At 37.7% G+C, this 57,671-nt stretch carries 56 protein-coding genes (2 of these 56 cut by a window edge); 16 read left to right on the top strand and 40 right to left on the bottom strand.

Annotated elements, in window-relative coordinates; translation table 11 throughout:
- From MRY82_03200 to acpS, 12 genes are all read right to left on the bottom strand, one after another.
- Positions 1-156, bottom strand: partial view of a hypothetical protein gene (locus MRY82_03200; protein MCI5071938.1) — the start only. Its footprint begins 375 nt before the window's first position; the window shows 156 of its 531 coding nt (coding positions 1-156); the start codon lies at positions 154-156; its stop codon lies off the left edge, out of view.
- Complete coding sequence (locus tag MRY82_03195) at positions 146-478, bottom strand: hypothetical protein (GenBank protein MCI5071937.1); 333 nt, start codon at positions 476-478, stop codon at positions 146-148. Before MRY82_03195 ends, MRY82_03200 begins: the two co-directional genes overlap by 11 nt.
- Before the next feature lie 16 nt (positions 479-494).
- On the bottom strand, positions 495-1,733 hold the full coding sequence (locus MRY82_03190) for a hypothetical protein (protein ID MCI5071936.1): 1,239 nt from the start codon (positions 1,731-1,733) through the stop codon (positions 495-497).
- Between the two features lie 503 nt (positions 1,734-2,236).
- The gene (locus tag MRY82_03185) at positions 2,237-3,040 is read right to left on the bottom strand and encodes a metal ABC transporter permease (protein MCI5071935.1); all 804 of its coding nucleotides are present in this window, start codon (positions 3,038-3,040) and stop codon (positions 2,237-2,239) included.
- The gene (locus tag MRY82_03180; GenBank protein MCI5071934.1) at positions 3,037-3,972 is read right to left on the bottom strand and encodes a metal ABC transporter substrate-binding protein; all 936 of its coding nucleotides are present in this window, start codon (positions 3,970-3,972) and stop codon (positions 3,037-3,039) included. Before MRY82_03180 ends, MRY82_03185 begins: the two co-directional genes overlap by 4 nt.
- Positions 3,973-4,035: 63 nt before the next feature.
- Positions 4,036-4,632: a hypothetical protein gene (locus MRY82_03175; protein ID MCI5071933.1), complete on the bottom strand. Its 597-nt coding sequence runs from the start codon at positions 4,630-4,632 to the stop codon at positions 4,036-4,038.
- A 19-nt stretch (positions 4,633-4,651) separates the two neighbouring features.
- Positions 4,652-5,125 carry a hypothetical protein gene (locus MRY82_03170; protein ID MCI5071932.1) on the bottom strand — a complete coding sequence of 158 codons (474 nt, stop codon included), beginning with the start codon at positions 5,123-5,125 and terminating at the stop codon, positions 4,652-4,654.
- Positions 5,126-5,790: 665 nt separating this feature from the next.
- Complete coding sequence (locus MRY82_03165; GenBank protein ID MCI5071931.1) at positions 5,791-6,900, bottom strand: serine/threonine protein kinase; 1,110 nt, start codon at positions 6,898-6,900, stop codon at positions 5,791-5,793.
- 162 nt (positions 6,901-7,062) lie between these two features.
- Complete coding sequence (rpoZ, locus tag MRY82_03160) at positions 7,063-7,278, bottom strand: DNA-directed RNA polymerase subunit omega (protein MCI5071930.1); 216 nt, start codon at positions 7,276-7,278, stop codon at positions 7,063-7,065.
- 85 nt (positions 7,279-7,363) lie between these two features.
- Positions 7,364-7,966, bottom strand: a complete 603-nt coding sequence (gene gmk, locus MRY82_03155; GenBank protein MCI5071929.1) for a guanylate kinase — start codon at positions 7,964-7,966, stop codon at positions 7,364-7,366.
- Positions 7,959-8,840: a YicC family protein gene (locus tag MRY82_03150; GenBank protein ID MCI5071928.1), complete on the bottom strand. Its 882-nt coding sequence runs from the start codon at positions 8,838-8,840 to the stop codon at positions 7,959-7,961. Before MRY82_03150 ends, gmk begins: the two co-directional genes overlap by 8 nt.
- 3 nt (positions 8,841-8,843) lie before the next feature.
- On the bottom strand, positions 8,844-9,287 hold the full coding sequence (acpS, locus tag MRY82_03145; protein ID MCI5071927.1) for a holo-ACP synthase: 444 nt from the start codon (positions 9,285-9,287) through the stop codon (positions 8,844-8,846).
- A 43-nt stretch (positions 9,288-9,330) separates the two neighbouring features.
- Between acpS and MRY82_03140 the strand changes: the two genes are divergently transcribed.
- Positions 9,331-9,576, top strand: coding sequence for a hypothetical protein (locus MRY82_03140; protein MCI5071926.1), 246 nt, complete (start codon positions 9,331-9,333; stop codon positions 9,574-9,576).
- Positions 9,577-9,611: 35 nt separating this feature from the next.
- On the opposite strand, the gene MRY82_03135 is transcribed toward MRY82_03140, so the two are convergent.
- Positions 9,612-11,324, bottom strand: a complete 1,713-nt coding sequence (locus tag MRY82_03135; protein ID MCI5071925.1) for a lysophospholipid acyltransferase family protein — start codon at positions 11,322-11,324, stop codon at positions 9,612-9,614.
- Positions 11,325-11,473: 149 nt separating this feature from the next.
- Here MRY82_03135 and MRY82_03130 point away from each other — a divergent pair, with 149 nt between their 5' ends.
- Complete coding sequence (locus MRY82_03130) at positions 11,474-11,905, top strand: Hsp20/alpha crystallin family protein (GenBank protein MCI5071924.1); 432 nt, start codon at positions 11,474-11,476, stop codon at positions 11,903-11,905.
- A gap of 53 nt (positions 11,906-11,958) precedes the next feature.
- On the opposite strand, the gene MRY82_03125 is transcribed toward MRY82_03130, so the two are convergent.
- From MRY82_03125 to MRY82_03100, 6 genes are read right to left on the bottom strand one after another with little or no spacing between them, the layout of a single operon-like run.
- Positions 11,959-12,501, bottom strand: a complete 543-nt coding sequence (locus MRY82_03125; GenBank protein MCI5071923.1) for an NAD(P)H-dependent oxidoreductase — start codon at positions 12,499-12,501, stop codon at positions 11,959-11,961.
- Between the two features lie 9 nt (positions 12,502-12,510).
- Entirely contained in the window at positions 12,511-13,182 is a 672-nt protein-coding gene (gene phoU, locus MRY82_03120; GenBank protein ID MCI5071922.1) for a phosphate signaling complex protein PhoU, read from the bottom strand.
- Between the two features lie 3 nt (positions 13,183-13,185).
- On the bottom strand, positions 13,186-13,950 hold the full coding sequence (gene pstB, locus MRY82_03115; GenBank protein MCI5071921.1) for a phosphate ABC transporter ATP-binding protein PstB: 765 nt from the start codon (positions 13,948-13,950) through the stop codon (positions 13,186-13,188).
- An 8-nt stretch (positions 13,951-13,958) separates the two neighbouring features.
- The gene (pstA, locus tag MRY82_03110; protein MCI5071920.1) at positions 13,959-14,843 is read right to left on the bottom strand and encodes a phosphate ABC transporter permease PstA; all 885 of its coding nucleotides are present in this window, start codon (positions 14,841-14,843) and stop codon (positions 13,959-13,961) included.
- Complete coding sequence (gene pstC / locus MRY82_03105) at positions 14,843-15,769, bottom strand: phosphate ABC transporter permease subunit PstC (protein ID MCI5071919.1); 927 nt, start codon at positions 15,767-15,769, stop codon at positions 14,843-14,845. Before pstC ends, pstA begins: the two co-directional genes overlap by 1 nt.
- Positions 15,770-15,774: 5 nt before the next feature.
- Entirely contained in the window at positions 15,775-16,821 is a 1,047-nt protein-coding gene (locus tag MRY82_03100) for a PstS family phosphate ABC transporter substrate-binding protein (protein ID MCI5071918.1), read from the bottom strand.
- 166 nt (positions 16,822-16,987) lie between these two features.
- Here MRY82_03100 and MRY82_03095 point away from each other — a divergent pair, with 166 nt between their 5' ends.
- The gene (locus MRY82_03095; GenBank protein ID MCI5071917.1) at positions 16,988-20,233 is read left to right on the top strand and encodes a hypothetical protein; all 3,246 of its coding nucleotides are present in this window, start codon (positions 16,988-16,990) and stop codon (positions 20,231-20,233) included.
- Positions 20,234-20,364: 131 nt separating this feature from the next.
- Positions 20,365-21,504, top strand: a complete 1,140-nt coding sequence (locus MRY82_03090; GenBank protein ID MCI5071916.1) for an MFS transporter — start codon at positions 20,365-20,367, stop codon at positions 21,502-21,504.
- 3 nt (positions 21,505-21,507) lie between these two features.
- Here the strand turns inward: MRY82_03090 and MRY82_03085 are convergent, their stop codons facing one another.
- From MRY82_03085 to MRY82_03050, 8 genes are all read right to left on the bottom strand, one after another.
- The gene (locus tag MRY82_03085) at positions 21,508-22,878 is read right to left on the bottom strand and encodes an ATP-binding protein (GenBank protein MCI5071915.1); all 1,371 of its coding nucleotides are present in this window, start codon (positions 22,876-22,878) and stop codon (positions 21,508-21,510) included.
- Positions 22,879-22,880: 2 nt separating this feature from the next.
- Positions 22,881-23,579, bottom strand: a complete 699-nt coding sequence (locus MRY82_03080; protein ID MCI5071914.1) for a response regulator transcription factor — start codon at positions 23,577-23,579, stop codon at positions 22,881-22,883.
- 75 nt (positions 23,580-23,654) lie between these two features.
- Positions 23,655-23,987: a peptide chain release factor-like protein gene (locus MRY82_03075; GenBank protein MCI5071913.1), complete on the bottom strand. Its 333-nt coding sequence runs from the start codon at positions 23,985-23,987 to the stop codon at positions 23,655-23,657.
- Entirely contained in the window at positions 23,984-24,904 is a 921-nt protein-coding gene (locus tag MRY82_03070) for a DMT family transporter (GenBank protein MCI5071912.1), read from the bottom strand. The genes MRY82_03075 and MRY82_03070 overlap by 4 nt, the downstream gene beginning before the upstream one ends.
- 224 nt (positions 24,905-25,128) lie before the next feature.
- Positions 25,129-25,974 carry a VWA domain-containing protein gene (locus MRY82_03065; GenBank protein ID MCI5071911.1) on the bottom strand — a complete coding sequence of 282 codons (846 nt, stop codon included), beginning with the start codon at positions 25,972-25,974 and terminating at the stop codon, positions 25,129-25,131.
- A gap of 165 nt (positions 25,975-26,139) precedes the next feature.
- Positions 26,140-26,550, bottom strand: coding sequence for a hypothetical protein (locus tag MRY82_03060; protein MCI5071910.1), 411 nt, complete (start codon positions 26,548-26,550; stop codon positions 26,140-26,142).
- A 482-nt stretch (positions 26,551-27,032) separates the two neighbouring features.
- Positions 27,033-27,695 (bottom strand): MBL fold metallo-hydrolase, encoded by a 663-nt coding sequence (locus MRY82_03055; protein MCI5071909.1) that lies wholly within the window; start codon positions 27,693-27,695, stop codon positions 27,033-27,035.
- A complete protein-coding gene (locus MRY82_03050) occupies positions 27,692-28,525 on the bottom strand; it encodes a hypothetical protein (protein ID MCI5071908.1) in 834 nt (277 codons plus the stop codon). The genes MRY82_03055 and MRY82_03050 overlap by 4 nt, the downstream gene beginning before the upstream one ends.
- Before the next feature lie 46 nt (positions 28,526-28,571).
- Between MRY82_03050 and MRY82_03045 the strand changes: the two genes are divergently transcribed.
- The 3 genes from MRY82_03045 (at position 28,572) to MRY82_03035 (ending at position 33,403) form a co-directional block, all read left to right on the top strand.
- The gene (locus tag MRY82_03045) at positions 28,572-29,228 is read left to right on the top strand and encodes an HAD family hydrolase (GenBank protein MCI5071907.1); all 657 of its coding nucleotides are present in this window, start codon (positions 28,572-28,574) and stop codon (positions 29,226-29,228) included.
- A gap of 407 nt (positions 29,229-29,635) precedes the next feature.
- On the top strand, positions 29,636-32,446 hold the full coding sequence (locus MRY82_03040) for a vitamin B12-dependent ribonucleotide reductase (protein MCI5071906.1): 2,811 nt from the start codon (positions 29,636-29,638) through the stop codon (positions 32,444-32,446).
- Between the two features lie 156 nt (positions 32,447-32,602).
- Entirely contained in the window at positions 32,603-33,403 is an 801-nt protein-coding gene (locus MRY82_03035; GenBank protein ID MCI5071905.1) for a GNAT family N-acetyltransferase, read from the top strand.
- Between the two features lie 124 nt (positions 33,404-33,527).
- Here MRY82_03035 and MRY82_03030 read toward each other — a convergent pair whose 3' ends face one another.
- Entirely contained in the window at positions 33,528-33,767 is a 240-nt protein-coding gene (locus tag MRY82_03030; protein MCI5071904.1) for a ferredoxin family protein, read from the bottom strand.
- A gap of 183 nt (positions 33,768-33,950) precedes the next feature.
- On the opposite strand from MRY82_03030, the gene MRY82_03025 reads away from it, so the two are divergent.
- Positions 33,951-34,499 (top strand): cob(I)yrinic acid a,c-diamide adenosyltransferase, encoded by a 549-nt coding sequence (locus MRY82_03025; protein MCI5071903.1) that lies wholly within the window; start codon positions 33,951-33,953, stop codon positions 34,497-34,499.
- A gap of 16 nt (positions 34,500-34,515) precedes the next feature.
- Here the strand turns inward: MRY82_03025 and MRY82_03020 are convergent, their stop codons facing one another.
- The 4 genes from MRY82_03020 to MRY82_03005 all read right to left on the bottom strand — a co-directional run bounded on the left by MRY82_03020 (position 34,516) and on the right by MRY82_03005 (position 39,797).
- Complete coding sequence (locus tag MRY82_03020; protein ID MCI5071902.1) at positions 34,516-35,367, bottom strand: proline dehydrogenase family protein; 852 nt, start codon at positions 35,365-35,367, stop codon at positions 34,516-34,518.
- Between the two features lie 20 nt (positions 35,368-35,387).
- Positions 35,388-35,858: a transcription elongation factor GreA gene (gene greA / locus MRY82_03015; GenBank protein ID MCI5071901.1), complete on the bottom strand. Its 471-nt coding sequence runs from the start codon at positions 35,856-35,858 to the stop codon at positions 35,388-35,390.
- Positions 35,859-36,101: 243 nt separating this feature from the next.
- Positions 36,102-36,896, bottom strand: coding sequence for an SDR family oxidoreductase (locus MRY82_03010; protein MCI5071900.1), 795 nt, complete (start codon positions 36,894-36,896; stop codon positions 36,102-36,104).
- Between the two features lie 192 nt (positions 36,897-37,088).
- Complete coding sequence (locus MRY82_03005) at positions 37,089-39,797, bottom strand: CotH kinase family protein (protein ID MCI5071899.1); 2,709 nt, start codon at positions 39,795-39,797, stop codon at positions 37,089-37,091.
- Between the two features lie 134 nt (positions 39,798-39,931).
- Here MRY82_03005 and MRY82_03000 point away from each other — a divergent pair, with 134 nt between their 5' ends.
- From MRY82_03000 to MRY82_02980, 5 genes are all read left to right on the top strand, one after another.
- Positions 39,932-40,627, top strand: a complete 696-nt coding sequence (locus MRY82_03000) for a DUF4956 domain-containing protein (protein ID MCI5071898.1) — start codon at positions 39,932-39,934, stop codon at positions 40,625-40,627.
- 6 nt (positions 40,628-40,633) lie between these two features.
- Positions 40,634-41,380, top strand: coding sequence for a VTC domain-containing protein (locus MRY82_02995; GenBank protein ID MCI5071897.1), 747 nt, complete (start codon positions 40,634-40,636; stop codon positions 41,378-41,380).
- Between the two features lie 46 nt (positions 41,381-41,426).
- The gene (locus MRY82_02990; GenBank protein ID MCI5071896.1) at positions 41,427-42,269 is read left to right on the top strand and encodes an SDR family NAD(P)-dependent oxidoreductase; all 843 of its coding nucleotides are present in this window, start codon (positions 41,427-41,429) and stop codon (positions 42,267-42,269) included.
- Positions 42,266-43,684, top strand: coding sequence for a pyruvate kinase (pyk, locus tag MRY82_02985; GenBank protein ID MCI5071895.1), 1,419 nt, complete (start codon positions 42,266-42,268; stop codon positions 43,682-43,684). The genes MRY82_02990 and pyk overlap by 4 nt, the downstream gene beginning before the upstream one ends.
- Before the next feature lie 245 nt (positions 43,685-43,929).
- On the top strand, positions 43,930-45,342 hold the full coding sequence (locus MRY82_02980) for a pyridoxal-dependent decarboxylase (protein MCI5071894.1): 1,413 nt from the start codon (positions 43,930-43,932) through the stop codon (positions 45,340-45,342).
- Here MRY82_02980 and MRY82_02975 read toward each other — a convergent pair.
- Positions 45,339-46,949, bottom strand: a complete 1,611-nt coding sequence (locus MRY82_02975; protein MCI5071893.1) for a hypothetical protein — start codon at positions 46,947-46,949, stop codon at positions 45,339-45,341. The two genes, MRY82_02980 and MRY82_02975, sit on opposite strands and share 4 nt — an antisense overlap.
- A 182-nt stretch (positions 46,950-47,131) precedes the next feature.
- Between MRY82_02975 and MRY82_02970 the strand changes: the two genes are divergently transcribed.
- Genes MRY82_02970 through MRY82_02960 form a run of 3 tightly spaced genes read left to right on the top strand, consistent with a single transcriptional unit; the run spans position 47,132 to position 49,512 of the window.
- Positions 47,132-47,896 (top strand): alpha/beta hydrolase, encoded by a 765-nt coding sequence (locus MRY82_02970; protein ID MCI5071892.1) that lies wholly within the window; start codon positions 47,132-47,134, stop codon positions 47,894-47,896.
- A 33-nt stretch (positions 47,897-47,929) separates the two neighbouring features.
- Positions 47,930-48,802, top strand: coding sequence for a cation diffusion facilitator family transporter (locus MRY82_02965; GenBank protein MCI5071891.1), 873 nt, complete (start codon positions 47,930-47,932; stop codon positions 48,800-48,802).
- A gap of 5 nt (positions 48,803-48,807) precedes the next feature.
- Positions 48,808-49,512 carry a glycosyltransferase gene (locus MRY82_02960; protein ID MCI5071890.1) on the top strand — a complete coding sequence of 235 codons (705 nt, stop codon included), beginning with the start codon at positions 48,808-48,810 and terminating at the stop codon, positions 49,510-49,512.
- A gap of 1 nt (position 49,513) precedes the next feature.
- On the opposite strand, the gene MRY82_02955 is transcribed toward MRY82_02960, so the two are convergent.
- The 7 genes from MRY82_02955 to MRY82_02925 form a co-directional block, all read right to left on the bottom strand.
- Positions 49,514-50,599 carry a hypothetical protein gene (locus tag MRY82_02955; GenBank protein ID MCI5071889.1) on the bottom strand — a complete coding sequence of 362 codons (1,086 nt, stop codon included), beginning with the start codon at positions 50,597-50,599 and terminating at the stop codon, positions 49,514-49,516.
- 119 nt (positions 50,600-50,718) lie between these two features.
- Positions 50,719-51,534, bottom strand: a complete 816-nt coding sequence (locus tag MRY82_02950; protein ID MCI5071888.1) for an LOG family protein — start codon at positions 51,532-51,534, stop codon at positions 50,719-50,721.
- Positions 51,535-51,611: 77 nt separating this feature from the next.
- Positions 51,612-52,904: an MFS transporter gene (locus tag MRY82_02945; GenBank protein MCI5071887.1), complete on the bottom strand. Its 1,293-nt coding sequence runs from the start codon at positions 52,902-52,904 to the stop codon at positions 51,612-51,614.
- Between the two features lie 19 nt (positions 52,905-52,923).
- Positions 52,924-53,772 (bottom strand): mechanosensitive ion channel, encoded by an 849-nt coding sequence (locus tag MRY82_02940; GenBank protein MCI5071886.1) that lies wholly within the window; start codon positions 53,770-53,772, stop codon positions 52,924-52,926.
- Between the two features lie 50 nt (positions 53,773-53,822).
- Positions 53,823-55,010, bottom strand: coding sequence for a hypothetical protein (locus MRY82_02935; GenBank protein MCI5071885.1), 1,188 nt, complete (start codon positions 55,008-55,010; stop codon positions 53,823-53,825).
- A 6-nt stretch (positions 55,011-55,016) separates the two neighbouring features.
- Positions 55,017-56,993 carry a (E)-4-hydroxy-3-methylbut-2-enyl-diphosphate synthase gene (gene ispG, locus MRY82_02930; protein MCI5071884.1) on the bottom strand — a complete coding sequence of 659 codons (1,977 nt, stop codon included), beginning with the start codon at positions 56,991-56,993 and terminating at the stop codon, positions 55,017-55,019.
- 147 nt (positions 56,994-57,140) lie between these two features.
- A protein-coding gene (locus tag MRY82_02925) for a hypothetical protein (protein MCI5071883.1) crosses the window boundary here: on the bottom strand, positions 57,141-57,671 show its 3' portion. Its footprint extends 126 nt past the window's final position; the window shows 531 of its 657 coding nt (coding positions 127-657); its start codon lies off the right edge, out of view; its stop codon occupies positions 57,141-57,143.

Here is a 57,671-nt window from a genome sequence, read left to right as displayed (position 1 = left end):
ATCATCGACCTTAGGCTCCACAAGACTCTGATCTTGTCGTAAAGACTTTACAGCGCGTATTGCTTCTAACGAATCTGTGCTCTGCATTCCTGTGCAAGCAAATAGCTGCAAAAGACACAATGCAACCACACTATTGAGAATGTTATTAGCTCTCATCTTTAGCCTCCAGAGCTTCAAGCAAGTCTCTGTTATCTTCTGCCAAATCGCAGTGATAGTTTTGATCATTTCCATGGCAGGAAAACATAAAATTGCGTTGATCAGGAAAAAGTAAATTAACCACAACCCTACCTTGCAGATAAACACTGTTCGATCCTACAATATGTTTTTTAAGCCATACCGCATCTCTGGTTCTAAGTTTGTTTTCTAAAGCTTCAAAGCTTAAGTTCACTGACTGAACAAACATATCAACCTCCTTGGCATGGGCTAAAGAACCAAAAAAGACACCTAAACTTAAAAATAAACATTGAATTCTATACATGACTGACTCCCCTTCTTTAAAAATCATGGGCTGGATGTGCCCCAAACAAAAACTCTAACCCCAACCACAGACTATGCGCGTGCATTTCTTCTAAGTGCGTGGCCTGGTCATAATTGTACTGTAATCTTACTCTAGAAAATTCACTGGGATAAAAGGCCAGCATGGGAGAAACACGAATACGATCATCTCTAAATGGATCAAAATCTCTAAACCCTACAGAGGATTCACTGCCACTTGCATATTCAAATCGAATCCCTCCAGCCCAACGTGGACGAAAGCCATACAACACTTGAGAATAATAACCCCAATCGCTTAAAGTACCCCCAAAGTTAAGAATATTACTATCAAGCAAACCCAAATCACTTTGACTCAAACCCGGGTCAACATGATAGTTTCTTAATAAAAATTCGCTTTCCCAAGTCAAAAATGGCCAGCCTCTTTGGGCATTTAATGGAACCCACTTTAAAACATAGTCCACCCCATAAACTTGAGTAAAGGTATTTTCTCCGGCACTGTTGGGTCCCGTTAACAATGAAAAACCGAGTCGTGATGCCACGCTATCAGAAAAATCCCAGCCGTTGGCCCATCGCAAAGCAAAAACCAACTCCGTTAGACCGTTAACATCTCTGTCCACCAGATTTTGACTCCCAAGCGCAGACTCTTGTGCTCCAGCAAAGCTGATCATGGTTGCACCCGTTGCATTTTGTGCAGATAAATACACTTGGGAATACCATGATGTTGGGAGCAGCCAGGCCAACTGTGCACCCAAACCGCGCATTCCATCTGCACCCAGAACTCTGGAATTAATAATGGGTTGATCTTGCCAGTTCCAGGCATGGACGTGATAAGGGTTGCTGCGTCCAATTTGTGTTAAGAACTGACCGCCTTTTAACTCCAAACCACCAGGCATGGATAAGGTTTTAAAAAAAGCTTCTTCTAATTCTAAAAAACTCTCTCCTTCTCTACTCAATCCAAACAATAGGTGTGTTTCTGCCGTAAAATAATGATCTACGGCACCGGTTAAAGAAAACTCTACCGATTGTAAATTAAACCCATTACGATTAGGATCATGCCCGCCGGCTTGCAAAAAACTTAAAGCCTCATCATCCAGCGTTGAACCACCCACGGATAATAACGCGTTGATAGATAAATCAATGTACTTTGTTTCTGCGTTTTGTATGTTTGTCTGCCCGCTGCTGTTAAAACCATAGAGTCCCAACATTGCAATCACGCACCTTAATAAAACATGTTTCATAAAAACCTTTGCTTGATCTTTGCATCAAGACTCTTGGTTAAAAGACACAAATAAAAGTTATATACTTTCACTTAATGCCTTAAAAAATAATGAAGAATAAGTAGATGGTTGATTTGGCTCTACTTAAAAAAACCAATCAAAAGTATTGCGGGGGAGCTCGACTGTCCTCTATACCGTAAAGGATGTTTTTTATCCTTGAAGATGGAGAAACAAGGCTCAGTTTAAAAAACTCTAATTCAGGCGAAAAATGGACGGTCTGCTGAAATGGTCTTTTAGAAGATAATAAAAAAGTGCATAAACCACACTCATGCCTGTCATCATGATTGGCTGTATGGATAGCATTATCATACGTTTCATAGGTCTCATGACAAGCATGTATATGCTCATGCCGATGAAAAAACGGCAGCATAAAGGCAGCAAGCAAAAGGTAATGTATAAACCTTTTCAACATGACGCATCACATAACATACTATTAAAGTTTGTTCAAGCCACTCTTTTGGGCATCAAGTCTTATGGAGAAAAATAGCTTTGATTAAAATCAACAGTAAGGGAACACAGGTAAAGACTCCTACAATAAATGCCCCTGAGGGCAAGTTCCAATAATATGAGCCAAACATGCCAAAAACACTCAGTATTGTTCCTATGCCCCAACCAAACCATAAACGCTTGGCTGCATCTTTAAAAAATACTGCACTGAGCAAGGCTGGAACAATTAAAAATGAAAAAACAATAAGTATCCCCGCCACTTGCACTGAGCTTGTAATAACCACCGCAAACAATCCATAAAAAAGCAAATCCATACTCCAACGCGATGCTGTACCCAAACTATTGGCCATCAACGGCTGCCGAAAAATAAAATAAACAATGGATACCCCAGAATAAATAATCAACACTTTGAGAACATCTGGCCAGGTCGTCCACAACAATTGGCCAATCATGCTGTGTTTGACATGCTCTGAACCGTGTGGCATTTGATCGGCCAAAACAATTAAGCTGGCAGAACAAAACGCAAACAAAACACCTATCACCGCTTCCTGTGATAATGTTTGTTTAAACCGATTGGATAGGGTTAAAAAAGCTGCTGCCGTCAAGGTAAAGCCAAGTGAAAAAAAATATTGAACGACCCCTGATGGTTCATGAAAAAAGAAAAAAGGCACGGTAGCCCCTAATGCTGCAACTTGCGCCAAAGCCAGGTCCACAAATATCACACCACGCGCAAGAACATGTATCCCTAAATAACAATGGATACCCACCAGAATTAAACACATCAGCAATGGCGCTGCTAAAAAATGAATCGCTTCCATCATTGAGCTTGTAAACAGTTTAAGGCTGCGCCTACCACATCATCCATCCAGCTAAAGTAGCTGCTTTGTTTTTTTAAACCACCATATTCAGGTGCAACATTCACCACCCGTATTTTGGTTTTTTGAGCAATGGTCTTGGCCGGTGTTGGATCAAAAAAGCTTTCCATTAATATGCAAGATAATTTTTTTTGTTGTATTTGAGTCATTAAGCTTTGAATATGCTTTGCCGTTGGCGGAATGCCGGGCTTGGGTTCAATAGAGGCTGCATGCTCAAGACCAAAGCGCTGTAAAAAATAGTTCAGGGTTGTATGATAAGTGACCACAGATTTGTTCTTTAGGGATGATAATTGTGTCTTCCATTGCTTCATCTTTGAATCTAGATTTTGTTCAAAGCGCAGCACATTTTTTTGATACGCTGTGCTGTTTTCTGGGTTAAGCTGACTGAGTTTTTTCTCAATAGCTTTTACAACATCAAGGACACGAATCGGATCAAGAAGAATATGCGGATTACCTTCTGGGTGAACATCGCCCATGGCTCGAGTCACTGTTCCTTGCGGAACCTCAATAGGAGTTACCACCTGACCCGCCACCAAACGGCCTTTTTTACCGGACTGCAAATCTACATTGCGCGAACTTAAAATAATCTTGTTCAACCATGTATCTTCCAAACCCAAGCCTATGGAAATCAAAAGATCCGCTTTTCTTAATTTTGCAATGTAGGATGGCTTTGCCTGAATATAATGCGCATCTTGTGAACCTTTAACCAATGCGGTCACTTGGTCTTTGCTTGTTATTTGTTTTACAATAGCTTCTAGGGTACTGGTGCTTGTAATAATATTCAGTGCTTTTGCTTGCACTGTATTAAAATAGGCGCCGCAAAGCAGGCAGAACACAACCCCAGTCAATACACTATCGATACTTATTTTTCTTTGCATGGCTAGTGACCTATCATGTTCTTTTAAAAAAGTTGAGAATTCATACTACAAAAAACAACAACTCTATTCCGCTTCAATTTCCAGATCTCGACATGTCACATTATTATTTTCATTAAAACAAAGCATTTGAGCATTATAAATATCTGAATCTTGTGCATTGATTTTAAAACGTATTTTCACTTGCCAGGCTTGATCACTATTTTTTTCGATAACGATATTATCGGGATTGGTAATATAGCTTTGTCCTACCTCTGGATGATCCGCTAAAGTTTTTTGCGCCACTTCTAAAACCTGCCGTTTGATCACTTCATCACTGACTTGATTTTCACCTTGAGCCAGTTTTTGTTCTAAAACCATAACCTTATTGTTTAGTTTTTGTAAAAGTTTCAAAATTTCTATTTCCGTAAGAGAAGCATCACTTTCTTCATGGCCGTGTTCATGACTGTGCTCTTCTCTTTCTTCACCATGCTCTTCATGATCAACTTCATGCCGTGAATACTCAATTTGCTCATTGAGTTGAACTATTTTTGACTCTAAATGACTGATTTTTTGGGCATAGTTTTTTTCTTCAAAAACTGCTTCCAAACTCTTTTGATTGGAAGAGCAATGAACCAGCGATAAACTAACGCCCACTATAAAAAATCTTTTTAATGCTAACATTGCTCTTCCCTCAGTCAATCTATGGTCTGGATGGATAACGAACAAGTTCTAAGCTATCATTCCTATTAATGAAGGGTAAAAGCTTTGTTAATTGCCCTACTTCAGTATAAGGCGGTGTTGTACACACGGCCTGACAATGCGCAATTAGCCCTCCACCAGATGTCTGCATTTCAATATGACAGCAATCACAGTATTGGCTTGAGTAGCCTAAACCATCGATATATAAAACATAATAATGCTTCACGATTGTACTGCCGTTAACAATATAGACCATTGCAGGGCGATGCTCACTATGCATGGGTGTTGACCTTTCACCAAGCCCGTAAACGATCCATTTTTGCAATTGATCATAATTTGTTGCATCAAATTCACTCGAATACATATCAAAAACCGTTTGTTTAATGGCTTCAATATTTTCCAAACGTGAACTTTGAGCAAAGCCAATACTTTGTATTGATAATACAATCAGTAAACATACTGTTATTTTTTTCATTTATTTCTCCAAACTAAAACTTATTCTTCAGTTTTCTCTTCTTAAGATTAAGCATAAACATTTACAGCTGTTGCTATAACAACAACTCATCCAATGATTAGCACCAATGCCCTATGGCACAGGAGCTTTAAAAAATATTTAAGTTAAGTTGAGGGGGAAAGACTTAAGCATTTTACTTAGCACTGCAGCATATAGAACACGATGCTTTACCCCATGAGAAATAAGGGTGGGGAGTTTTTAGGTGCTTTAAAAAGACAGGAGAGATGAATGTAACTTGTATTTTGTTGTCTAAGCGCATTATGAATGTCTTTTAAAAAATTGACTCGTAAAGGCTGACTTAAAAATTCATAAGCATGATGGTTGGATAAAAGTACGCATAAATAACAGTCATGATCACTTATAAAAGAATCTTGCTCTGAAAAGTCTTTAATATACTGCTTACTCTGCTTAGTATTGCTATAGCAGATGTGCTCGGTTTCGTGATGATGATCATGCCTATGAAAAAACGCAGAAAATTAAGGTGAATAAAAAAACTGCACATACAAACAATGAACATTTTTTGTTATGTTTATTTCCCCAGTTGCGCATTGATCAAAAGATCTAGCATGGATCAACTTTTACTGTCAACCGTTGGCTAACTAAAACACTTTGCAATCAAGGCAAAGTTACAGCTGACTTAATAAAAACAAACTCAACTCCAGCAACAAAACAGTCCCTATACTCATAAGCAAGGTCATGCTCAAGGGATGTGTGAAGGGTTGAGGATTAAATTTAAAAGACTTCTGCTTGGCCACTTTAGCTTGAGCAATTCGTGCTTTACGTAAATAATGCGAATCTTCCTCTATTGAGTGCATGGACAAGGTATAATGCATATCTGGAAACAGTTGATTAAAGTAATTCACCACATTTTCTCGACTGCTGTTGGGGAAGTTTTCTTCGTATACTTTGGCAATGGCCTGTTTCATTTCATAGGCATTGGTAAAACGTTTGTTTCTATCCAGACTTAAACCTCTGCGAATGATAGCCTCTAACTGGGCAGGAACATTGTTTCTAAACTGTTTTAAGGGTGGAATATCGCATTTTCTAACTGCTTGCAGGGTTTCTATTTCACTGTTGCGCAGAAATAGGGCGTGGTTGGTCAACAGTTCATAAAATATAATATTAATACTGAATTGATCTGAACGATGATCCAAAGGCTTACCCAAAGATTGCTCAGGGGACATGTAGCTGAACTTGCCTCTAATAATCCCAGGTTGAGTCAATAAATTTTTGTCCCGAACTTGCGCAATACCAAAGTCTGTGATTTTGAACACTCCGCCTAAATTGACCAAGATATTGGGCGGGCTCATATCTCTATGAATAATATTTAAGGGGCGCTTGTATCGGTCTTCTTTGGAGTGGGCATAAAATAAACCATCGCAAATATCCATCATCATGATCAGGGCCACATCAATGGGCATCAGCTTATTAACTCTTTTTTGTTCATTGGTCACCGCCGATAGAGCTTTGCCATCCATCCATTCCATGGAAAAATAATAAGCTCCCTCTACCAAACCAAAATCCATCAACTGCACAATATTAGGATGATCCAATTGAATAACAATACGGACTTCGTCCAAAAACATTTGTACAAATTTTTCTTGGCTGGCTAGACTTGGGTGAATTTTTTTAATGGCCACAGCTTGGCCTGAAACATCTTTGGCTTTATAAATCTCAGCCATGCCCCCAATGGCAACTTTGCGCTCAACCTCATAGGCGCCAAACTTTTTACCCATGCTTATAAGTTTACGGATTTATTTGTTTTTGCACAAGCGATTTGTTTTTTAGAGGGAAAAGCTTCTGGCAAAAGGTGAAAAACTCAGCTTTTTTCTTTTGCCCAACACATAAAACAGCGTGAAACTGTTTTTTTGAGTTTTTCCAATCAACAAAGAATAAAGTTATTTGCTCTCAATGACGGTTTCGTCGAGCTCTTTTTTGGTCTTAATGCGACCGCTGGCAATTTCACGCAAAGAAGTGACTATATCTTTATTTTTAGTGATAATCAAACGGTTTGAACCTCTGGCCAATTGGCGGGCTCTCTCTGATGCTAAATGCACCAACGCAAAACGATTTTGTAATTTATCTAAACAATCTTCAATTGAAATTCTTGCCATAGCAGCCTTTTCTATACTTTTTTAAAGTTTTGTCAACAGCCTTATGCTTTTTATGCTTGGTATAAGATATACGAAACACCTAAAGTCATATAAAACTTTGAATGCGTTCTTTTTGTTGATCCATTGAGAAAGCACCCTCATCATTTAAAGCTAAGATCAAATCTTTTACACACTGATCAACATCATCATTGATGATAACCTGATCGTACCATAACATCTGTTTAATTTCATGCGTGGCCAACTCAATTCTTTGAGTAATATCCTTTACATCCCCACCTCTTCCAGAAATTCTGCTTTTTAACTCTTCCATAGAGGGCGGCAACATTAAAATAAACTGGGCATTTGGATAAAGCTTTTTGATATTTTTGGCTCCTTGCCACTCTATGACCAGCAAGGCATGCTTTCCCTGGGCAATAATGTCCGCTATCCCTTGCTTTGAAGTCCCGTAGTAATTGTCATAGACTTTTGCCCACTCAACGAAAGCATCTTGAGCTATCATTTGCTCAAATTCATCCTTGCTAACAAAGTGATAATCTACAGCGTTTTTCTCACCAGGTCGTTTTTCTCTGGTTGTGTGGGTAATTACTCTAGAAAACCGTTGATCTTGCTTCAACAAACGATTCACCACGGTAGTTTTTCCGGCACCGGATGCTGCTGAGATTACTGCTATTTTTTCATTCTTACTCAAGGTTTTGCGCTTGCTCCCTTAATTTTTCCATATCGGTTTTTAACATGATCACTTGATTGCTGATTTTCACCTCTGATGATTTAGAGCCAATGGTATTGATTTCACGATTAATTTCTTGCATTAAAAAATCCATCTCACGCCCAACAACACCTTGTGTAGTTAACAAAACTCTTAACCGTTTTAAATGAATGCTCAAACGATCCAATTCTTCTGTGATATCGGTTTTATCTTTAAGTGAAACCAGGTCACTTTCATACTTTTTATTATCCTGGACATAATCTTTAGGTAACTGTGCCAGTTTAACTTTTATTTTTTTGCTTAAGCCTTTTTGAAAACGCTTAAACTCTTGTTCAATTTTTTTAACATACTTGTTTACATTGTTTTGCAGCTTAAGCATGACTTTTTCTATACCTTTACCCTCTCTTTTACGAGATTCTTTAAGGTTATCTAGCCCTTTTTGCATGACTTTTAAGTAATTTTTTTCTATTTGATAAATATCTTTTTTTAGAGGTTTTTTATTAACAAAAATACCTCGATCAATATGAATCAAAGCTTCCATGTTTAAAGGTTCTTTTAGACCCATTTTTTTTCTTATCCCATCTAAGGTTTTCCAATGCGCAATGATACTTTTTTCTTCAAAACTGATTTTTTTCTGTCTTGATAAACTGTTTCTTTGCAACACAACACTAAACTTTCCCCTTGAAAAATAGTTCTGAATCATTTTTTCTACTTTATGTTCAAGCGCTACCATATCTTTAGGACATGTACATTTTACATCTCGGTAGCGACTATTGACAGATCTTATTTCGCATGTGTATTCATAATTTTTGACTCTTATGCTGGCCTTACCAAATCCTGTCATACTGTTGGGCATTGTTTATCCTTGTTCATGTTTATTTTTTTGTATTATAACCTGGGCACAAGCATACGCTTGGGTGTGACTTAATGAAAGCAACACTGTGTGGGATTGAAAAAACTGATGCAAGGCTTTACCTTTGGATTTTTTTTGCCACATTTCAATATAAGGTTTGCCCTCTTTTTTAAGTACTTGAACATCCGTAATTTTAAATTTCTCCTGACCAAAACTGGCTTTAACAAAAGCTTCCTTGGCGCAAAATCTTGCTGCAAAATGCTGCTCAGGACATTTTTTTGTCATACAATATTCAATCTCAGCATTTGAAAACAAACGCTCAAAAAAACTTTGATGACCTTGTTCAACATGAGTCTTAAACCGCTCAATATTTTCAATATCAATGCCTATTCCAATAATGCTCAAGCCAAAGTTTATATCACATTCCCTATGAATGTGAAATTTGCTCAAACTCTCTTTTACAATTGTATAAAAATACATTAAGACAATTTCCATGCAGGAAAAAAAAGTCACTTTAGGCAAAAGTGTGACCATAGGTTCGCACTGTACCATTATCCAAGCCAATATTGGTGACCATAGTCGTATTGGTCATAAAGTCTTCATTGGAAAAAATGTTGCCATAGGCGAAGGGGTTGTCGTTGAAGATGCCTGCACAATTGCAGATGATTGTATTATAGATAACAATGCAGTTGTTCCGTTTGCCTCACAATTACCACCAGGAACACATTATAAAGCTTAAGGTCTATCAAACTCAAAATTTTATCTAAAATTAAGTTAGCTCTGATTTTTATTTAAATCTTGGTGCTTTCTAAAAATTTCATAGCCCTCTTCACCCATATAGTTTTTTAAGCTTTTTTCTTCTGTTTGCTTTAAATCAACTAAAATCAAAGCATCCAAAGCATTATTAAACTCAGGATCAACATTAAAATCTATAAACTTAGCACCCAATTTAATGTAATGTTTTATCAGTACAGGTATGCCTGCAAATTCTTTTTCTTGATAATCAATATAATTAGAAATGTCTGCTAAACTGTTAAAAAACTTTGCCATGGATTCTGCAGTATAGTCGTACAAATTTTCACCATTAAAAGGAACTTTGACACGAACATGCTTTTTTAATTTACCCGCTCCATAGTGCCGTAAAAGATACTCTTTAATCACTGTTTTAGTGAGTGAAGAAAATTCCCCACTAATACTCACTGGCCCAAAAAGCTTGGTATATTTTGGGTTTCTAACTACAAACTGACCTATCCCCTTCCACAAGAGAAACAATGGTGTAAAACTTTTTTGATACTCTAAACTTACGAATGATCGTCCCATTTCAATTGCTGGTTCTATCTCTTCGATAAAACGTTCATCAAAACCAAATAAAGTTTGTGAATAAAACTTCTGATTTTTTTGTTTAATTTCATCACTTAAAGCAATTCTATAGGCGCCAACAACTTTTTTTGCGTCCTCATCCCAAACAAAAAGGTGTTTGTAGTATTGGTCAAAAGCATCCGTATCAATAGCTTTACCGGTTCCCTCACCAACATTTCTAAACGAACGCTCTCTTTGTATGGCAATTTCATGCATAAGCATGGGTATCTGTTTATGCTCTGCCACATAAACCGAAAAGTTCTTTGATCTTAATAGCAGGGCTGCCTCTGGTAAGGCATTGATATTGTTTTGTAGAGCTGCCGCCGCATGAGAAATCTCTATATTTTGTTGCTTGGAATTGGTCTTTATTTTTTCACCTTGCTTGGCAATGCTGTAAGTAAGAAACCTAAAATAATCTGACAATTCATTTCTACTCAAATGCTTTGGCAGTTTGCTAAAATGTACAATATTACCATAGCTCATGTGAATGCATTGCTTTTGTTTGTTCACCAACTCTCTTCCCAAAAGAAGCGTTCTGATTTTTGGATGTAAAAGGCCTAAAATTTGAAACCATCGGCTGTTGTTCCCATGAAAAAAAACAGGCAAAACTGAACATTGGGTTTTTTCAACAAAAGCTGCGCAGCTTTTACTCCATACCGGATCAACAATACAATTTTTTCTAGCTTGATAGCTTGAAACTTCTCCTGCAGGAAACATGGCTAAAACTTTGCCTTTTTTCAACCAACCTATGGCTTGTTTGGTGGCTTGAATGTTAAGCTTTTTTGATTCAGCATCATCATAGGGTTCAACAAATAAAAAGTTTTCTCTTAGGGGTTTAAATACTTTTAAAATAGGATTGACCAGAACTTTTATAGGGGTATTTTTTTGTAGAAACTGGCGGGTTAAAATCATACCCTCTACCCCACCAAATGGATGATTGGCAACAATTAAAACTTTATTGAGATTGGTCAATGCGCTTTTTGAGCTGTGATCTTCTTTGACAGTGATTTTCCAATCAGATAAAACTTTTTCTAACAATTCTTTAGCACTTAATGCATGTTCATGTTTTAAGTAAGTTGCCTCAATCTGATCATAGGCTAAAATTTTTTTTACTAGCTGCGTTAGCATGGTACAAAAGTCATTTATCATAGACCTTGCAACATCCAAACCTCTCTGACAAAAAATATACAAAATCAAAACTTGACATTTACAAACTTGGTCCTAACTTTTCTGATGTAAGCTTACTCGTATAAACCCTATAAAAAGGAGACTTTAGCATGAGCATACAAAAATATAACCGAGATTTTTTTAACTTGCCTTCACATTTTGATGGCTTTTTTGACAACTTTTTTTCACCCTCTAGCTTTAGAGGTCTAGAAAAAAACTTTTCAGATTTTTTGAGTCCTAGCAGCTCTATTTCTGAACAGGATAAATCCTATACCATTCATATGGATTTACCGGGTGTAAAAAAAGAGGATATTAATATTGAAATGAAAGACGGCACCTTGATGATCAGTGGTGAACGCAAAGAACAAACCAAAGGCAATACCGTGATGAATGAAGTACGCTATGGAAAATTTCAGCGCAGCTTCAAACTACCTCACCTTAGTGATAGCAACAAAGTGAATGCTGAATTTAAAGACGGACAACTGAACATTGTTATTGAAAAGGCAGAAAAAGAACATAGTAAGGTCATACCCATCAGCTAAGATCAAATGTTGATGATCTTGTTTGCTAGACAATAGGTGTATTTTTCATGCACCTATTGTTTTTCAAAACTCTGCTTCCACTCACACAAACTGACAAATTTCTTCATAATACTTTGCATACGTATCTCTATTTGTTTTTGACCTTCTTCACTTTGAATAAAGTAATCTGAAGCATAAACAAAATTGGGAACGATCAAGCAGCGAAAATCCAACATCATGCTGTTCATAAATGACATGGCAGACATGTAGCTACGCTCACCGCCAGCATGAAAAGCCATGGCTAAAACTTTTTCTTTCCAGGCTTGACCGGTCAGTTCAATAAAGTTTTTCAATGCTGCATTGACATCGTAATTATAAATGGGGGCCGCAATAAACACACCATCCATTTTTTTAAGAAGTTCCTGATAGTCTGCTAATTCTGGAGCCGTAAAACATTGTCCTCCATCACATAAGGGTAAATTAACTTGCTTTAAATCCAAAAGTTCAAAGTGATGCTGACCGTTTAATTCCTTTAAACTATCCACGGCAATATCTGCAAAACGTGCACTTTTACTGTTGGGGTTTAAACTTGCTTTGATAACTAGAACATTGGCCATGACAAGAGCTTACTCAGACTCAATCTCTTTGCGCTGATGTCTAACAATCTCACCTTTGACCATGTAAATGATATCCTCACAAATGTTGGTTGCTAAGTCAGCAATACCTTCTAAACGTCTCGTGATGGTAAAGACATCTAGAGCCACAGAAATATGATTGGCATCATTTTTCATGATATTTTTAAGCTTGGACAAAATATCTGCTTGCAAGTCATCGACATCATCATCTAATTTAATAACTTCTTTAGCCAAAACATCGTCTTTTTGAAAGAACGCCTTTAGGGTTTGTTCAATCATGTTGACTGTCTTCTCTGACATTTGACTCAATTCATCTGGAATGGCAATTGGTGCACGCTTAGCATAATGCAAACATCGTCTGGAAATACTGGTTGCGCTATCACCCATACTTTCAAGCGCATTGTTAATTTTCATCACTGCTGTAATAAAACGCAAATCTTCAGCTACTGGCTGGTGTAAGGCTAAAAGCTTTAAGCACTCTTCTTCTATTTCTACTTCTCGTGCGTCAATTTTTTTATCTTGGGCAATGACTTCATCAGCAAGCTCGGTGTTGCTTTCATTAAAAGCAACAATGGCTTTTTCAACGCTGTCTTTAACCAAAGACCCTACAAATAAAAGGTCTTTTTTAATGTTGTCTAATTCTCTGTGTAAATGTCTTTGCATGGTCTACCCAAACTTTCCTGTCACATAATCTTCTGTTTGTTTTTTATCAGGACGGGTAAAGATTTTTTTGGTTTCTCCATACTCTACCAAGTCCCCCTGATACATAAAGGCTGTTTTATCCGATACCCGAGCTGCCTGTTGCATGCTGTGGGTCACGATAACAATGGTATAGTCTTGCTTTAATTCTATCAACAAATCTTCAACCCGACTGGTAGAAATGGGATCCAACGCTGAACAAGGTTCATCCATTAAAATAACTTCCGGCTCCATGGCTAAAGCTCTTGCAATACACAAACGTTGTTGCTGACCACCAGACAATGACAAGCCATCTTGATCCAGCTTGTCTTTAACCTCATCCCACAGGGCTGCTCGTTTTAACGCTCTTTCAACACATTGATCTAAATTACCTTTGTAACCGTTGACTGAAGGTCCCCAAGCAACATTTTTATAAATGGATTTTGGAAAGGGATTGGGTTTTTGAAAGACCATCCCTATTTTTCTTCTCAAATCAACCACGTCTACCGTATTTGAAAAAATAGACTCCTCTTGAAATTGAACATCTCCCTCACAACGCACCGATGAAATAAAGTCATTCATACGATTCAAGGAGCGCAACAAGGTACTTTTTCCACAGCCACTGGGACCAATAATAGCGGTGACACTATGCTCATCAATCCCCAAGTCAATTTGATTGACGGCTTTAAAGTCGCCATAATAGATGGAAAGGTCTTTGATTTTAATAATATGTTGTTTTTTGTTATCTTCCATTGTTCTATCTACTTACGTTTTTCAAATTTATGCCTGATCCATATGGCTAAAGCATTCATGGTTAATAAAAATACCAATAACACAATGATTCCTGCTGCGGCAAGATAATGAAACTCCATTTGTGGTCGAGAGGCCCAGTTAAAAATTTGAATGGGTAACACTGAAAACGGGTCATGGATACTCTTAGGAACAAAGGCAACGTAAGTTAAGGCACCAATCATGATCAAAGGCGCTGTTTCGCCCACGGCTCTAGATAAACCCAAAATAGTTCCTGTCATAATTCCTGGTATACTGGCCGGTAAAATATGATCTCGGACCATTTGCCAACGGGTAGAACCCAGTGCCAAGGCAGCGTAACGTATGGAATTGGGAACAGCTTTTAAGGCTTCAGACGAGGCAATGATAATGGTGGGTAAAATAAGCAAGGACATGGTAAGCGCTCCAGAAATTACGCTTCTTTGCAAGCCAAACCAACGGACAAAAATAACCAAGCCCAACATACCATAAACAATAGAGGGGACCCCGGCCAAATTGGCAATATTAAGACGAATAAAATCTGTAAATTTATTTTTTTTAGCAAACTCTTCCAAATAAATACTGGATGCCACACCCACAGGTACAGAAATTAAGCTGGTTAAAACAATCAACCATAAACTGCCATACAGTGCTGATTTAATGCCCGCCTTTTTTGCAAAGCGAGATGGAAAGTTTGTGAAAAAGTCAGTGCTGATATAAGACCAGCCTTGCATGGCAACGCTAAACAAAAGAATAGCCAACAAAACAATCCCAACACAAACACAGCCCAAACAAACATACTGAAACACTTTTCCCTGCAATTGTCGTGATGCCATACTTTTAGAAAACTGCATGGCTTGTCGTTTACTTTTAGCCATCAGTCGTACTGCTCCCTAAACTTATGCAAAAATTTCTGAGCCAAAATATTCATAACAAAGGTCATTAAAAATAGGGTTAGACCAACCGCAAAAACAGTCTGATAGGAAACACTGCCTGCCGGCGTATCTCCCAAACTGACCTGCACAATATATGCTGTCATGGTTTGAATACTTTCTAGAGGATTGATGGTCAACTTTGGTGTCGCTCCTGCTGCCAGAGTTACGGCCATGGTTTCACCAATAGCTCTAGAAATAGCCAATACATAAGAAGCCACCACCCCAGATAAGGCTGAAGGAAATACAACTTTAGCCGATACATCCAACTTTGTTCCTCCCAATGCAAAGGCTGCGTTTCGTAAACTATCTGGCACTGAGCGCATGGCATCATCGGATAAAGAAGCAATCATGGGTATAATCATAATTCCAACCACTATGGCGCCACTGGCAGCATTAAAAATATTGGTGCTGGGAAATATTTTTTGGATAAAAGGAGTAATCACGGTTAAGGCAAAATAACCATACACCACCGTGGGTATCCCAGCTAAAATTTCTAAAAACGGTTTGAGGATGGATCTTTGTCTGGCGCTGGCATATTCACTTAAATATATGGCACTGCCCGTTCCTATGGGCAAAGCTACAATGGCCGCCCCAACAGCAATCATCAAAGTACCCCCAATCAATGGCAAAATACCATAACGTTTGGGTTCAAATAATGGATACCATTGTGTTCCCAAGAAAAATTCTTTTAAACTGACTTTACCAAAAAAAGGCAAACTTTCACTGAACAAAACCCAAACAATGCCAACTGTGGTTAAAATAGACACAAAGGCGCACACAAACAGAAAAATTTTAACCAATTTTTCTGTTCTTTTCTTTCCTGCAGTTGCAGAAAATGAATGCTTTTTATTTGAGCTGTTGTCGGGCACCGTTTTTATTGGCCTTGTGATTGAACCCGCTCTAAAACGCTGCCTTTTGAGTCACCGGCAAAACTGGAGCCCAGAACTTTGTTTTCCCAGCGTTTTAAAATAGCTGCATACACAGCGTCACCAAAGGCCACATAACCCACTTGCCCCACCAACTCTTTGGCGTTTTCAATATAAAACTTAACAAAGGCATCTACCGGTTTTTTAGTGAATGAATCTTTACTGATATAAATAAAGATGGGTCTGGATAGCGGCGCATAACTGGCATTTTCAATGGTTTCTTCACTGGGTAAAACTGGTCCATTGCCATTGTCAATGGCCACACGGTTTAATTTATCTTTGTTTTCCATCCAATAAGCAAAACCAAAATAGCCTAGAGCATATTCGTCTGCCGCCACACCTTGCACCAATACATTATCGTCTTCACTGGCAGTAAAGTCTGGACGGGTAGCGCCTGACTTACCCACAATACTTTTGGTAAAGTAATCAAAAGTTCCTGAATCCACTCCAGGTCCATACAATTTAATCTCTTGTTTAGGCCAATCTTTACGGATGTCACTCCATAATTTAATGCTGCTGTTTGGCTGCCAAATCGACTTAAGCTCGGCAACCGTTAAATCTTTGGCAAAAGTATTTTTGTGACTGACCACAACAGCAATACCATCATAGGCCACCGGCAACTCAACAAACTCACGGTTTTTTTCCGCAGCCATTTTTATCTCAGAAGCTTTGATAGGACGAGAAGCACCTGTGATATCAATCACGCCTTCAACAAATTTTTTCATTCCCCCACCGGTACCGGATAAACCCACAGTCACTCTAACTCTGGGGTTTTCTTTACCAAACTCTTCAGCCATGGCTTCGGTAATCGGGAAAACGGTACTGGAACCATCTACTTTAACATTGCCTTCCAGTTGTTCATGAGCATGACTCTGCTCATTGGTATGCGCATGCGTTTGATCATGACTTTTTCCGCTTTGATCACATCCAGAATAAAGCATTGCAAACACTACAAGTATTGAATTAAAAACTAAACCTTTGATATTATTTAACATACTTCCTCCAAAAAAGTGCCCTATTCATAGCGACTATCGCCCCCACTAGCAAATTTTTGTTAAGATTTTGTTAAGAAGATTTTACAAAAAATTTATATTGAACATGTTTTAAGTTTTTGATAACGTCGCGCATTATTTTTAAGTTTTTAGCTGTGGGGATTTGATCATGCTTTTTAATTTTTTTCGTAAAAACACTGTTGCATTGGTGCTTTTAGCCTTTTTTTCGCTATATGCGCAAAACTTCCAAGAAGAGGACTCTATTGTTGTATTTGAAGACCACATTTTAAAAACCTTATTTGAAAATGATGGTTCAATATATGAAAAATATGGTTTTGAAGATTTAAGTGGCCAAGAATCAACTGACTGGATGATTAATGCAGTTTCTGTATATTCAGAACTTTATGCAATCGCTGATGATCAAGACTTCGCTTCAGGCTATAGACTTATTCAAGATAAAGTTAAGCAGTCTATTCAAGGTAATATCTTAACTTCTGTTGAACAAGGCAGCCCTGATCATATTCGCTTTCTACGATACCATTATCATGCTGATAAATACTTGAGGTCAAAAGCGAAACTTATCAGTGACTTAAGCAGTAAGGGGCACGACGATAACAAATATTACAACGGTCTATTGGCTGCATTCCGCTCAGATTTACAGGGTTATCGTAGGCCAACGCCACTAACCGAGGAAGAAAGAAACTATACTCGTGCAAAAAGGAATCAACGCTGGAACTTAATAGAAGCTGGTGCTGTTAGAGTTGAAAAACAAAATACTGCTGAGTATTTTTACTACCAGGCTTTAAAAAATATTTTACAATCACATGCAACGTTACTTGTCTTAATTTGGGATAAAGAAACCGACCCAAACTTTAACCATTATTTAAAAAATATCGGTAATCTGGTTGGGCAAAAGTTTTGTATTGATCCTGAAAACAATAGACAACGTGTCGATGGTGAACCTTATAATGAAGAAGATGTAAGAAAGTGCCTTTCTGTTGCGAATTACGTTGGAGATATTGTCGCGCATGAATACAATAATTGGACCTTGGATATAACCCCTCGACAAAAAGCCATGCAAGTTATTTCTATGGGTTTAATGAGAGCGCAAAGTAACTTAAATCAGATAAGAAATAATTTTTCTATTTCTGCAGATTCACTGGAATATAAAAAATATTTTTCATCCTATATGTCTGCTGCTTCCGGCCCTGGTCTAGTTTTATTTGATGATAATATGGAAAATATTGTTGGAAAGCTAATCATGCCAGAAGAAGTTCGTGACCGTTATCACGAACATCTTATTTACGAATCCAATAAGCCTCAATTTAAAGAACACGATGCAGCAATGAAAGCTGCATTAAAAGCTGCCACAAGAAAAATTTGGGCTGAGTATAAAAGTCTTTCAGACACATATTATGCGTCAATCTCACGTAACCCAGATAAAATTGTTACTTATGTAGTAAAATATCACTCTGCGGCGGCTGCACAAGTTTGGAACAAATCCCCTAATTTTGTCTACGATATATCCGATGCTTTAGATAATATTATTCGTGAAGACAAACGCTCACAAACTCGAAAAAATGTTCTCATGTGGGGAGGCTTGGTTGTGCTAGGCATTCTCATTCTTACCGGTGTTGGTGGGGCTGTTGTTAGTATTCTTCTTGCTGGAACAAAACTTGCTGCAACTCTACTTGCTGTATCACAACTTATGGGAACCATTGGTCTTTTTGTTGGCTTGGCAGATGTTGGTATATCAACCTATGAGCTGGTTGATAGAACAGTCGAACACAAACACTATAAAGCTGGTTTACTCTCTGGGAATCAAGCTGATCCCGCCGTAGTAAGAGCAAGTTATTCGAATATGATAGAAGCACGAATCGCTACAGCCTTAGCTGTCGGCGGCACTGTTTTTGAGATTTCTACAATGAAAAAGCTTATTCAAGGCGCCCAAGCTGCCAATCAAGTTGGTGATGCAGTTTTATCCAATGCAAAAAATGTTACTCGAAGTTTAGATGACTTAATTAACAGCGGCATATCCGAAACTGCACAAAAAATGTTGCGGCAATGGAAGTCAGTAGACGCGTCTTCTTCAACCCTTATGCTGCATAATATGGAGCTTGATGAATTAGAGCTCTTAGGTAGATTGCTGAACGATAATAGAACTGTAAACTTCATGAATCAACTGATGAAAAAAGTTGAAAATCCAAACAATTGGTCAGAAAAAGTTTATGCTGCCAACAATCTAAAAAACATGTTACACCGCCTTGCTCCTGATTTAATTGATGAAAGTGATGATATAGTCATAACTTTTAATAAACTATGTCATAATATTTACACAAGTGTTGATGACGCTACTTTTGCTAATATAGCCGGTGTTTCTCATAGCGGAGTATTAAATGTATTAGCTCGTTCTGACTTAGCTAATTTAAGACAAAGCAGTGAAGCGCTTTTACAAAGAATGGGAATTGATGATTATATTGTAGAACCAAACCATTTTTTAGCAAAGGCTGATAAAGAAGCTCTTTATGCCAGATATGGCAAAGAAACGGTAGACTTGGCACTTGAACAAGCTGTTGTATTTAAAGTTTCTCCTAACTCAGTTCCTGATAATCTAACAAATGTTCATTTTAGGGCTCCGGCAATGCAGCATGCAGATATATCAAGAAAAATTGCTAAAATGGAAAAGCACGGAGCAAGCTTATACCTGGACCCGAGTCTACCTGTTGATGGAGCAATGCATTCCACTGTTTCTGGCTTTAACATGGAAAGAGGGTTGTATTCTGAATGGAGAATATTACTTCACCCAGAAGGCGAGTTTCATCTTTTTGCTCATGAATATCAGCATTTTGAATTTCACGTAGCCACCCATGAAATATTAGATGAATTGATGGGTAGAACAAACAATGTACCGGAAATTGTAACGTTTTCATCTAATTTTGATACTTTTGCTAAACAAATTGCAAGCGCATCATCAGATTCTTTAGAAGCCATTCAAAGAAAATACCCTGATTTTTATCAGACACTTCTCGAAGCAAATGTTTTGTACAGACAATCAGATAATAGTTTAGGCACCTTAGCCATTAATGAAACACTATCTACAAGACGTCAGATTCAATTGATAGATGGTTACCGAGTCTTTTCTCCAGAGTATTATAACTCAAGAACATATGGACTAAGATTTCAAATTACAGATTGGGATCAAATGATTAGAAATGGTCACACATTTACAGCTGCACAAAGAAAATACTATGCTAAAGTCTTAGCTGAATACATTATTTTGGAAACAGTTGATAGAATCATCCAATCGCCATCATTAATATTTAAACCTTTTGTATTTTTCACTGCAAACACCGCTGTCATCACTTACGGCAACAAGTTTATAGAGTTGCCCTATGAAAAAGTTACCATCCAATAAAAATATTCGAGTTTGGGTATCTAATATAGTACCCAGACTCAAATAAACATATTATTGATTTCTAAGTTTACCCAATATAAAAAGGCTGGGTGCAACCTTCACACCTCAACCATGCCAAGAAGCTTTTAGCCATGAAATTTATCAGTCATGCCATGACTTTTATTATTCCTTTGTTGCCCGCGTTTTTGGTGCAGGTGAGTGATTTATCTGCCACCACGGCTTCCATTCTTTTAGCCGGCATCTTTTTTGTCTCTGGTTGCACGCAAGTGTTTATTGGCAACTCTTTTGATGAGGGTTACGGCAAATCGGCCTTGGTCTTTGCTTTTTTTAGCGCCTTGATTGGTATTTTGATGCTGATGTTTCTCTATCAAAATCTGTTTGCCATTGCTATAGGTGCCATTTTAACCATTATTAGCTTGGATATTGTCAGTACCGCTATTTTAAGAAGTTTGGTGGCCTCAGCTCCTGACCATCTTAGGGCAGAGGCTTCAGCTAAACTTTACCTTGTCCATAACTTAGGCTTTTGTTGTGCCTCAATCTTGGCATTTTATTTCTTGGAAAGCCATCGTTTATTATTATTCACTGGCGACCTGATCACAACCTTGTCCATGATTGCGCTATTTTTATTTTTGTTCAACTCGCTGAAGTTTGCTGCCAAAAAACAACGCAAAAGTCTATTTACCGTGATTGATAAAGCCTGGCTCAAACGCAACTGGAGCATGCTGATTTTTCATTATTTGATGTACATCAATATTTTTATTCATGCGATCGTTATTCCCATGCTTTTTAGCAAAGCTGGCATCAATGCCATTAAATGGACAACGTTTCTTTTGGCCATCAACACTGGCGTGGTGGTTGTGTTTGCTTTGCCACTGACCCGCTGGACCAAATCCTGGAATGATAAATATACTATTTTACTCAGCTGCAGTTTGTTTGGCCTGGCTCATGCTATGGTCCCTTATTTTTTAGAGCCTTGGGGCATTGCCATGACTGCAACCATAGGCGTTTTAGGGGAAATTAGCTGTGTTCCACCCTTGACCAACATTCTTTACCGTTGTTTTAAACAAGAAAACATGGGGCTGGCTTCTGGCTTAAAGGTAAGCCTACGTGCCGTCAGTATGTTTAGCATGCCTTTGTTAGGCTTGCTGTTGTTTGGGCTATTTCCAGCTCAGTTCAAGCCGGCCTTTTCATTGATGTGTATCATTATTGCTATTTTAACTTTTTTAATGGGTGCGCTTGCTCTAAAGCAAGCACAGCAAGCCCGTGTATAGTTTTTAGATATTGATAATTTTAAACTCTATATTGAATGTGGTCCCTTGATTAGGCTTTGAAGTAACCGTCCAATGTGAAGCCCATTGATCTAAATAGGCCTTAACAATAGATAAACCCAAACCCGTACCTGATTCTTTTCTGGCTTTATCAATCCGGTAAAAACGTTTAAAGATGTTTTTCTTTTCATGCGCCTCTATCCCTGAGCCGGTATCGCTGATGTTTAAAACCAAGCTGTGCTCATTTTTTTTGATAAGCAGTTCTACCTCACCTGATGGCGTATACTTTATACTGTTATCCACCAAGTTTTGAATCACTTGGTAGAATTGCTCTTCATGGCCATTGATCAAAAATAAGGGCTCTTGATCTTTTTGTGATGAAACAAGCTGATTGTCTAATTGAAGATCAATGCCTTTGGCTTTGGCTATGTTTTGATAATTTTCTACAACCCCCATAACACTGGGCATGGGGTTAAAGGCTTGGTTGGTTTTTTGTAAAGTCTGTTGCTTCCATTGAGAGGCTTTTAAAATATCTTCGGTTAAAACAATCATCCGCTCTACATTTTCACGTATTTTAGAATAACTTTTTTGTTCTTGGCTGCGCTGATCTTTTTGTAAAATGTCCAAATGCCCCAAAATTACGGTCAAAGGTGTTCTTAGCTCATGCGAAACATTTTCTAACATGGTGTTTCGGTTTTTTTCTAAAGTTTTATCTTTAGAAACATCTTGTAAGCTGATTAAAATTTTTGATTTACCCTTGAGACCCAAGCTGCGCATTTGTACATAAACATACTTGGCTTTACCTTTATCAAAAAACTGGATGTGCTCTTCAATGGGCTTTTGTTCAACTTTTAAAGTTTGAATGGCTTCTAATATTTGTGGCCTAAATACAACTTCCCCAACAAAAGCCCCTTGCATGCTATGCTGTTGTTCAATGCCTAAAATTTTTTTGCAGGCCGGATTGTAAAATAAAACTTTATCCTCTTCATCCAGCATCATCACCCCATCCACCATTTGTAAAAGAATAGCACTGAGTTTGTCTTTTTCTTCTGCCAAGTCATCAATGATTTTTCTTTGGGTTTTTTTGAGCTTATGAACCTTACTCTCTACATCCAATAAACTGCCTGAAAAAAATTTCCTCAACCTGCCAAGGTGCCTAATTCTAATGTCTGAAGAGCGCTTTGAGTCAATGTTTTTACTCAATTGCACAATACGTTTTTCCAAGAAAACATAAAAACCATAGCTGATGATGAACACTAAAAGCAAAGCTAGAAAGTCCACAAAGCCCCACTGCTGAGCAGATAAAAGCCGGCCTAGATTAAAAATAGCTATAAGTATAAAAAAAATAAATGTGCTGTATTTATACTGTTTCATCATTTTCATTGATCTAATTCTGTAACAAACCGGTAACCAACGGATCGTATGGTTTTAATATAATTTCCATAAGGTTTTATTTTTTTTCTTAAGGAAAACATGTGCACATCAATATTGCGGTCATAGACCATAGCATCTTCGCCTTTTATGGCATCCAGAAGCTGATCTCTAGTATATACCCTATCTGGACGACTGACAAAACACCACAACATATCAAACTCAGTTTTGGTTAAATGAATGTCTTTTCCATCCACCCTTACAGCTCTCGTTGACTGATCAATGGTTAAAAATTTAAATTTGAGTATGTCATCGTTTTTTTGTGTACTATCATGATAGCGCTTGAGCACGTTATGAATTCTGGCATTAAGCTCACCACTGCGAAATGGCTTGGTGACATAATCATCTGCACCTAACTCCAGCGCTTTAACTACACTGGCTTCGTCAGATTTGGCAGAAAGCATAATAATCCCTAGCTCTTTGTACTCAGGATTTTTTCTCAAACACTTACAAACGTCTAAACCATTTGTTTTGGGCATCATGATATCTAGTAAAAGCAAATCAATATCTGTCTGTTCATGCAAAAAGTCCAAAGCCTGTTCACCATCGTAAACTTGAAAGACTTTAAACTCTGCTGCTAATTGTGCAGCCAATACATCTGAAATATCTTTGTGGTCTTCTGCCACCAAGATTTTTTTTTGAGCCATGTTTTAAAGATCAAAATATAGTCAAATATTATAAATGTGAAGAAAAACTTTCTTCACCCAAAAAAACCTTTAGTTTTATACTTTGACTTTCTGTCTCTGCTGTTTTTTCTCTGATTGTTTCTTTTTATCATCGATTCTTTTTTGTTTTGCGGCTTTACTGGGCTGGGTGGCAATTCTTTTTTTGGGTTTTCGATTTAATTTCTTTAAGCGCTGTATCAGGGTATCAATGGCCTTTTGTAAATTGAGTTTTTGTGAACGTTCTGTGGTGGCCATGATCACAATACCCGTAGGAATATGGGTTAAACGTATTCCAGTCTCTTTTTTGTTACGGTGTTGTCCTCCTGGTCCAGAACGGCGAATACGCTCTATGTCCAAATCCTCTTTTTTTATTTTACCAGACTTATTCATGCTGCATGCTTTGCTTTGATTGTATTATCATTTATTTGTGTGCTGTTGACTGGTTTACTCCGCATCCAGTACAAACCGGTAAATATAATGGCCATACCCAACCACTCACTCAAGTTGGGAATATGTCCTTTCAACAAAAAGTCTAAAGCAATCGCTACCAAGGGTACCGTATAGGTTACACTGGCAGCTCTAACTGAGCCCCAGGTATGAACCAGATGGAAGTAAAAAATCCAAGCAATGGCGGTGGAGAAAACAGCCAGATACAATAACGACACAATACCCATAGGTTGATTTAACCAGTTGTTGGGCCATGTCTCTCCCATGACAAAAGCTGCTGGAATAGAAACCATACAACCTCCTATGCTTTGCGCAAACATAGACCAACGAGGGCCCATCGACGATCCCAAACGTTTGATAAGATTGGTTCCCAAGCCATAAAAAATAGCCATACATAAAATAGCCAACAAACCCTTAAGCTCTCCTACATTTTGAGTTTTAAACAGTGGTCCAGAAAAAATAAAGAAAATACCTATAAAACCCAAACTAACGCCTACCCACTCCCGAGACTTGGGCTTATCTGAACGAAAACAACAAATTCCCCATACAGCCACAAAAATAGGAACCCCACTGTTAATCATAGAGGCGACAGCAGGAGCTACATATTGCTCTCCCCAAAACAAACAGACCCAGGGAATTCCTATGGCTACGGTACCGCTAAGCACATACCATACAAATTCTCTAATATTGCTAAAACCTTTGGCTTTGGTCATCACTGCAGCTAGCCCCATTATAATACCGGCAAAGCCCATCCTAAAACTGGCGGCTAACATGGGCGGAAAAACATGCAAAGACTGCTCAATAGCAATAAACGACCCACCCCAAAACAAGGTGAGCAAAGTAAAACGTAAGGCATTCATGCTCGTGCATCTACCATTCTTGCAAGACAAATGGTATGCTTTTTTGTACAGATGTAAAAAATTCAACCTTGGCAGTTAAAATTATAATATAAAGCAAGAGAACTTTCGCTAAAAAATATGCCGGCATGCCATTCACTTGTGCCGAACAGTATCAAAAGTATCGGCTCTTTTTCTTGCCTACTTTCATTATATTTAAAAATTTATAATCAAACTGTCAACATGCACTAATTGCATATGGATAAGCCATCAATCCACTGAAGCAATTCAAAATATGACCTTCCCAGATAGTGTTCCACCTCATCAAACACTGCAGCATCATTTTGTTGTTGTGGACTGGCCAAGTGATACAAATGCTCTTCATCTACTGGCTGCTCTGATTCTGCAATATTCAGTGCAAAAACCTTAACTTTTTGTTCAAATCCCAAATAAATTGATAAATTCTTTATTTGTCTTGAGAGCATGACCTCATGATATTTGTCCATGACTGCTTCTTGCGCTATTTGCGCATCTTGACCCACAAACATTCCCACACCTTCTTTGTAAAAGAATGATTGCTGTTTAACATCATCCAAATCATAGTCCATACTTGGTTGTAGAGTATGCCAAATGGGATCACCATCAGACAGTAATATTAAACCTCTGTGGATCTCATTCGGTCGTTCATCAAAAGAGTATTCAAACATTTGTTTTGCTTTTTCCAATGCCTCTAAAATATTGGTACTATTGCCACGTGCAAGAGAGCTTATTTGCCTAATACTGTTGTTTATACTTTCTTCATCGCCAGTAAGCGCCTGCTCATAAACCACGCCACCATTAAAGACAACAAAACCAATACGTATGGCATCTTCATCCACAACATAACGATCAATCTCAGTCATAAAAGCATTCACCACTTCTTGAGTTTCTTCTGAAGAAACACTGCCAGAAATGTCTAACGCAAACACAAAGTCCGCACGCACGCATAAAGCCTTATCTTGAGTATGTATTTGAGCTTTGGCGTAATTGACTGCAAGAAGTAAACTTAAAGCCATAAGCCATACTTTTGTTGTTTGAGTATTTTTTAAAATCATAATCCCCCCAGATATTAGATTGGTTCATTGCTATGTGTGTTTTTAAGCGTTAAATACTAAAAGTCTCTACCAGCAAAGACAGATTTAACTGCAGCCTAGTCTGGTCGTTGATCAGCATAAGCTTGATCGGTAATCTTGCCTATGCTGATGAATCAAAAATTACTTTTAATGCATGTTGTTGTATTCTTTGTACCACTTTTCATTGAATGAGCTTGGCACGGCTTTGCTGTTTCTGTTTTCTAGCGCGTTTTGACGGACCGCAGTGGCGTCTTCAATGCTGATGAACACTTTTTCTAAGCTATGCACAGTATCACCCGAAAGAATAAACAAAGAAGGTTGACCCAATTTTAGAGCGTCCTCATTAGTTACCACAGCAGGCTGAGTGAGCTCGATCATTTGCCCCTCACTGTTGATTGTGAAAAGTGACACTTCCTCGGTATAGCCAATTAACGCTGTTGCTGTAGCAGTATCTAGACTTTCAAAGTCATGGTTACTTGCTTCTGCTCCGCTCTGCGCTTGGATGTTGATGGCTAGCAAAAGTGAAAGTGCTAAAGCAAAGTTTCGAATGTATGTCATGATGCCCCCTTGTGAGATTGTTTAATTATTACAATTATTAATTGTATATCACTTAACATAACTATTTCTTATATGTCAACTGACAGAGATAAAAAACTAACCCCGTCAATGTCAGGATTGAGGCACCGCTCAATTGAATTGGTGTTTAATTCAGTGTTTTTTTGCCATTGAAAAAAGTGCTGGCATATTTTCTTGAAAACTTAAAAGAATGACACGTTCTCAAAATGAATGACTTAAACCTTTTCACAGCTAAGCTACACCCCACGGTTTGCAGGCTTTTAACTGGTTTTCATCCACTTAGACATTTCACTCCATTGCAACACGCATAGCGCTGCTTTTGACTGAACTTGACGTCATTACCAGCACTAGCCTATTTCGTATGAATCTTTTGATGAGGGTTGAGGAATTGATGATCTTGCCAGTGCTTTATGTGAATCACATCATGAGATGGATATCCCTATACTCAGATAGCACAGAGCAAATCACTCTTCTTCAAACTTGCTAGGATCTCTTTTGCCAATAAAATTATGCACACTTTCAAATTGCAAATAGGGATTGTCTTTTTTTTCTTCGCCCATTTTTCTTTGTTGAACATCCGCATAGTTATGGCCGGGGCACAAAATCACGTCATCATCCACTTTACTTAAACGATGGTATAAACTTTCATAGAGTTTTTCAGGATCTCCGCCGGGTAAATCAGTTCTGCCACATCCACCTATAAATAAAGTGTCTCCGGATACCAGTTTCTGATTGACCATAAAGCACTGGGAGCCCGGCGTATGTCCAGGGGTGTGAATGCATTTTATGGGAATATCGCCAATGTGGATAAAGGTTTCATTATCGGTTTTGAGGGCGGTTTCTTTAAACTCACCCAACCATGGCATTTCATCTTTGTGCATGTGCACTTTGGCTCCGGTGCGTGCAATCATGTCTTCTACCCCATTAATATGGTCTGGGTGCCCATGCGTGATTAAAATATCCGTAATTGAATAGTCGTCTTGCTCTGCCATTTTGATGATGGCATCAATATCCCAAGCTGGATCAACCACTGCAGCTGTTCTGGTTTTAGGGTCCCCAATCAAATAGATAAAGTTAGCCATAGGCCCAATTTCAACTTGTTTAAAAAAAATCTGTTTCTCACTCATGCGTTCACCTCTACTTTTACGTTTGCGCTCGATACCAATGTTTTTTCATCCCATGCTTCACGGTGCAGCATAGCCAAAGCCCAATCTTCTTGATTTTTTTCACTGTGAACAACGCTGCTTATCATTCCAATTATTTTTTTTTCATCCCCTTTACTTAAAGTATCTCCGGCTGATAGCCTGTTCAAAGGTGCTTTAACATTAAACAACTTACGTGCCACACGCTCTCCTCGAGCATGAACACGTGCCACAGTTTCTTGCCCTAAATAACAACCTTTATCTAAAGCCACCCCTTGTTTTAAAAAATCACTTTGCAAAACCAACATCCCTGACTTTACATCCTGCAACCATTTAGGCCAACGTTGTTGTATACGAAATAACTCCCACGCCGGTTCTGACCACACACCTAAATTTAACGCTTCTACTTTATCGTTGTCTAAAATAATTGATCTATACAGTATTTGGCCATTGATTGTAATTTTATGCTGTTGTGTCTGGGCTCCAAGGTCTGCTTTTTCTAGGCTATAATAACTGTATTGGATAGGAAGTAGATTAAAATCAACTCGGCTTCTTAACTTGTAACTTTGAAAAATATCCAGCACACCGTCAAGCATGGTTTTATGCATATCCAATACATATCTGTCTTGATTGAGACTAACCCAGAAATAAGCTTCTACACCGCCTTTTTGATTCAGCAGGCAGGATAAAACTGCCTGATCTACGTTGGCTTTGAGTAGATTGAGATTTTGACTGAGAAGATTTTGCAAAAACTTTTCTGCATCTTGCCCTTCAATCTCAACAAATCGTCTATTTTTTCGTTGATACATTTGCATGTCTTGACCTTAAGTTAAAAACTATACACACTCTGCCCTAATGTCTATGCAAAACCCAATAAATTTAAAACAAAAACAACTTTTCATTTTTGATTTGGACGGCACGCTCATTGACTCTTCTTTGGATATTTGCAACAGCCTCGCCGCTGCATGCAATAAACTTGGAATCACTCCTCCCAGTATTGATGAACTTAAACAATATTTACATCAAGGCAGCAGACAAATTCTTTTAGATTTACTCAAAGATAAAGCTCTTGTTAAAAGAGTTTACCCTCATTTTATTCATTTTTATCAAGAAAAGCTCCTGCATAACACCAAGCTTTACGACAAAGTTGATCATATTCTCCATACCATTAGTCAATATGCTAAACTTGCTTTGATGAGCAATAAACGTGAAGCGCCTTGCCACACAATTTTAGAAGGGCTCAATATCAAACACCTGTTTAGTATGGTTGTAGGTGGAGACACGTATCCAGTAAAAAAACCCCACCCTCTACCTTTACAAAAAATATGTGAAACCCTCGGAGTAAACGCAAAGGATGCTGTTATGATTGGGGATAGCCCTGTTGATATTATTGCTGCCCAAAAAGCAGGCATGGATAATATTGCTGTTCTTTCTGGCTTCACAGCCAAAAAACCCCTTTTAAAGAGTATGCCCAGCATTTATTTTGAACATGTTTCTGATATGATTAATTATATTTAAATATATAAGAAAATATTTTGAATGCTGCTCTCTAAAATAGTATAGATAAGCTTTATAAAAGCACTAGCGTTACACTATTTAATATAAAAAGACCTTGTCGCTTTTGCTGTAAACTGAATAATGTTTGACATTTATATGTATCTAAAGTCTTTGTGGTTTTTGGTTTAAAGTGGTTTTCTTTTTAATCCTAGAGACTTATGAATTATTAAAAATTGTACTTGATTTACTGGCTAATTTTGCCATAAGTTAAAATACATATAGTGCATGGTTATGTACCCTAACCCAATGCCCTACATTGAGATATGTAAACCAAAAACACCGTTCATCCGCCATGATTGTGTGTTTTGGGATTTTTATTCTCAAAAAGCTTTAACGACGATACTTTAATTATTTTTAGGAGGACCTCTATGGAAACATCTGTGATCAATCGCTCAACACCCAGCTCATCATCTCGGAAGAAAAACACACAGAAAAAAACAGGCAAAGGCTTGAATTTTAAACGTTACTTTACTCAAGAAGGTGTGCACCCTTTTGACGCTATTGAATGGGAAACCCGAGAAGCTTTGATTGCTAATGAAAAAGGTGAAGTGGTTTTCTCACAAAAAGATGTTGAAGTCCCTAAGTTTTGGTCGATGTTGGCCACCAATGTTGTGGTTTCAAAGTACTTCAGAGGTACACTGAATACTCCTCAACGCGAAACCTCTGTTAAGCAGTTGATTTCACGCGTTGCTAAAACCATGGCTGGATGGGCTAAAAAACAAAATTATTTTGCCACAAGCAAAGAAGCTGAAATTTTTGAAGATGAATTGACCCACTTGTTGGTCCACCAAAAAATGGCCTTTAATTCTCCGGTTTGGTTCAATGTTGGGGTTGAAGAGCATCCGCAATGTTCTGCATGTTTCATTAACTCTGTTGATGACTCCATGTCTTCCATTTTAGACTTGGCAAAAACTGAAGGCATGTTGTTTAAAGGTGGCTCAGGTACAGGCACCAATTTTTCAAGCATCCGCTCTTCTAAAGAAGGTTTAGCCGGTGGGGGTGAAGCTTCAGGTCCAGTTTCATTCATGAAAGGGTATGATGCTTTTGCTGGCGTGATTAAATCTGGTGGTAAAACCCGCAGAGCTGCAAAAATGGTTATCTTGAATGTTGATCATCCTGATATTGTTGATTTTATCCAATGCAAAGAAATGGAAGAGAAAAAAGCTTGGGCACTGATTGATGCTGGCTATGACGGTTCATTCAATGGTCCTGCCTATGGTTCTGTTTTTTTCCAAAATTCCAACAACTCTGTGCGCGTCACCGATGAATACATGCGTGCTTTGGAAGAAGACCGTAACTGGACAACTCTTTCTGTTGTAGACAAAACACCGGTAGAAACTATGCCAGCCAAAGAAATTATGGAAAAAATTTCCAAATCGGCTTGGATTTGTGGTGACCCTGGTTTACAGTTTGATACCACGATCAACGACTGGCACACCTGTCCTAATACAGATCGCATTCATGCATCTAACCCATGTTCTGAATACATGTTCCTCAACGATACTGCGTGTAACTTGGCTTCATTGAACCTCATGAAATATGTAAGCCCTGATGGTAAATTTGATATTGAATCGTTCAGACATGCCGCTAGAACAACCATTCTGGCTCAAGAAATTATTGTTGATAACGCATCTTACCCTACCCCAATGATTGAGAAAAACAGTCATGATTACAGACCATTGGGTATTGGCTATGCCAACTTGGGTGCTTTGTTGATGTCTATGGGTCTAGGTTACGACTCTGATGAAGGCCGCGCGCATGCTGCTGCCATTACTGCCATTCTTTCTGGCCACACATACAAAACATCCGCCGAGGTTGCTGCAGACAAAGAACCCTTTGCCGGCTATGCCAACAACCGTGAACCCATGTTAAAAGTTATTCGTAAACACGCTGATGCGGTTAACGACATTGATCAAAACTTGGTAGATCGTGAGTTGTATTTGGCTGCTCAAGAAGATTGGGAAGAAGCCTACAGCTTGGGTAAAAAGCATGGCTTTAGAAATTCACAGATCAGTGTTTTGGCCCCAACAGGAACCATTGGTTTTATGATGGACTGTGATACCACGGGTGTTGAGCCTGATATTGCTTTGGTTAAATACAAAAAGCTTGTTGGCGGTGGTTACTTAAAAATTGTCAACACCACTGTGCCTATGGCTCTTAAAAAACTCGGCTATGACGAAATACAACGTCAAGACATTTTAGGCTACATTGAAAAAGAAGAAACCATTGAAGGCGCACCTCATATCACAGCAGAGCATGTTGCCGTATTTGACTGTGCCTTTAAACCTATGAATGGTGAACGTTCTATTCATTATATGGGTCACCTAAAAATGATGGGAGCTGTTCAGCCCTTTATCTCTGGTGCTATTTCTAAAACGGTTAACTTACCCAACACCGTAACAGAAGAAGAAATTGCTCAGGCCTATGTTGATTCATGGAAAATGGGCATCAAAGCAGTTGCCGTATACCGTGACGGCTGCAAGCGCTCACAACCTTTAAACACTTCAATGGACAACAGCAGTGAACAAGCAACAACAGCAGTCACAGCTAAGCCTTACCGCAAACATCTTCCAGATGAACGCCAATCCATTACTCATAAATTTTCTGTGGGTGGTTATCAAGGTTATATCACTGTGGGTATGTTTGAAGATGGTAATCCAGGAGAGATCTTCTTGGTCATCTCCAAAGAAGGAACCATTATTTCTGGTATGATGGACTCTTTTGCAACGGCCATTTCTTTAGCTCTGCAATATGGTGTCCCATTGCGTGTGTTGATTGACAAATTCAGTCATACTCGCTTTGAGCCTTCAGGCATGACCAGCAATAAAGAAATTCCATTTGCCAAATCATTGGTAGATTATATTTTCCGTTGGATGGCGTCCAAGTTTTTAAGCGCAAGTGAAAAAGCTCAGGTTGGTGTTTTATCGGAAGATGCTAAACAAGCCGTTGAACAAGCAGAAAAAGCGCTCAATACAAGTACAACAAATGGTGCAACAACAACCACCACAACAGAAGCAAGTAATGCAGTTGCCGGTGCAGAGCTGGCGCATGATGAGTCTAACTGGTCTATCCAAGTTCAGCAAGACACACCTCCATGCACAGAGTGTGGGTCTATGACCATCCGTAGCGGTGTATGCTACAAATGCCAAAACTGTGGCGCCACCAGCGGTTGTTCGTAAAACTCTGTTTTACCAAGAGATTCTAGTCATAATTAAAGAGGTATGCCATGCTGCATACCTCTTTTTAGTTATACAATGACAAGAAAAACCCATGATGATAATTTTACACTTAAAATCATGCTTTATTTTCAGACAATTTTTTGCTTTATTCAGTAAATGGAAAAACTACTCACTATTCCAAGAAAACGTGCTGAACTAAAGTATTTAAAAAGACACTTTTTTCAAGCGTGCAATTTCTGTGATCTACTATCCTGCTATAGTGATGACCATTTAAATCAATATCAATTTTTTATCGACAAGCAAGGGCAATCAAAAACGTTTATTGCTGTGTCACCCAATAACAACAGCTGGAACATATATGGACAACCTTCGCAGCATAGTACAGAGTATTTAAACTTTTTATATTCAATGCTCGGCTACCCCAACATGATTTTTGGACCTGTGGAACTGCAAAATTTTTTTCCCAATGACTTACAAGAAAAAGTACATGCTCAAAATCCCTATCTGTTTATGCACATTGATCAAAAAAAAATTCAACACTCAATGCCTAATCATGGTTATATGGATAAAGCAAAAACCAAAGATTATCCACTGATCAAAACATGGCTTGAAACATTTAATCTTGAGCAAAATTCGTCTTGGACTGTTCCTAAACTGTCAGATATCAATAAAAACCAATATTACCTTTTATTTAATCATCAAAACCAATTTATAGGAGCTTGCGGCAATACAATCGTATCCCCCAATCGCTTTTGGATGGGGAGACTCTTTATTTTTCAAAAGCATCGACGACATGGCTGGGGAACGCTTTTTACTCAAATGCTATTACTGCAAGCTAAAAAAGAAGGCAAAGACATGGCTTTACAGGTTAACACGTCCAATAAACCTGCCATTGCCTTGTATAAAAAATTCCAATTCAGCGTTGTCGGTGAAAATTGTTTTTGGAAACTAAGTTAAGCGTCTGTTTAGTTTTAAGGGATTAAGCAGGCGAGAGATCTTGACCGATAAAAGGCTTGGGAAAAAGCGATAAAAAAAGCCAAGCACAGGGCTTGGCTTTAAAAAAGCTAAACTGTAGAGATTTTTATTCAAAGTATTTTTTATTTTTTTCAATAAAGGGCTGCCATTTTTCTGGCACTTCCTCTTCAATAAAAATAGCATTGACTGGGCATGCCGGCTCACAGGCACCGCAATCAATACATTCTTCTGGGTGAATATACAATTGTTCATCAGAATCTTTACCGTGAATACAATCCACAGGACACACTTCAACACATGCTGAGTCTTTTACACCTATGCATGGTTCAGTAATAATATAGGCCATTGTCTGGTCTCCCTTCAAACACTAAATCAGATTTGGTTTCACATATGCTCTCACTTCCACGAAAGCTTGATTATGATACCATTTGTAGCTGCACTTGCAATAAATCTTATCTTTTGTGTTTTAAAATAACGCCCACAGTCTGTTTACGTGCAAAAATAGGCAATATTGTTTAAAGTAGCTGTTATGAAAATTTACACCAAAACCGGCGATAGCGGAGAAACCTCACTCTTTTCAGGTGGGCGCGTACAAAAAAACCATATCCGAGTACGTGCCTATGGCGAAGTCGATGAACTTAACAGTTTGCTTGGATGCACGCTAAGCTTTTGTCAACATGAAGAAACTGCAACACAACTGACCCGAATACAAAGTGAGTTGTTTTCACTGGGTGCTGTATTGGCTACACCTAAAAAAAGTGACTATGTTCAAGAGCTTGAAAACAGCCATATCGAAGCCCTTGAACAAGAAATTGATCATATGCAAGCCCAACTCTCTCCTTTAAAAAACTTTATTTTACCCGGCGGCAGTCAATGTGCTTCTTTTTTGCATTTTGCGCGGACTGTTTGCAGAAGAGCTGAACGGGCATGCTTAGATCTTCACCAAGAAACAGCCCTGGATTTATGGATCATTCAATACCTTAATCGTTTATCCGATTGGTTATTTGTCTGCGCCCGCTACCAGAACCATTTAAGCAAAATCAGTGAAACCCAATGGCAACAAAGCCAAGCACCCTAGTCAAGACTGTCTTAATTTAGCGTTCAAAAAGACCTTTGAGGACAAACCAAACGTTTTCTTTACGCTCTTTTAAACGCCTGACAAAATACGGCAACCACTGTTGGCCAAACGGAACATAGACTCGAACCGGATGGCCGTCCTTGGCAAGCTCGGCTATTGTCACTCGCCTTAGGCCATACAAGACTTGAAATTCATACAAACTTTTATCAACTTTATGTTCTTTAATATAAGCCAAAGCCCAGTCAATCAGTGATTGATCATGAGTTGCTATGGCCACTTTACAGTGTTTATTCCATAAAATTTGAACCAACTCTTTGTAATTGGCTCTAACTTCATCCATGTTTTGATAAGCAATATGTTTTGGCTCTTTGTATGCTCCTTTGCATACTCTTACGGGTGCACCCATTTCAGCCAAACGTTCTATATCTTGTTTACTGCGATGCAAATAGGCTTGAATCACAATGCCCACACTCTGACCATATTTGGCAAACAGTCGCTCAAAAACAGTGATTGTTTTAGAGGTATGCGATGACCCTTCCATATCAATACGAACAAAATTATTGGTTTGTTTGGCTTTGGCCAAAATATCATCCACTTGCTGCACACAAAAATCTTGCTCTAAATCCAAGCCCATCATGGTTAGCTTTAAGGAAACATTACTATTGAGTTTTTGCTCTTTAATTGTATCTAAAAGATCCAGGTATGCTTGGGCAAAGGCTTGCGATGCAACTTTATTATCAATGTCTTCACCTAAAACATCCAAGGAAACCGCAATGTTATCTTGATTCAGTGCTTTGACTGGTTCAATAATATCCTCTACAGTTTCTCCGGCAACAAAACGTTTGGCTAACTTTGCTAAAAGTCTCATATTACATCCTCATTCAACACTTATTTGTCAATGCTGACAATTTCTAACTCGCGCTCACCCCCAGGGGCTCGTACAAGTGCAATATCACCTTCTTGTTTACCAATCAATGCTCTGGCAATCGGTGAGTTGATTGAAATGTCACCTTTTTCCAAATTGGACTCTACATCACCAACAATTCTGTACTTCATTTCTTTATCTTGCTCAGCATCATACAAAGTCACGGTTAAACCAAACACTACTTTATCCGTGGATAGACTGTTCACGTCAATAACTTCAGCGCGGGCAAATTGATCTTCTAAAAATCTGATTCTGGCTTCTACCATACCCTGTTTTTCCTTGGCTGCATGGTACTCTGCATTTTCTTTTAAATCTCCATGCCCACGCGCTTCTTCAATATCTGCAGATATTTTAGGTCTTTCAACATTTTTCAATTGATTCAGCTCTTCTTGTAGGTTTCTCTTACCTTCTTCGGTCATTGGTACACGATCCATTGTAGTTTCCTTTCTAAAGAGGCTTCTCACTTCGCTCTTTTTTAAATGGGGTATCACCCTAAAACAAAAATCACATTTTTATTTTCTCACCCCTGTGCCAAAAACGATATAACATGGCTTTTGCTTTTTTATTTATTCTAAGCTCCAGGTCAGAGTCTGGACAAGCCCACTCTTGCTTTGTTTTTAACTATTGACTCTACACTTCATATGTAAAGTAGATGGTATTGTATGAGATGCAAAATTTTATTCGACAATTCTCTCACCGCCATCAACACCTAAAACATTTCCTGTTAGCCAATGCGTATGCGGTAAAGACAAAGCTAACACGGTATCGGCAATATCTTGTGGCGTTGTTAAACGTTTATAAGGGTTTTTCTGGCTGGCAAGTTCTATCATTTCAGCATTACCTGGAATTTTTCTTAATGCCGGAGTGTCGGTAACACCGGCCATAATAGCATTGGCTGTAACTTTCATTGGCGCTAACTCTAATGAAAGCTGTCTGATATGAGATTCCAAAGCAGACTTGGCAGCAGAGACTGCGCCATAACTTTTCCAAACTCTTTCTGATCCAGCGCTGGTCATAGCAAATATACGGCCACCTTTTGCCAATTGCTCAGCTTTAACCAAATCTTGCACCCAATACACCAAAGAATTGGCCATGACATCCATGGTCATGTTCATTTGTGATTCTGTCAGAGCGGATTCATCAATAAAAGGCTTTAAAGCGCCAAAGGCTAAAGAGTGTAAAACAATATGTGCTCCTTGACCGTCACTCACTTCTTTAAGTTGGGCAATAGCCTCTTGACGTTTTTGAGCATCAGATGCATTCATATTATTAAAAACAGCTTGTGCACCATTGGCTTCTATCGCAGTAATGGTTTTTTCTACTTCTGGCATAGTAGACTTACGATCTAAATGCACCCCATAAATATTTACGCCAGCTTCACTCAAACTTTTTGCAACTGCCGCTCCAAAACCACTAGACGCTCCTAAAACCAAAGCCCATTTACCTTTTAAATCCGAAAACTGATTGTTCATAATATTAAAATCCTTGATCTATTTTTAGTCAAATCTCCAGCTACTCACCACAGGACTAACATCATTTACCCTGGTGCAAGACGAGCGCTAACCTTGTTAGCGGAGTAATTAATAACAGGATCAAGTTATACGTCAATAAATAAATACCTTGTATTTAAGCCAATTTTTGAAACACTGTTCTATCTTTTCACATCATTGCTGATTTAAAAACCGAGTTTGTATCAGTTTAAAAGTGTCTATTTGTCTTTCCATTGGAACTCGAACTTCAACATTTCTTGAGGCCTTTAAAGCATCCAGTTGATTAATGATATTTGATTTTTGATCTGATGAAATCAACATTGAGTTTTTTATGTCTGTAATCAAAATCCCTCCTTGATAGTAATACTGACTTTTTTGATATGCTTTCGCCCAAGTCTCAACATTTAAAAAAGTTGATTTTGAATCTTGCACAATAGATAAATCTTTCACTGCTAGAGCAAGTGCTGTGTTTTTAAATTTATTTTCTTCTAAAATAGCTACACTTGCTTCACCAATACTAATAGCTTTGTCTTGATTTGCATTAAAAACACATGATCTAACTTTAACTTCACTGCCCATCATATCTACACCATCATTACCAGTATTACTAAAGGTAGATTTTTCGATTACACCAGTGGCATAATCCAAGTCTAAGCCGTCCGCAAAGGATGAATCAAAAATACTTTGATCTATTTTAAAACTCTGAACTTTTTTAAAATTCACCATATCGTCATAAACAGTATTATTTTCAGCTCTAAAATTTTTTAATTTAACATCTTTAACATTGTATAAAGATAACATGCCGGTATACAAAGCTCCATTATACTGACCGCCACTTCCACCGTTTATTGAAAAATAATCAAACACTGCCTTATTTGCAGATTGAACAACTACAGCCCCAAAAGCTTCTCTTTGATCAATTGGCTTAATGACTATAGGCTGATCAAAAGTACCCTTCGCTATAAAGTCCCCCTGCACAATAAAATTAACTTTTGAACCTAAGCTTAGTGTTGTTCCAGGAACAATAATTACTTTTTGCCCTGGTAAAAATACTGTATCTTTTTTTATAGTAACACGACCAGGCCCAATATAAACATCTGGTTTAGGATCTTTAATGCTAATAACATTGTATTGTATACTTTGCTTACTATTAAAACCGTTATTTTTATTTTGCTCAACCTGTACATCAAAAAATTGCCCTGTAACTAAATTTTTAAAAACAAGCTTTTGAATACCTTTGCCTTTTTTAAGAATATAACTATGATTTTGTGAAACACGTATTGCTCTGTATGAGGAATGCCAATTTTCAAATTCATTTAATTCAATTCTGGGATAAAAGACTCTTTGTATATCATCACCCTTCACTCTATTTTTCACCACTTGATTATCAATACTCACCCACTCTATGGCAGCTTCTCCAGCAATATTCAGGTTAAGAGTGTCTTGCTGACGATGATCAGAAACTATTGATGCTTCAACTTTAACTTCTTCTAAAGCATGCTTAATAACTCTAGAACGTTCCAAAGCATACTGCATAACTCTTTGATAATCATCATAAACCTCATCACGATATATTTCTAAAGCTGTTCCTATTCCAGTGTTCTCATTCAATTTAAACCATAGTGGCTGGTGCACATTTTTAGCTTGCGCATATAAAGGTAGAATGTTTTTTTTAAAAAAGCTTAACGTATTTGATGTGACTCTATCTTTTTCTTCTATTTTTAATAACTGATATAAATATTGGTTTTTTTTTAAATATAAATCTGAATAACGTAAAATATTAAGCTGCGGTAGCGCTAAAGGCCAAAAAAGATCTATATCTTTTGCTTCTGCTCCTTGCCCATGCCCCCACAAATCCCAAGCAATTATTTTCAATTTTCCAGTAGCTGGGTCATGTAAAATTTTCCAGTTGTGCAACCTATCCGTATGCCTACTGCCAAGCCAATTTTCTAACGCCATTAACTTTACTAAGCTTTCAACATCAAAAATCGCCTCAAACTTTTTTCTATTATCTTTACTAGGATTTACAAAGCTTTCTTGCAGAACACTTTGAGCCTGCCCCAATCTTAAAAAGTCATCTTTTAAGATATTGTTATTGTGGCTTACCTTTTTCCAAAATTTTTTATCTGCCCAAACGTCTGTACCTAACTTAAAAACTTGATTAGGATGAAACATACGTCCAACGGGTTCAATCTCTCCTGAGTAAATGTCCCCAGGTAACTCTCGATGTTTCCTTAACCACTCTTCTTCTAAAGCTCCAACAAACTGAAATGGCCCCCAATTTTGTCCATTGACAAAAACACGAACAAAAGTAATATCTTCGCTTAATAAATCAATTTTTTTGGCTAATGTAGCGCCTATAACTCGTTCGACACCTGTTGCACTTCTAGGGTTAATTAAATTAAACTTTCTATAACCTAAAAAACTTTTACCCTTTTCCATTTTAATTTTTATTGACGGTGTATCAACTCCCCAATGATAAGAATAATCACCTCGAATGCGAACTTTTATATTTTGATAGTTTTTTTCCCATGTTTTTGCCCAAGCATTTTTCCAATCTGGATGTGGTTTTTCTTTAACATTTTTCCATGCTCGTAAAGTATTTTCTGGGATCTTCAACTCTATCGTTGGCAAGTTAATTTTGGTTGGGTAGGTGACCTTCCATGTTAAAGCGTTGTATATTTTAGCTTGAGAATGCTTTTTTAGATACAAGCTGCGCGCTTTTTTATCATGAATATTTACTTCACGTAAGTCACGAGAAACTGTTGCAAACCTAGCCAAATCATAGTGGAAACGAATTTTTTCACTTATATAAAAAGTACCTACGGCCAATACGATCCATTGCAAAATAAATCTTTTTGAACCTATTAATTTAATACGCATAACATTATTATATAATTAAGTTTATACATGATCGTTAGTATTATATAAACCTTTCAACCTTGCTTTACAAAATAGTTCTTGAACAATACCTAATGCTTGTCAAGGTCACTTTTTTTTCATAACCTCAGTCAAGCATGGATCAGTTATTTTCTTACTTTAACTACAGTCAACTTCAATCTCCGCCCATGGGATCTTTTGATATGGTTCGCTTAAGTATGGCCATTGTTCTTAGTTTTATACTGAGCATGATGGTGAGTAAATTTTATCAGCGCTTTCATCGCAGCCGTGGCTTAGAGCTTCACTTCTTAATATCATTGGTTTTACTTAGCATGGTGGCTGCCTTTATCATGCAAGCGGTGGGCAATAACCTGGCCAGGGCTTTTTCTCTGGCTGGAGCTTTATCCATTGTGAGATTTAGAAATGCCGTTAAAGATATCATTGATATTGTTGCCATCTTCTTTGTCATGGCCATTGGCATTGCCTGCGGGGCCGGTTTTTTTGCTCTGGCTATTTTATCAACCGTACTGATCAGCTTTCTCTGGTGGGTTATCAGTGAAAGTATGTTTGCCATGACGCACGAACAATTGATTACCTTGCAATTTAAAGCTTCCACCCCAGACTTAATGATTCAAACCTTTAAAACTGATTTAAAAAAAACCGTCTTGGCTGCGGACTTAAGACAGATCAATCAAGCGCAAAACAATGAAAACCTTTATACCTTTGACTTAAAGCTTAATGGTAAAGTCCCTGCTGATCAATGGTTTGAAAACCTTAAAGATCTGGTTAATCATAAAAATATTTCTGCCAGTGATTTTTCTATCTACCTCTAGACAGCCATGCGCATATCTTCAAGAATAGAGTTAAAGTATCCCTGTTCTTTTGATCATTTAAATAAAATTAAAACAATACTCAAGGACCATCCAAGTTGGCAATTTGACGATTACTGTTATGATCAAAAACCCTACTGGGTGGCTTCCTTGTATTGGGACAGCCCTAATTTAATCAATTATCATGACTCGCAAGATGGTGTGTTGAAAAAATCAAAATTGCGTTTACGCAGCTATGCCAGCTCTGATACAAACGATACTGGCTTTAAAGTTTTAAAAGCAGAAGTCAAGCATAGACAAGGCAGAGTCTGCTACAAAGCAGTTAAAGCTATTCATCCTCAAATTCTTGCACAAGATTATCTTTTACAGAATGACTGCCCATCTATTTTTAGCCCTGAGCTTTGGCACTATTACAGAAAAAACACCCCTTCATATAAAAAACAAGTCATGCAGGCTGTGGTTACTGTTTTGTATCAACGCTTAAGCTTTGTTCACTGCAATCAAAAAAGCAGGATCACTTTAGATTCAAACATTATCCCTTTATCTCCAGATTTATTTTTACAAGCTTTTCAACAGCGCTGCCAGACGCAAAGCATGCTGGGTGTTTTGGAATTAAAGGATTGCGATCTTAAACATGCTGAAATCAATAAAATTATTGCTTTAAGTGATTCAAAAAAAGAAAAGTTTTCTAAATACAACCAAGCCTTAGATACAATCATCCAAAAACCGATCTTTGCCGGGCTTAATCGTATTTGAACAGCAATATATTTACAATTTTAACAGACCTTGTATATCAATAATCATGCAACTTTCATCAGAATCTGTCGTTGTCATTACCGGTGCCTCAAAAGGCATAGGTAGAGCCACGGCTTTACGTTTGGCCAAATACAAATGTAACTTTTTGCTTATCGCCAGATCTGATCAGCTTTTACAGCAACTAGCCAAAGAGTTAGAGCACTTGGGTGCCAAAGCTATTTGCATTGTCGGCGATTTATCAAAAAAAACCACTTCAAGCAAAATAGCCAAGTGCATCAACCAACAGTTCAAACGCATTGATGTACTCATCAATAATGCAGGTTATGGTTACTATGCTCCTATTGAACAAATCAATGATAAAAACCTAGAAAGTATTTTTAGATGCAACCTTTTAGCACCCTTGTGGTTGATGCAAAAGTTAACGCCATTATTTAAGCAGCAAGGCTTTGGACATATTGTTAATATCTCTTCTGTTATAGGTGTCCGCTCTATCCCAGGAAGCAGTGCCTATTGCATGAGTAAATTTGCGCTCAATGCTTTAGATGAATCGGCATACCTAGAATTGAAACCTTTTGGCATTAATTTCAGTCTGGTGTGTCCAGGATTAACCAAAACAGAGTTTCAAGAAAACTCAAACAATGCCCATTTAAACCCAGGTCTATCCAATAAAATTGGCGCCAGCGCAGAGTCTGTTGCCAAAGCCATAGATCATGCCATAGCATCCAATACAAGAAGGGTTTATTTGACTTTTTGGGGTAAATTGTTGGTCTATTTGCAACGCATGTCGCCTGCTCTGCTTGACTGGATCATGCTTCATTACTATAAAAAAAGAGCCCAAAAAAAGAGCCCAATTCAAACTCTAAGCCACAAAACGAGGAAATCGGTATGAATAGAAAAACCAAAGTTATTGCCACGCTAGGACCAGCAAGTTGGAGTGAAAAAAACATCACTCGCTTAATCAAATTAGGCGTCAATATTTTTAGGCTCAATTTTTCTCACGGTACCCATGAACAACATGCAGAGCTTATTAAACGTATTCGTGTGCTTGCACAAAAAGTCAATCATCCTGTAGGTATCCTGGCTGATTTACCGGGACCTAAATTGCGTTTAGGCTTATTTGAAGACAACGAAACACTTTTTTTAAAGGCCAACAGTACTTGGATTCTAACAACAGAAAAAGTTTTAGGCAAAGACGGTATTTTACCGGTTGATTTTCCCAAGCTGCCTTCATTATTAAAAAAGAATGATAAAATTTTACTTGCTGATGGCAAGCTACAATTGATCGTCAGTAAAATTACCGGTCAAAAAATTCATTGCAAAGTAACTGTTGGTGGAGAACTTAAAGAGCGTCAAGGAATCAATATCCCCGGAAAAAAACTGGATATCCCGGCTTTTACTTTTAGAGATAAAAAGGCTATCAAAATGCTCAAAGATGTCCAAGTTGACTTTGTAGCTTTATCTTTTATCCAAACTGAAAAAGACATTATTACTGTACGCAAAGAAATGAAAAAATTGGCGATTGATATCCCCATTATAGCCAAAATAGAAAAGCCTGAAGCTTTGCGCCGTATAGATAATATTATAAAACTTGTTGATGGCATTATGATTGCCCGTGGTGACTTGGGGGTTGAAATAGAAACTGAAAAAGTGCCTGTGATTCAAAAGCAACTTATTCGTTTAGCCAACAAAGCCTTCAAGCCAGTGATCACCGCAACGCAAATGCTAGAATCCATGACCCACAATTCTCGTCCTACAAGAGCGGAAACAACGGACGTTGCCAATGCCATTTGGGACGGAACTGATGCCGTTATGCTTTCTGGAGAAACCGCATCTGGAAAATATCCCATGGATACGGTTAAAACCATGATTAAAATTATCAAGTACGCAGAAAGTCATCGTGACTTTTCTTGGCATCCGGATTTTCATGATCCTAAAAATCCGCAACACTCGGTTTTAAATGCAGCTGCAAAAATTGCTGATCCAAAATTACATAAAGGCATTGTAACTTACACTGAAAGCGGCAATACTGCCATGATGCTATCCAAGATGCACCCTGAAGTCCCCATTTACGCTCTAACCCCGCATGTAAAAACCTGTCAAAAGATGAGCTTGATTCGTAATGTCCGCGCATATATTAGTCCAGCTGCAGAATCCATGGACCAGCTCATTGCCTATGGTGATGAAACTTTAATCAAAGAAAAAATCTTTAAAAAGAAAGATACTGTTGTTATCACTGCTGGCTCAAGACTCAGCATAGGTGCTACCAATATGATGAAAATTCATCATATCGGTGATTTTGTATAAAAGAAACTGTTTGTGGATATAACCTAAAGCCATGATAGTTTTTTAGTGGTTTAAGTTTAAAGGCACAGGATTGAAGAAAAAGAATGGGCTTTGTTCAAGGTGTTTTAATTGGGCTTGCCCAAAAACGGTCTGATTGGGTGGAATTATTTTTTCTCTTCTTTGCGTATATACAGCACTGTAGTATAGGTCCGATAAATACCCTGGAATGAAGTGACCTCTGATTCTTTTTCTGTTATGACAAGCGCATGCAACAGCATTTTGATCTAGAATTAACACAAAAAGTTCTCAATTTAATTCATGAGAGCTTAAGCTTTGATAAACCAACAGCCATAATTGATTATCTATCACCGCAAGAAAGGCAAGAAAAAATAAGTTTGGATCTGCCGCAAACTGGTCTCAAAGCTGAACAACTTTTTGATCAAATCAAAACCTATATTGATAACAGTGCAAAAACTTACCATCCTTACTTTGCCAACCAACTATGGTCGGGGTTTTCTTTTCCTTCTTTTTTAGCGGAAATGGTCAGCACTGCCTTTAATACTTCTATGTACACCTATGAAACCGCACCCATTGCAACCTTGGTAGAAAAAAAAGTTATTACCGAATGTTTAAATTTAGCCGATTTTAACCAGGGTGAAGGGATTTTCACCACTGGCGGTAGCGCATCAAACTTATCTGCGTTATTGGCAGCAAGAAATCACTTTGACGCAAGCATTGCTACAGATGGCTATAAGCATAACTTGAGTATGTTTGTGTCTAAAGATGCCCATTATTCTTTTGCCAAAGCTGCCAATGTTATTGGCCTTGGCATCAACAATATTTATAAAATCAATACTCTAGACAATGGAAAAATGGATGTAACGCATTTACAAGAATGCATTGAAAAGAGTTTACAGAAAAAACAAACACCTTTTTTTGTCTCTGCAACTACAGGTACTACTGTCAGAGGAGCTTTTGATTCTATCAATGCCATTGCTGACGTAACTGAACAATACAAACTATGGTTGCATGCGGATGGGGCATGGGGAGCATCGGTTTTATGGCACAAACAACATAAAAACCTTATGCAAGGCTTGGAACGTGCAGACTCTTTAGCTTGGGATGCCCATAAAATGCTGGGCCTTCCACTCATGTGCGCCATGCTTTTATTTAGAGAAAAAGGCATGTTAGCCAAAGCACATAACCACGGAACATCTGATAAATATATCTATAGAGATACAGAAGCTGAGTATAACTTAGGGCCTATCTCCATCCAGTGTGGACGCAAAGTTGATGCTTTGAAATTATATCTAACTTGGCAAGCCTTAGGACATGACGGTCTACATGATCATATTGATGGGCTTTTTAAACAAGCAGAATTTTTTGCTAACTGTGTGCAAGAACACCCTCAGTTTAGACTATTTGGTCCAGTGGAGTCTCTCAATATTTGTTTTCAATATATTCATCCAGAACAAACACAAGAACAAAACAATGCCTTGAACCTTGCCATACGCACAAAGCTATTACATTCAGGTCAAGCCATGATCAATTATGCTTATATTGGGGATGACTTAATTATTCGCTTAATTTTAGCTAACCCTCATATGACCCAAGATCAATTGCATCAATTATTTAAAATGATAGAAAATACGGCTCTTGAAATTTTAGAGATATCTTAATATTTTTTGGTTATTTTGATATAATTGAACCAATCTTTTAAAAAAGACCTTAAATTCCACTGATGTTGAAATTGAGCATAATTTTCTTTTCCTACCCTAGACATATAGTTGTATTGTTGGCAAAGACTTGAAAACATTTCATAAAAGCTTGTATCCTTGTCATAAATATGTGTTGGCTCAGCACTCCCTCCATTGAGCTCAATAATTTTTATACTCTCCTCATCAATTTCATTGGCTTTTAAATTATATTTTAAGTCAAATCTTCCAATATTAATTCCCTCAACATTGTTTAAAATAGTATTCAATATGTTTTTAAGTTTTTTATTATTGTAGTGTGCACCATTTTTAAAAATACAACCCTGGTTATGATTACCCTCTTCTGTTAAGAAAAACTTTTCTTTATCATCTAAAACCCTATTCCATTTTTTCCAATGTTTCTTAAAATAATTGGGTGCAAATAACTTTAAATAACTATCTTGCATGACAAGCTGCTTTAATTGCTTTTTTCCATCACCAATCACATAAGGAAATTGTTTGTCGGTTATAGAAAAAATATCAAAACTGTTTTTATTTTTCATAAAATACAAACCCATCTCTTGTTTTGCAGTTGACATTTCTTGAATAAGAAAACTGAACGTTGAATTATCCTTGTATTGTTTTAATTCTTCTTTAGTGTTTATTTTTTTTACCATTAGTCCTCTATGACCAACTACTGGTTTAACATAACAAGGAAAGCCAATATCATGTTCTCTCATCAAACCAATGATTTCTGAAAGTTGATAGTTTTTATTTTTTTCAATCATACACTGCGCCAATAAAAACTTCTTGGGAATAGCTTGCAGTATTTTATCCAGATCATTTTTACTTTCTCCAACAATACCACTGTTGCAAATAGCGGGATTACAATAAAGAAAATAACTGATTCCTCTATATTTTATGGTTAGATATATAAAGTAAGGCAGCATCATGCCGTACATCCAAAGTGATGGCCAAAACTCTTTGTAAATTAATCGGTAAAAAGCTATCCGCTTCACTTTAAATGCATCAAAACTCAGTTCTTTCCATTTCAATATAAAAATGATTGTTTTAAAGACAACTATGCTACACAGCATGGCGCTTAAAGCAATCAGTGTTTTATGTGTCCACTGTTCAGCATTAAAATGCTGCGCAAAAAAAGTAACAAATGCAAAACCCATACTGATTTGAAAAAATGTGGCTAAAGATAAAATACCTATAAACCTTGACACTGAATAATTTTGGTAGCCTAGATACGTATAAGTGACCAAGCGTGTCCCAGGTAAAAATCGCGTCATCAACAGCCAAACATCCATGGATTCAACACCTTTAATCTTCTCTAAATTATCTGGAACTTTCTTTAAAATAAATTTACTGTGTAGCCGCTTTGACCCATAGCCCGCAAAATATAAGCCTAAATCTCCAAACACAATACCCCCAATATAAGCTGCCGCTAAGTAGATACTGTTGTGCTCATGTGAAAACAATGCATAAAAAAAAGCTGCATCTTCACTGATAAAGGTTGTGAAAAATAAGCTTAAATACGGATGGGATACAATATAGTCTTTTATTACTGCTAACAAAGTCGTCATCGGTTATTTTATTTTAAATTTAATATATTCATGGTAGTTACCGGCAATTGTATGTATTTTTAATAACTTGAACCGTCATAACATAGATCTAAATGCGACACCTTATATTTTATATTTTTATGCTACTGTTTCTTTGTGCTTGTTTTCCTTATCAGAACTTAATTCATGAAAGTTCTGCTTCCGTGAAAAACAACCCAAACAATCAATTTAAACAGTTAAGCTACGGTCAAAAAAACCTAAGTTATATCTACTCCAATCCACATAAACATAAAAAAATAGTGGTCTTTGTACATGGATCACCGGGCTCCTGGAAAAGTTTTTCTCAATATCTGAGTAACCCACAACTACAAGAAGTCTTTGGTCTTTTGGTTGTTGATAGACCGGGGTACGGCCAGTTTATTTCGCAAGGGCCAGAAGAATCCCTTGCCGTACAAGCTAAAATGCTCAATGCTATCCTTGAAAAACACTTTGATTCAAGTTATTCAATTACCCTTTTGGGACATTCTTATGGTGGCCCATTAATTGCCAAAATGGCCTTAACCCTTGGCGACACTCTTAATATTGATACCCTCTATTTTTTAGCAGCATCTCTAGACCCCAATTTAGAAAAAACCAAATGGTTTCAATATCCTGCCCAATGGCAAGTTTTTCAATGGTTCATACCAAAACCCTTGATTCACTGTAATGAAGAAATTTTACATCTCAAACAAGATTTGGTTTCAATGAAGCCAGAACTTAAGCAGCTAGCAAAAAAAAACATACTCATTTTGCATGGCAAAAAAGACAACTTGGTACCCGTTGAAAATGTAACTTATATGCAAAAGCACATGTCGGTTCCAAACGCCAACATTACCCTACTGGATGATACCAACCATTTCATTCCCTGGTCAAACCATGACCTTATTGTAAAAACACTTTTAATGGTCGCTGAGAAAAAAAATATTTAACTTAGCTTCTATACCTGTGATAAAGCTTTATGTATGCATATGCATTCTTACCATAAAAGCCAGCGCGTATTATGGTTAGCATTACTTCTCAATCTTTTTGTTTCTGTTTTAAAACTGTCTTACGGTTTATGGTCATCTTCTTTGGCTGTCTTGGCTGATAGCGCACACTCTTTTGCCGATAGCAGCGCCAGCATTATTGGTTTAATTTCTGTTTACTTTGCATCTCAACCTAAAGATGAAAACCATCATTATGGCCATCAAAAGTTTGAAACTTTAGCCATTTTAGTTATTTCTTCGCTTATTGCTTTAACTGCCTGGGAACTTTTTACCCACGCCCTTGATAAAATAATTCATGGCTCACAGCCCAAATTTCATCCTATTGGCATTGCCATCATGCTTATTACCATGCTTGTTAACTTTTTTCTCTCTCGCTATGAATTGAAAAAAGCGAAAGAATACAACAGTGATATTCTACATGCAGATGCTCACCATACTGCCAGTGACTTTTGGGTTTCTTTAAGCGTTCTAGTAACTTTGGTTTGTGTCTATTACAAAATTTATTGGTTAGATGCTCTATTAACTCTATTTATTGCTGTATTTTTGGCTTATACTGCCTTTAAAATTTTTAAAGAAACAATGCTGGTTTTATCAGATGCTGCTTTCATCAACACTGAAGATGTTTATGCAATTGCCTTCTCTGTTCAAGGTGTTTTAGAATGTCATGATATCAGAACCCGCGGTAAAAAAGGCAATGCATTTGTTGACTTGAGCATCAGAGTTGATCCAAAAATGAGTATTTATGATGCTCATGAGTTAGCCCATCGCATTGAAGATAAAATCAAAGCCACCATGCCTGGTATTCAGGATGTTCTGATTCATACTGAACCCTATATCAAAGAAAAGTAAAGCTCATGATTTCAATTATTTTTTCTTGTTTCAATGAAGAACACAATCCTTTTTTTACTAAGGCTCTAAATCTTTATAGCTCAATGCAAGATATTCAACTGATTTGTGTAGACGGTGGTAGCCGTGATCAAACAATACGCATAATTAAAAAATACAAAAATATAACTTATTTTTCCCTGGCTAACAGCTCACGTGCGGCTCGCCTAAACTTAGGTTTAAAGCATGCTAAAGGTGAAGTGATTGTTTTACATCATCCACGATCTATTCTAAGTATGGATGCATTTAAACAGCTTAAAAATGTACAGTCTAACATGTGGGGTGGCTTCACCCACAGCTTTGATCAAACTGGCTTTTTATATAATTTTACTTCTTGGTATTCCAATACTATACGCTTTAAATATAGGCATATTGTTTACCTTGATCACTGTATATTTTTACACAAGAGTTTTTTAAACCATCAACCTTTGCTTGACGATGTTAAAATTTTTGAAGACACATTATTATCAAAGAGACTAAAGCAATACAGCAAGCCTATTTTATTCACTGCCCTAAGTACAACTTCATCTATACGCTTTAAAAAAAATGGTTTATACAAACAAGCCCTACTCAACCAAGTTGCTAAAATATTATTTATTATGGGTGTTCAGCCAAACACCATTGATAAGCTTTATGAAAGAAACTTAAACCTTAACAGTCGATCAAATGATTAGCTTATAACTTGCTCTGGCGAAGCTGCTCTAAATAAGTATAATTCCAATCACTCTTGTCTACATTTTGGAGATACTGTGTTAACTGCTCTGTTTTAATTAAATCCCAACCTTTTTCTTGCTGGATATCTTCAATTAAACATGCTGCATAAAAAACTTCCAAATTAAAATCTACTTCTGTACCCAATAAATTATATTTATCAAAATAATACATCAAACGTTTTAGGACATTGTATTCCGAATTTTTTTTGTGCAATCTTTTATAGACCAACATCAAATTCACAAATTTTGCATGTTCTTGTAAAGAGTTTAATTCAACCTTTTGATTATAAAGCTTTTCATCTAATTCAAACAGCAAGTCTCTAGCCGTATAAGTTTGGGCCAAATCTCTATAAAATATAATATAAAATAATTGATTTTTATCCGTCAACCTTCTGTTATCTTCAGCATGAAAGTCTTTATCTTCATTATCCCAATAGGTTGGATCAAAGTCCGTAAAATATAAAACATCCTTAGTAAAGTAAAAAATAGTTGGATAATCATGCTTGGGTAAATTATCAACAGTGTTTTCTGTTGATAGGTAGACATTTTTTAGAAGAGATGGAAATTGGCTTTTAATCTTATCAAATGCAATGGTCATGATTCCAGTATATTGATTGCACTCGCCTTTAGCATTTTTAATACATTCACTTAATGAAGCTATACCATCAGGGTTTTTTTGATCCACCAACTCATATTCTAATAATTCAGTGGCTGTTTTTCCTGCCCATTTTAATGCATCTAAAAAAGGATTATCACTATTTGATAAATCAAACTCAGAACTTAATTCATTTATTTTTTCTTCTACTGTTCTTAAAACATAATCTTTATCACCAATCACCAATGACTGATATAAAAAATTTGTGCTATCCCGAGTAAGTTTTTTTCTTAGTTTTGAATCATTGGGGAACTCAATTTTTTGATCTTCACTGTCAAACGGAATATTTTCAACAACTTCATATTGAATATTTTTACCGTATCTCTGCCATAAAGTCTGACCCTGCACGGAAACAGCAAAAAATACAATAAGCAAAAATCGATAACACTTCATTTTAATTTTCCCCACTAAGTTACAGTTATCTTTGATCTGGATAAACTCTTAATCTACAGATAGCACAGTGCAACTTATAAAAACAACCAAAATATATGCTCTAGCAATTTATTTGATTATTACGGGAGAACTTTTGTTAGATACTGGTATGCATCTTCCACGGTGTCTGTAAAATAAACGAGATCTATATCTTTATCACTGATGGTCCCCCAATCAGCCATGGCATGCATGTTTAAAACATCATTCCAGTACTCAGTTCCATAAATAAGAACCGGAATTTTTCTTTTGATTTTTTGAGTTTGCATGAGGGTCATTAATTCTGCTAGCTCATCTAGAGTGCCAAAGCCCCCAGGAAAAATAACCAAGGCTTTGGACTGATAAGCAAACCAATATTTACGCATGAAAAAATAGTGAAATTCAAAATTAAGTTCTGGGCTGATATATGGATTACTGTTGGGCTCAAAAGGCAATGAAATATTCAAGCCAATGGACCTACCCTTGGCTTGCTTTGCTCCTTTATTGGCAGCTTCCATCATCCCTGGACCACCACCAGAACAAATATAATATTTTTGTTTCTTGCCGTGGGTTTGCTGTGTCCATTGCGTTAAGCGTTTGGCTAAGTCTACTGCGTCTTCATAGTACTGAGCCAGCTTCACCTTTTTCTCTAAACGGTGAATTTTTTGTGCTTGTTTTGTGGTGGTTTTTTTTTTGCCGAGTTTATTTAAAAATGCTTTGTGCTCTTTTTTTGCTTCCTTAAGTGGAACAGAGCGAGCTGAACCAAAAAAGACAATGGTATCTTCTACACCTTCTTTGGCTAAAGCTTCTTCAGGCCCTAAATACTCTGATAAAATCCTAACCGGTCTTGCTTCGCGTGAATGAATAAAATGCTCATTTTCATAAAACTTGTCGAGCTGTCGCTTGGAGGTTTTTTTCATCCTGACAAAATAGCAGATCAATTTTTAAGCGTATAGTTTTATTCAGATTTGCCGGCAGATAAAATAAGCTTAAAGCTTTATTTTAAAACTTCATCTGTTCGCTTACCCAAGAGATAAAGACATATCAAACCCGGTATAGCCATCAGCATTCCACTGATAAAAAACTGCGCATAGCCAGCATGTTGAACATTCAATAATGTATTGACTTGCATGTATTCAATCAACTGTCCGGCGAAACCAGAAAAAAATGTGCGTCCAAAAGAAGCCAGACTTGCAAATAAAGCATATTGGCTGGCAGTAAAGCTTTTATTGGTTAACTTGCCCATTAAAGCCACCAAAGCTGCTGTACCGATGCCACTGGACATGTCTTCAAAAAAAACAACCCCCGCGAACACCATTTTTGTTGTAACATAGGCTAAGATTGCATACGCCCCTGTAGATAGAGCTTGTAAGATTCCGCCAACCCATAAGCCGGCCTTATAACCAAAGCGATAAATCACACCTCCGCCAATAAAAAGACCTGCCATGGAGGAGAAGAAACCTACCGTAGAGCTAATTGCACCAATGTCTTTATTACTGTACCCCAAATCTGCATAGAAAGGAGAGGTCATCGATCCACATATTGCATCACCAAATTTGTACAGTAAGATAAATAACAAGATTAGAACTGAAGATTCACGTTTGAAAAAATCAAGAAAAGGGTGAACAACCGCTTGGGTTAATGAAGATACCTTCTTATTGTAATTCTCTGGCTCATCTGCCCACAAGGTCACCAATACACCTAAAAGAGCAAAGAAAGATAACAAACGAAACATTTGATTAAAAGTCCAGTTCCAAGTATCTGCATCAACAATCCAGATACAAAATCCACTGGCCACCCACATCGCTAGACGATAACCATAAACCCCAAACGATGCACCCACACCCAGCTCACTCTCATCTAAAATTTCATTTCGATAAGCATCCACCGCAACGTCATGCGTAGCACTAAAAAAGCACAATAAAAAGCCTGCAATGGCGATCAAGGTTAAGGATTGTTGCGGTTGAGCAAAACTTAAGGTTAAAAAACACAAAGCCAAGGCAATTTGCGTCATGGCCAGCCAGCCCCTTCTGCGACCAAATGATTTAAAAAATGTATAGCGATCTAACAAAAACGCCCAAACAAAATTCCAAGAATATGGGAGTGCTAAAAATGACATAAAACCTATGGTGGATAAATCAATGCCTTCTCTGCGCAACCACAATTTTAAAGTTTTATAAATGACCATGATAGGTAAACCACTGGAAAACCCTAAGAAAAGAACAACCAACATTCGTTTCTGTAAGAGCAGCATTAAAAGTTCTTTAAACGAATGCTTTTGCTTTTCCATAATCAATGACCTCTTTATTTTAATTTGTTTCAGCTTCTTTTTTTACATGAACGTCCATTTGTGGAAAAGGAATTTCTATTTTGGCTGCATCCAAAGCTGTCTTAACTTGATAAAGCATATCCTCATGCAATGCCCAGTAATCTTTGACATCACACCAAATACGTACTTTCCAGTTGACTGCTGAATCTCCTAAGCCAGATAATACCACTTGTGGTGCTGGATCTTGCAACCCTAATTTTGTCTTGGCTATAGCCTCTTCCAGTGCTTTACGGGTAGCATCCATATCTGCTGTATAAGAAACACCCACTTCAACATCAACGCGTCTAGTTTCAAAACCTGCATAATTTTTTATGGTTGAACCAAAAACATTGCTGTTGGGCACCGTAATTTTAACGTTGCTTATATTTCTAAGTACTGTGCTAAAAATTTGAATTTCTTCTACTGTTCCAGACTCACCACCGGCTTCAATAAAATCACCGACTTTAAATGGTCTAAACAACAAAAGCATAAAACCGGCAGCTAAATTGGATAAGGTCCCTTGTAAAGCTAAACCTACCGCTAAACCAGCTGCACCTAACATGGCAGCTATGCTGGTGGTTTTAATGCCAAAAACATTCAAGCATGAAAGTAAAATCAAACCCAAAACCAAATAACGAACTATACTGGCAATAAACTTGGTAATGGTAAGGTCAATGGCGGTTCGTCCAAGGACTTTTTTAATGGTGTTTCTGGCCCAAAGGGATAGCATCCAACCAATAAAAAGCAAGCCAATGGCTAAAAGTATTTTTACACCATACTTTATGCTTAACTCAAGCATCCATTCTTTATTGGCTTCTACACTGTCAAACGATAATTTTGAAAAATCCATGCCTACTGACTAGCATTTGCTCCCTCAGCTGGCAAGTTTATGACCACAAGTTAATCTTTGACGGCTTTAACAAATTTTTGCATAAAAAAACCATCTGTTCCGTCTGTGTCCGGTCTAAAATACACAGGCTCACCTTGTGTAATAAAATGATGATGCTTCAATAAAAAGTCATTGCACACTTTTTCATTTTCATTTTTATTCAGCGAGCAGGTAACATAAAATAAGCTACCGCCATCTTTTACATATTGGCTATAACGGCTCAATATTGTTTTTTGTAATTTAGGAAAAGATTCAACCCAAGTTGGAGTCATGGTCCATTTTGCTATAGGGTTGCGACGAAGCGTTCCTAAACCCGAACACGGTGAGTCAACCAGCACCTGGTCAAATACTTTTTGTCCAACAATAGGCTTAGGGTCATCTTGCCCTACCCATTGAGTTTGAACATTCTTAACGCCCAAACGCTTGGCTCTTTGACTCAGCTTCTCTAAAACACGGCTATCACAATCTGTGGCTAAAATTTCTCCACTGTTTTCTAAAAGTGCCGACATAGCAAAACTTTTTCCACCTGTTCGCGCACAGGCATCGAGTACTTTAGCGTGCTTAGGCAAATCCATTTTTAATATACAGAGCTGACTGGCTTCATCTTGCGGTTCCAACCATCCATTTTTATAGGCACGGTGATGTTTGATATTGGTTCTTTGTTCCAGTTCAATGGCCCAAGGTGAGTAAGCTCCTGCTTTTGCGGCAATGTTTTCTGCCTTTAAAAACTCTAAAACAGAATCTCTATCGGTTTTAAGCGTATTCACTCTAAAAACCGCTTTGGCTGGCTCGTTCATAGCCAAAGCCAAATCTATGCTGGGTTCAAAACCAAACTGCGACACCCACAATTGTAAAAGCCAAGTCGGAAAAGAAACTTCAATGGCTACTTTATCTAAAGCTTGTTTAGACCAATACACATAGTCAAATGATTCTTTCATGACCTTGGTTTCATTTAGTTTTTTTTCTATCAAGGTCCAATTCATTTGACTGGGTGCAATATCGCCCCATAGTTTCCGGCGCCAGCGTATACAATCAAAAAACAAATTGCTCAGATGACGCCGCTCACTGGAATGCAGCTGACGTGATCCAAGAATATTTTTTTTTGCAAAGGCAAAACTTTGCCCTGGATTCGAAAAAGAAAGTAACACAGCTTGTTGAAGAAGATCCCAAGCGTGACCAGAGATCTTTTGTTGATCCATCACCCTCTAAGCTCTGGGCTCTATCCATTTATTGTGCGCTTTGATAAGCGCAATCAATTCTTCATCGGCTTTATCACTGGGAATACTGCGTTTTACACATTCTTTTCCCACGTATAAATTAATATGACCTGGACCAGAACCTACATAACCAAAATCAGCATCGGCCATCTCTCCAGGACCATTCACAATACAACCCATAATGGCAATTTTTAAACCCTTAAGATGCCCTGTTTTACTGCGTATTCTTGCCGTGGTTTCTTGTAAATCAAACAAGGTTCTTCCACATGATGGGCAGGCTATAAAATCGGTTTTAGTCATCCGTAAACGTGAAGCTTGTAAAACCAAATAACAAAGGTCACGATTGAACTGTGCACCAAAAACACTCTCTACTTCAACCGAGTCTCCCAAGCCCTCACATAACAACGCGCCAAGTTCTACAGCAGCTTTGAGTTGCGTGGCTTCTTTGTTGTGTTTTTCTTCCCCGACATACACCAAGTGTAAGGGTAGCTGCATGTTGTGCTTGTCCATCCATACTTTTAATTTTCTAACAATCGCAATTAAACTGTGTCCTCTTACCTCAAAACCAATTTTATGCTTTGTAAAAAACTCAAGATCCATATTGGCCAGTTGATCAACATCACTGAGCCATTCAAAACGCAACCACAACAGTTTATTATCAATCATCGGCAATAGCTTGCTTGCATACTGCTTTTCCCCCCAAACTGGACTGACCATGACACTCAGCTCATCATAATCTTCCGGCGCAATATCCAAGCTCTGCATTTGCAAACTTTGAATGCGTATGCATCTAGAAACCTTGGCTTCCTGACACGCTTGCATAACTTTATGCTGGTTGTTTTTATCGTTTGGGGTCTCCAGCTTAAATACAGCCTTTTCAATAGGGTAATCTTCATCTTTGAGCAATTCCAAATTGTTTTCACTAAGCTGTCCTACTGCAGCTCTCACCAAATGTTTGTGTCCGTAGCTGATATTAGCTAAATCATAATTTTCACTGGCATGACGATGGTACTGATACATATCCCAACTGGGAATAATGTTATCCATTTTATCTACTTCTCTTTCTTGGCTGGCTGTTGCAATCGGACGCTCATATAAAGCCAGTAAAGCTTTGGCCACCGGGATTTCATGCTCTGGGTCTTCGGTCAATGATACCCTGATGGTATCGCCTAGACCATCCGCCAACAAACTGCCAATGCCCATGGCGGACTTGATTCTGCCATCTTCTCCATCTCCAGCTTCAGTCACACCCAAGTGCAAAGGATAGTGCATGTCATTTTGCTGCAGATGACTGACCAAAAGCCTATAGGCTTGAATCATCACCATCGGATTAGAGGCTTTCATGGATAGCACAATGTTATGAAAATTTTCACTCTTGGCAATACGCAAGAACTCCATGGCAGACTCCACCATGCCTAAGGGCGTATCGCCATAGCGGCTCATGATTCTATCAGACAAAGAGCCATGGTTGGTGCCAATACGTAAGGCTACACCATTTTCTTTGGCTTTGTTCAATAAGGGTAAAAAGGTATCATAAATTCTGTCCAACTCTTCTTGATACGCAGCATCGGTATACTCAACCATATTAAAGGCTTTTTTATCAGCAAAATTGCCGGGGTTGATTCTGACTTTTTCATAAAGCTCACACGCTCTTAAAGCGACTTTGGGTTGAAAGTGAACATCGGCCACCAAAGGAATGTGCAGATTGCGCTTTTGCATTTCTTTTCGAATTTCCACTGTGTTTTCCAATTCGCTTAAGTTGGGCGTGGTGATTCGAACAACCTGACAGCCTACATCTTTAAGCCGCTCTATTTGATCAACGGTTGCCAGTGTATCTTTGGTGGGTGTTGTGGTCATAGACTGAACAACAATTTTATGTTGTCCGCCTATTTTAATATCTCCTACCGATACTTCATTGGTTTTACGACGATATGCATGTAAAAAATTATTGGTGTACGCAAGCATGCAACACTTATCTATAAATTTATGACTTTCGTCAAGCGCTCAAAACAATAAATATGCAGCTTACCCAACAGAATAATATCAAAAAAAATAAAGACGATGATTTGACATCCCTATCGAAAAAACCGGTAGCCCTCTTAACTGTTATAACTAATAATTTAAAACTAAGTTAATTGTCTCTACTGAAGCGGGACCATATTGCTTTTTGGGTAGCCTTCCAATGATAGGTTCATCGGTGATCATATCCCAATAATTTTGAGTAATTATAACCATAACATTTAGTTGATAATTGTTAAGGTTTTGTACTTCACCACTTGCATTATTAAGGATACTGTTGTCACTAAACAACAGGGTATATTCAACAGTTTGACTACATTGATCATAGCTTCCACAACTGTTTAAGTGCGAGTAAACCCGCTTCGAGTATTGATTTTTAGTTACAAACTCTCGTTGATTTTCTCTGGCAACTGCAAGCTTTCTCCAACCAGAAACCGGTATAGATGTAAGCTCACCATAAAGTTTCTCACAGTTAGAAAAAACCAAGGAATAATAAGGTTTTCCGTTCTTTTGGGCTTTAATCGTGCAGTCACTATCTCTATCAACAATGGGACGGTTAAAGTGCGCAATCAAATAGTTATCCACAGGACCAATGGCTTGAACGATCACTTGATCTTCCGTTAA

It is taken from the genome of bacterium (genome assembly GCA_022763185.1).
Taxonomy (GTDB): Bacteria; Bdellovibrionota_G; JALEGL01; order JALEGL01; family JALEGL01; genus JALEGL01.
The sequence above is the reverse complement of the archived record's forward strand: the minus strand, read 5'-3'. Positions and strand labels throughout refer to the sequence as shown.

Bases quoted from the DNA above. Each gene is read 5' to 3' on its own strand.
- MRY82_03185 (MCI5071935.1), bottom strand. From the start codon at position 3,040: ATGATGGAAGCGATTCATTTTTTAGCAGCGCCATTGCTGATGTGTTTA.
- rpoZ (MCI5071930.1), bottom strand. From the start codon at position 7,278: ATGGCAAGAATTTCAATTGAAGATTGTTTAGATAAATTACAAAATCGT.
- MRY82_03170 (MCI5071932.1), bottom strand. From the start codon at position 5,125: ATGAAAAAAATAACAGTATGTTTACTGATTGTATTATCAATACAAAGT.
- phoU (MCI5071922.1), bottom strand. From the start codon at position 13,182: ATGCAAAGACATTTACACAGAGAATTAGACAACATTAAAAAAGACCTT.
- MRY82_03150 (MCI5071928.1), bottom strand. From the start codon at position 8,840: ATGCCCAACAGTATGACAGGATTTGGTAAGGCCAGCATAAGAGTCAAA.
- MRY82_03025 (MCI5071903.1), top strand. From the start codon at position 33,951: ATGAAAATTTACACCAAAACCGGCGATAGCGGAGAAACCTCACTCTTT.
- MRY82_03175 (MCI5071933.1), bottom strand. From the start codon at position 4,632: ATGTTAGCATTAAAAAGATTTTTTATAGTGGGCGTTAGTTTATCGCTG.
- MRY82_03005 (MCI5071899.1), bottom strand. From the start codon at position 39,797: ATGCGTATTAAATTAATAGGTTCAAAAAGATTTATTTTGCAATGGATC.
- MRY82_03045 (MCI5071907.1), top strand. From the start codon at position 28,572: ATGCAAAACCCAATAAATTTAAAACAAAAACAACTTTTCATTTTTGAT.
- MRY82_02990 (MCI5071896.1), top strand. From the start codon at position 41,427: ATGCAACTTTCATCAGAATCTGTCGTTGTCATTACCGGTGCCTCAAAA.
- MRY82_02935 (MCI5071885.1), bottom strand. From the start codon at position 55,010: ATGGATCAACAAAAGATCTCTGGTCACGCTTGGGATCTTCTTCAACAA.
- MRY82_03030 (MCI5071904.1), bottom strand. From the start codon at position 33,767: ATGGCCTATATTATTACTGAACCATGCATAGGTGTAAAAGACTCAGCA.
- MRY82_03100 (MCI5071918.1), bottom strand. From the start codon at position 16,821: ATGTTAAATAATATCAAAGGTTTAGTTTTTAATTCAATACTTGTAGTG.
- MRY82_03090 (MCI5071916.1), top strand. From the start codon at position 20,365: ATGAAATTTATCAGTCATGCCATGACTTTTATTATTCCTTTGTTGCCC.
- MRY82_03130 (MCI5071924.1), top strand. From the start codon at position 11,474: ATGAGCATACAAAAATATAACCGAGATTTTTTTAACTTGCCTTCACAT.
- MRY82_03080 (MCI5071914.1), bottom strand. From the start codon at position 23,579: ATGGCTCAAAAAAAAATCTTGGTGGCAGAAGACCACAAAGATATTTCA.
- MRY82_03010 (MCI5071900.1), bottom strand. From the start codon at position 36,896: ATGAACAATCAGTTTTCGGATTTAAAAGGTAAATGGGCTTTGGTTTTA.
- MRY82_02950 (MCI5071888.1), bottom strand. From the start codon at position 51,534: ATGAAAAAAACCTCCAAGCGACAGCTCGACAAGTTTTATGAAAATGAG.
- MRY82_03195 (MCI5071937.1), bottom strand. From the start codon at position 478: ATGTATAGAATTCAATGTTTATTTTTAAGTTTAGGTGTCTTTTTTGGT.
- MRY82_02940 (MCI5071886.1), bottom strand. From the start codon at position 53,772: ATGGATTTTTCAAAATTATCGTTTGACAGTGTAGAAGCCAATAAAGAA.
- MRY82_02980 (MCI5071894.1), top strand. From the start codon at position 43,930: ATGCAACAGCATTTTGATCTAGAATTAACACAAAAAGTTCTCAATTTA.
- MRY82_02945 (MCI5071887.1), bottom strand. From the start codon at position 52,904: ATGGAAAAGCAAAAGCATTCGTTTAAAGAACTTTTAATGCTGCTCTTA.
- MRY82_02975 (MCI5071893.1), bottom strand. From the start codon at position 46,949: ATGACGACTTTGTTAGCAGTAATAAAAGACTATATTGTATCCCATCCG.
- MRY82_03020 (MCI5071902.1), bottom strand. From the start codon at position 35,367: ATGAGACTTTTAGCAAAGTTAGCCAAACGTTTTGTTGCCGGAGAAACT.
- pstB (MCI5071921.1), bottom strand. From the start codon at position 13,950: ATGGAAGATAACAAAAAACAACATATTATTAAAATCAAAGACCTTTCC.
- pyk (MCI5071895.1), top strand. From the start codon at position 42,266: ATGAATAGAAAAACCAAAGTTATTGCCACGCTAGGACCAGCAAGTTGG.
- MRY82_03040 (MCI5071906.1), top strand. From the start codon at position 29,636: ATGGAAACATCTGTGATCAATCGCTCAACACCCAGCTCATCATCTCGG.
- MRY82_03125 (MCI5071923.1), bottom strand. From the start codon at position 12,501: ATGGCCAATGTTCTAGTTATCAAAGCAAGTTTAAACCCCAACAGTAAA.
- MRY82_02995 (MCI5071897.1), top strand. From the start codon at position 40,634: ATGCGCATATCTTCAAGAATAGAGTTAAAGTATCCCTGTTCTTTTGAT.
- MRY82_02965 (MCI5071891.1), top strand. From the start codon at position 47,930: ATGCATATGCATTCTTACCATAAAAGCCAGCGCGTATTATGGTTAGCA.
- MRY82_03180 (MCI5071934.1), bottom strand. From the start codon at position 3,972: ATGCAAAGAAAAATAAGTATCGATAGTGTATTGACTGGGGTTGTGTTC.
- MRY82_03035 (MCI5071905.1), top strand. From the start codon at position 32,603: ATGGAAAAACTACTCACTATTCCAAGAAAACGTGCTGAACTAAAGTAT.
- greA (MCI5071901.1), bottom strand. From the start codon at position 35,858: ATGGATCGTGTACCAATGACCGAAGAAGGTAAGAGAAACCTACAAGAA.
- ispG (MCI5071884.1), bottom strand. From the start codon at position 56,993: ATGCTTGCGTACACCAATAATTTTTTACATGCATATCGTCGTAAAACC.
- MRY82_02955 (MCI5071889.1), bottom strand. From the start codon at position 50,599: ATGAAGTGTTATCGATTTTTGCTTATTGTATTTTTTGCTGTTTCCGTG.
- MRY82_03190 (MCI5071936.1), bottom strand. From the start codon at position 1,733: ATGAAACATGTTTTATTAAGGTGCGTGATTGCAATGTTGGGACTCTAT.
- MRY82_03095 (MCI5071917.1), top strand. From the start codon at position 16,988: ATGCTTTTTAATTTTTTTCGTAAAAACACTGTTGCATTGGTGCTTTTA.
- MRY82_03065 (MCI5071911.1), bottom strand. From the start codon at position 25,974: ATGATTTTAAAAAATACTCAAACAACAAAAGTATGGCTTATGGCTTTA.
- MRY82_03075 (MCI5071913.1), bottom strand. From the start codon at position 23,987: ATGAATAAGTCTGGTAAAATAAAAAAAGAGGATTTGGACATAGAGCGT.
- MRY82_03070 (MCI5071912.1), bottom strand. From the start codon at position 24,904: ATGAATGCCTTACGTTTTACTTTGCTCACCTTGTTTTGGGGTGGGTCG.
- MRY82_03135 (MCI5071925.1), bottom strand. From the start codon at position 11,324: ATGCTAACGCAGCTAGTAAAAAAAATTTTAGCCTATGATCAGATTGAG.
- MRY82_03165 (MCI5071931.1), bottom strand. From the start codon at position 6,900: ATGGGTAAAAAGTTTGGCGCCTATGAGGTTGAGCGCAAAGTTGCCATT.
- MRY82_03000 (MCI5071898.1), top strand. From the start codon at position 39,932: ATGGATCAGTTATTTTCTTACTTTAACTACAGTCAACTTCAATCTCCG.
- MRY82_03060 (MCI5071910.1), bottom strand. From the start codon at position 26,550: ATGACATACATTCGAAACTTTGCTTTAGCACTTTCACTTTTGCTAGCC.
- MRY82_03055 (MCI5071909.1), bottom strand. From the start codon at position 27,695: ATGAGTGAGAAACAGATTTTTTTTAAACAAGTTGAAATTGGGCCTATG.
- MRY82_02960 (MCI5071890.1), top strand. From the start codon at position 48,808: ATGATTTCAATTATTTTTTCTTGTTTCAATGAAGAACACAATCCTTTT.
- pstA (MCI5071920.1), bottom strand. From the start codon at position 14,843: ATGGCTAAAAGTAAACGACAAGCCATGCAGTTTTCTAAAAGTATGGCA.
- MRY82_03140 (MCI5071926.1), top strand. From the start codon at position 9,331: ATGCAGGAAAAAAAAGTCACTTTAGGCAAAAGTGTGACCATAGGTTCG.
- MRY82_03085 (MCI5071915.1), bottom strand. From the start codon at position 22,878: ATGATGAAACAGTATAAATACAGCACATTTATTTTTTTTATACTTATA.
- MRY82_03050 (MCI5071908.1), bottom strand. From the start codon at position 28,525: ATGCAAATGTATCAACGAAAAAATAGACGATTTGTTGAGATTGAAGGG.